This is a genomic window from Hymenobacter puniceus (genome assembly GCF_014333525.1).
Classification (GTDB): Bacteria; Bacteroidota; Bacteroidia; order Cytophagales; family Hymenobacteraceae; genus Hymenobacter.
In genome coordinates this window covers 346,030-403,700 of record NZ_JACSCX010000003.1, presented here as the reverse complement: position 1 = coordinate 403,700, position 57,671 = coordinate 346,030, and the positions used below count along the sequence as shown (strand labels likewise).

Here is a 57,671-nt window from a genome sequence, read left to right as displayed (position 1 = left end):
ATTCCCTGCTGCCCTACCTGCAGCCCGGCGGTGCCAGTCACTTCTTCGCGGCGGTTGCCCAGGGTTCCGCCGGGCTCGGCTACGGCTACCACTCCGGTAGGCACGGCTCCACCCAGCACTTTGTAAATACTGAGGCTGCTCACCGTCGAGAGGTTGCCGCCAGCTCCTGCCACTGTCTGCTGCTCCCTCACTTCTGCTTCCACTACCAGGGCGGCCGAGGCAGCCCGCTGGCTGAGTGGCACCGGCACCAACATACAGGTTTGTTGTTGGGCCTGCGCGCCCAGCATGGGCGCTACCCAACTTATACCAATGGCAATCAGGTAGCTTCTCATCATAGGGCAAGTATGGCAAAAAAGGCAATTGTAGAATGCAGGCAGCGCCCCCAAAAAGCAAATAGGCTTTTCCATAACCATACCCCTTTCGCTATAATTCCGCCACTGGTTTTTCGCAAATTAGTAAACGAAAAGGCGGGTTTGCCGCGTTGTACAGGAAACAATGTATGCGCAGGAATTGGCAGCATAATTGCCTACTTCAGTGTATCACTTAAAGGACTTTTTTATGACCCATCCCCGCTTTTTTCGCCGCCTGCTGGCTGGACTGCTGCTTTCTTTCGGGCTGCAGTCGGGCGGGTTTGCTCAGTCTGCTGCTCCTCAGCGCGACGTACTGCGCGAAATCACCGATGTTGTGGGCCTCAAGCCGCGCTTCGAGCTGCTGGCCACTTCGCAGGTGCAGAATGCAGCCGCTGTGGTGTATAGCGGCAAGCGCTATTTGCTGTATAATCCGCGGTTTGTAACGGCCGTAAACCAGGCCGGCCGCACCGACTGGGCCGGCATCAGCATTCTGGCCCACGAAATGGGCCACCACCTCAACGGCCACACCCTGCGCCCCGGCGGCTCGAACCCCACCGACGAGCTGGAAGCCGACGAGTTTTCGGGGTTTGTGCTGCGCAAGATGGGTGCCAGCTTGGCACAGGCGCAGGCCGGCATGGCGGTGGTATCCGACGAGCAAGCCTCGCCCACGCACCCGGGCCGCAGCACACGCCTGCGCGCCATTAACGAGGGCTGGCAGCGCGCCAGCCAGCAGATTGTGGCCAGCAACCGCAGCACCGCACCTTCCGCTTCGCCGGCCATGGTAATAAACCGGCCAACGCCCGCACCGGTAGCCACGGCAGCCAGCCGTATCAGCCAGCCCAGCAACACGATTGGCAAAATCACGTTCCGGAGCAACCCCAGCGAGCTGTATTACCTTACCAGCCACCTCAACATCGTGCGACTCAACCAGGATGCCCGCACCACACAGGTGGTCGGCCGCCTCACCCGCTCCGATTCGGTGTCGTTTCCTTACGTAATCGTGGATGGGCAGCAGCGCCGCCTATTTGTGAGTGCCGCCGGCGCGGTGTTTGATGCCAACGGCCGTCAGGTAGCCATGCTCTCCGACCCATCATAGGCATCAAACGCAAGCAACTCTCTTCTGGCAACGGCCGGCTCCTGTATGCAGGGGCCGGCCGTTATCTTTGGCACTCCGGTGCCGTTGGCAGCGGTTTCAGCTGTCCTGTTTGTCCTGCTTCCGATGCCTGTTTATCCTTTTCTGCTGGTAGATGCCTTCACCGAAACCGCGCTGGGCGGCAACCCCTGCGCCGTGGTGCTAAACGCCGACGACCTGCTTCCCGAACAGATGCAGCGCCTAGCGCAGGAGTTCAACCAGTCTGAAACCGCCTTTGTGCGCGTTTCGGCTGCTGCTGATTTTGCCGTCCGGTACTTCACACCAGCTGAGGAAATTCCGCTGGCCGGCCATCCTACTATTGCCACGCTCACGGCCCTGCTGCATACAGGCCGCCTACCGCGCCCCGCCCGCTCTACGGCCCTCACCCTGGAGCTTCTGCACGGGCCTATTGCGGTGGCAATTGAGCCGGCCGAGCCTGGCCGCCCGCATGTGGTGCACATGACGCAGCGCCGCCCCGTGTTTGGGCAGGTGCACGATGCGGCCGAGGTGCTGCCCATGTTCGGCCTCACGCCCGCCGATCTGCTGCCCGGGGCCGTGGTGCAAACTGTGAGCACCGGCACGCCGCAGCTGATGGTGCCTTTGCGCGACGCAGCTGCTTTGCGCCGCGCCCACCTGGCCCAGCCCGAGGCGCTGCTGGCCTACCGGCAGGCCACTGGCTTTTTCAGCTCCCACCTGTTTTGCCTGGAGGGCGCCACGCCGGCGGGCCGCACCTTTGCGCGCCACCTCTGCACCCCACCCGACGTGCTCGAGGATCCGGTAACAGGCTCGGCTACCGGTGGCATGGCGGCCTACCTCTGGCACTACGGGCTGATAGACTCGCCGGCGTTTCTGGCCGAGCAAGGCCACTGGCTGGGGCGCCCCGGCACGGTGCAGGTACTGGTGCAGGGCCCGCCGGAGGCTATTGAGGCAGTGCGCATCAGCGGAACGGGTGTGGTTGTGCTGGAAGGCAACCTCACGCTGTAGCAGTGCACCACAGTTCTCGGCGTGGGCGGTGCAACCTCAACGGGTGGTTGGCGGTTATAGCCGGGCGCGGCTGCTAGGGCGCGCTTTTTCATGTTGTGCTGCTTATGCCCGAATTACCCGAGGTAGAAACCTACCGCCGCTTTCTTGACGACCTGGCAGTAACCCAGACCATTGCCGTAGTGGAGGTAAAAGACTCTAAAGTGCTGGCCACTGCGGAAGATACGCTGCGCCGTGCCCTCACAGGCCGCACCATCACGCACACCAGCCGGCTGGGCAAGAATTGCTTTCTGCACCTCGACGATGGCCGGGTACTGGTCCTGCATTTTGGCATGACCGGCGACGTGGGCGCCTACCGCGACGAGCAGGATGCGCCGCGGTTCACCCGCGTGGCCCTGCACCTGACCAGCGGCCTGCGCATTGCCTTCGTTGACCCGCGCAAGTTTGGCCGCATCCGGCTGGCAGAGGGCATAGAGCAGTATCAGAAAGCCAAGAAGCTGGGTCCTGATGCGCTGGATATTACAGCCGCCGAACTGCAGCAGGCTTTGGGCAGCCGCAAGCCCATGATCAAGCCGCTGCTACTAGACCAGCGCATCACGGCTGGCCTCGGAAATTGGATTGTAGACGAAGTATTGTTTCAGGCCTGCATCCATCCGGAGCGCCGGGCCCACACGCTCAGCACTGCCGATTTCGCAGCGTTACATGACGCTATTCAACTGGTACTCACCACGGCTATTCAGCACGAAGCCACCTACCGCTATTTTCCGGCCTCGTTTCTGATTCATGCCCGCGAGTGGGATACCTCAGCTACCCCGGGCACAAATAACCATATTTTCTGCCCGCGTCATCCAAAAACAGAAATAGCAAAAAGCTACGTAGGAGGCCGGGCCACTTACTACTGCCCGCGGTGCCAGCCAGCGCCGCCAGCTTCAGAATAGTGCTATATTTTCGATTTGAAAGGCCTCATGACGTGATTCTGAGGCCTTTTTACTTTTTTGGAGAAAAATTAATCACAATATCAAGATAATCAATTCATTACTGCACTCTTCTGATATAAAGTGGTAAGAATTGACCTTTTCCTATACACACCGAACCAACTTGATAAACAGTTAGTTAGATTTGCACTAACGAAGCCCACCTGGGTGATTCGTTGAGAAGAGAAGTTGGACGCCTAGTGAAGAAGTACCGGCCCCGAGTGGCCATGCCGAAGTAAGACGTGTTGTTGAAGTAACTCAAAAATCACCCAAAACCCATTTCATGAAGAAAGTAACCTTGTTCCTGAGCCTAGCTGCCACCGTTCTAAGCCTGGCTTCCTGCGAGAAAGAATTGGACAATGTAAATACGCCTGACCAGGCCACTACAGCTTCCGCCATCCCCGCTGCTCAATCAGTGGAAGAAAAAACCACCCTGCTTACTACCGGCGACTGGAAACTAACCAGCCGGGTGGCTACCACCGACCAGCTGACCACCAACTTGCTGGTAATGGAGAAAGCCGACAAGCGCGACAACCTCACCCAGTTCCGGGCGGAAGGCAAGCTGTTCCTGGACGAGGGCACACTTAAGCATGATGCCGAGACGGCACAACAGACGGAAGGCGTTTGGGCTTTCGCCGATAATGGCCAGTCGCTGACTATAACACACGCCGGGGTTGCTACCACGTACACTGTTGCCGAACTGACGGAAACGACGCTCCGACTGGTACAGACGGAAACCAGCACTGAGGGCAAGTCCAGCACGCTGACGTCGGTGTACGGTCGCTAGAATTTTCGCGAACCGCACCTTACGCTCCTACCACCGTTCACCAAAAAGCGCCCGACTGATCAGTCGGGCGCTTTTTTGCGGTTTTTCTCGCTAGTAGCTACAAGCCAACTAGTTAGCTGCTGGCTACTTGATTGTTTTCTTTCTCGGCTTTGCGGGTGAGGGTTGTCAGCCAGGACTGCGACAGTTCCGACTCACTTTCGTGCCCGAAACGGCGTGCATCGCCCTGCTCGTCGGTGGGGCCGGGCAGCGTCCGGTTCACCCAGCTCAGCAGGTCGGCCGTAGTGCCGGGAGCCAGGCCGTGAAAGGCCGATAAAAGCTTGGCGGGCAAGCCAATGATGATTTCGGCGTCGCCGCGGCGGCAGGCGTTCCAGATCTGGCGGGCCGCCGAATCGGCCGCGACGGTGAGGGCAGGCAGCGAGTCGGCAATGGTGAACCAGGCGTACTCTTTCTGGTGCTGGCCTTTCACAATGGAATTGCGGGGGCTGCCTGTGCGTAGCAAACCGGGACAAACGGTGGTTACCTGAATACCGTACTGGCGCAGCTCGGCCCGAAAGCCTTCCGACAAGCCCACCAAGGCAAATTTGCTGGCACTGTAGGGCGCCAAGTGCGGCACAGCCACCTTGCCACCTACCGAGGCAATATTCACGATGCGCCCTTCGCCCCGGCGGCGCATATCGGGCAGTACCGCCTGCATAGCATGCAGCGGCGCCCAGAAGTGCGTATCCATCGACTCTTCGTACTCGCGCAGCTCCATGTGGTCGAGTGGGCCGGCCGTGATGATGCCCGCGTTGTTAACCAGCACCTCAATGGGCCCGAGTTGCTGCTGCACCTCGGCCACCAGCGTGCGCACTTCCACGGCATTGGTCAGGTCCCGGACCAGGGCCATGACTTGCGCGCCGTCGGCGGCCAGCTCCTGGCGGGCACGTTCCAGCTCTTCAGCGTCGCGGGCACAGATGGCCACTTTAGCTCCTTCGGCCACAGCCTGCCGAGCCAGAATGAGGCCCAGGCCCCGCGAGCCACCGGTTACAAGCACCACGCGGCCTTGCAGGCTGTAGGAGCCGCGGCGGTTGCTCCAGAGGGTGGCGGCGGCCAGCGCCAGACCAGCGCCAGCGGCGGCCAGCCAGTTGTTTCGGGTAGTTTGCTTCATGATACTAAGGGTTGCTGAGGGATAGGCTTGCCGGTTACATACTACTGCAGGGGGCGAGAAGTTTACCACTTGAGCACCTTTACGGGAAGGGCGGCCACCCTTTGACTGAAAACTGAAAAGCCAGCGTTATAGCCCTGCCTTTTCCGAATTGGCATCATCTTTACATATCAATTGGAACAGCGTCCCGCGTGGCAGCACTTTCCACGGGCGGCCTGCTCCTACTCTCTTTGTCATTCCATGAAAAACTCCCTTTTGGCCACGCTGCTACTGCTAAGCGCGCCCGGCCTGCTACTGGCCCAAACCACTACCAAAGTCAAAACCAAGTCGGAAACGACCGGCGCTGACACTAAAACCAAAACCCGGACGCCTGCTCCCACAACCCGCCCGGCGGCAGGAGCCGCCGCGCTGCCAACGGCCGAGCCCGATGCCGCCAAGGTTGATGCCCGCGCTGCCTCGCTCACGGCTAACATGCAGAAAGCGCTTGGCCTGAATCCGCAGCAGGTGGAGAAAGTGCGCCAGATAAACCTGGTAAGCGTGCGGGGCGTGGAAACGGCGCGGCTCACTTACCGCCAGAACATGCGGAAAATGGCCTCCGTTATCGATGATATTGGGCAGGCGCGGCTGGGCGCTCTGAAAGATGTGCTGACGCCCGCGCAGTTTGACCGATACCAGCGCAAGCGCGAAGAAAAAATGGGCGTACCGAGCGGGCAGGGCGCCCAGGGTAACCCCGCTCCCGGCCTGCCGGGCAATGAGTAATTGCAGGTGTGATGAGGTGATGAAGTAAAAGGGTGTCATTCCAAGCAAAGCGAGGAATCTTGAGTGCTGACGTTGCAATGCTATGCACATGGCACTACGCGAGATTCCGCGCTTTACTAGGAATGACGTTCTGTTTTCCTCGTTCCTGCACTACTTCATCCCCACCCGAAAACCTGCATACTGAGTTTCACGATGAAGACGCCGACCACCGCCAGAAACAGAACGCGGACAAAGCCGGTGCCGTGGCGCAAAGCCAGCTGAGCTCCTAGAGTGGAGCCCACCATATTGCACAGCGCCATCGGGATGGCTACAGCCCACAGAATCTGCTTGGTGTAGGCAAAGTACAGCAGCGCGGCCAGGTTGGTAGCTACGTTCACCATTTTGGCGGAGGCCGAAGACGTCACGAAATCGTAGCCAAAAAGCCCGACAAAAGCGAACAGTAGAAACGAGCCGGTACCGGGCCCGAAGAAGCCGTCGTAGAACCCGATAAGCAGCCCGACCAGCGCGCCGTAGAGCGGCTCGCGCTGCGCCGACAGACGTGGAGCGTGCAAACTCCCGAAATCTTTGCGCCAGAATGTGTAGATGGCTATGGCCACCAGCAGCCCCAGCACCAGCGGTGGCAGCAGCTCCTGCGGCAGCTGGCTCACTACCCGGGCCCCCAGAAACGAAAACACCCCCGCTACTGCTGCCGCCGTGCCCACAGCCCGCCACCGAATAGGAACTTTACCGGCGTAGCTGCGCAACGCTGCTGCCGTGCCCATCAACGACGACACCTTGCCTGTGCCTAAAATAGTGGGCACTGGCGTGCCCTTGAGCAGCAGCAGCATGGCTGGCAGCTGAATCAGGCCGCCGCCGCCCACAATAGAGTCAATAAAACCCGCCAGAAAGGCGAAGAAACACAGCAAACCGAGCGCTACAGGAGTTATCACGCTGCGAAAGTAGTGCGCAACGCTCCCGGTTCAGCACAACCAATGCAATAGGCAGCCGGCAAGGCGTATTTTGCGGCGCACCATCCTTACCGTATTGTTATGCACGGCCCCGACCCTACCACGTTGTACCCGCTGCCACACCACCGCAAGCTGGTGTTTCTTAAAAACCTGATTACCCGCCCCAACATCATCGTCGGCGACTACACCTACTATGATGATTTGGAAGACCCGGCCAATTTCGAGCGCAACGTACTCTACCATTTCGATTTCCTGGGCGACAAGCTGATTATTGGCCGATTTTGCGCCCTGGCCTCCGGAGTTAAGTTCATTATGAATGGGGGCAACCACGAGACGGCGCCGGTTTCCACGTTTCCGTTTGCCATTTTTGGAGGTGGCTGGGAAACGCTGATGGCCAACCAGTCGGTGCAGGAGAAATACCCGTCCAAGGGCGACACGGTGGTGGGGCATGATGTCTGGCTTGGGTTTGAGGCCACCATTATGCCCGGTGTGCACATTGGCAACGGCGCGGTAGTGGCCACCAAAGCTGTAGTAACGCGCGACGTGCCGGCCTACGCCGTAGTGGCCGGCAACCCCGCCCAGGTGGTGCGCTACCGCTTCGACGAGGCCACCATAGCGCGGCTGCAGGCGCTGGCCTGGTGGCACTGGCCCGCCGATAAAATTACGCGCCATCTATCCCTGCTTAATGCTGCCAACCTGGAGGCGCTGGAAGCAGCCGAGTAGCAATGGTAAGCCCCGGGCTATTGTTGCCTGCCGGCAAACTTACCACCCCCTGCCGGTGTTGTAGCAGCTATGAATTCCTTGAACCTGACTTCCTCTGCAACGCAACCTCTCCGCTTGAGCGTGCTCGACCAGTCGCCGGTGCCGCTGGGCCGCACACCGCGCGAGGCGCTGCAGCATACCATCGAGCTGGCCCGCCTCACCGACCGGCTGGGCTTTACCCGCTTCTGGGTGAGCGAGCATCATAACACCAACACACTGGCTGGCTCGGCGCCGGAAGTGCTGCTGGCCCGCCTTGGTGCCGAAACCAGCCAAATCCGGCTGGGCTCAGGCGGCGTGATGCTGCCCCATTACTCGGCTCTGAAAGTGGCCGAGAACTTCCGGCTGCTGGAGGCGCTCTATCCTGGCCGAATAGATTTAGGCATTGGCCGGGCCCCCGGCACCGACCGGATAACGGCGCACGCTCTTAATCCGCACAACCAGTTCCGCGACGAGGATTTTGCCGAGCAGCTTATGGACCTGCGGGCCTACCTGCGCGACGAAACCGTACCTGATACCATTCATGCCCGCGTGAAGGCTGCTCCGTTCGTTGACACGGTGCCGGAGCTGTGGCTGTTGAGCAGCAGCGGCCAGAGCGGGTTGTTTGCGGCACATGTAGGAGCAGCCTTTTCCTTCGCCCACTTCATCAATCCTACTGGCGGGCCGAAGATGGTGCAGATGTACCGGGAGCGGTTTCGCCCGTCGCCGGAGCTGGCCGCACCCCAGGCCAACGTCGCCGTATTCGTCACCTGCGCTGATACAACCAGCCACGCCCAGGCCCTTGCCGATAACCTGGCGCTGCAAATGCTGAAGCTGGAAACCGGCCAGTTTACGCCTATTGAAGCAGTAGAGAAAGTGAACGTGGCGGGTTTGTCGGCCGACCTGCAGGCCCGGCTGGCTTATCACCACCAGCGCATCGTGAGTGGCACGCCCGATAAAGTAAAGGCTGACCTCACGACGTTGGCCGCCAGCTACGGAGTAGAGGAGGTTTCGGCTGTCACCATCACCCACGACTACGACGACCGGCTCCGCTCCTATGAGTTGCTGGCCGATGCATTTGCGCTAACCAAACCAACTCCGATATCGGCAGCTACAGCATTCTGAGCTACCACACAGTATGCAGCCACTGCGAAAGAGCATCAGGACCTATTGGTTTTGATGCTCTTTTTTTTACAAAATTCTGATAGCAAGAGCATTACCGACAAATATATAATTTTTATGAATCCTTATTTTGAATCTATCTAAATAGACTCGTGCTTTGCGTTGTTTTTAATCAATCTAAACAAGCAAAAGCGCTTCGCCTATATGTCCCGACGTTTACTTCTGCTACTGGCTACCGTACCGCTGACTGCCGCCGCCCTGCCCATCTCCGAATCCGGTGCCGCAGCACGGCGGCCGGTTGCGGCCTCGAAAGTTGATGACCCGGCCCGGCGCGGCTGGGTGGCCGGCCGGGTGACGGATGCCAGCGGACAGGGAATAGAAGGCGTGACGGTGGCGCTCAAAGGCACTTCCTTCGGGGCCAGCACTACCGCTGATGGCAAGTTTCGGCTGGCGGCACAGCCTGGCTCCTACCAGCTGGTAGTAAGCAGCATTGGCTATGCGCCACAGGAAGTTACGGTGAGCGTGGTGAGTGGCGAAACTGCTACGGCACCAACTTTCACGCTGGCAGCCAGTACGCAGGCACTATCGGAGGTAACGGTTACGGGAGCCAAATCTATGAACCAGCGCGCCCTGAGTGTGGGCAAGCTGCCCGTAGCAGTCCTCGACCTGCCGCAAAGCGCCGTGACGGTGGAACGTGAGGTGCTGGAGCAGCAGCAGGTGCTACGCCTAAGCGACGCGCTGGCCAACGTAAGCGGCCTGTACGTGACCAGCACTACCGGTGGCACGCAGGAAGAGCTGGGCAGCCGCGGCTTTGCTTATGGCTCGAATAACACGTTCAAGAATGGTATCCGGTTCAACAACAGCGTAATGCCGGAGGCTAGCTCATTGGAGCGTATGGAAGTGCTGAAAGGCAGCGCGGCCATTCTGTATGGCAACGTGGCCGCAGGCGGCATTCTCAACCTCGTCACGAAGAAGCCGCAGTTCGAGCGGGGCGGCTCGGTGGGGTTGCGGGTGGGCAGCTTCGGGTTCTGGAAACCTACTGTAGACGTATATGGCGCCATCGGCAACAGCCAGAAAGCGGCCTTCCGGGTGAATGGCAGCTACGAGCAAGCCAACAGCTTCCGCGACGAGGTGAAATCCGAGCGGGTGTATGTGAATCCCTCACTGCTGTTTGAGCTGAGCCCCAACACCACGCTGGTGCTGGAAGGCGACTTTCTGCGCGACAACCGCACACCCGACTTCGGCATCGGCAGCATCGACTACCAGATTCAGGAGTCGCGCAGCCGCTTCCTAAACGTGCCGGGCGCCCGCAACGCAACGTCGCAGACCAGCGCCACAGCTACGCTTACTACCCGCCTCAACGACGCCTGGCAGCTGCGGAGCGTGGCCGGGTTCCAGCGCTACGACAACGCGCTGCGCACGGCCAGCCGCCCGGTGGCCAGCTTCGCGCCTGCTACCTATGGCAACCTGACGCGCAGCCTGCAGCGCACCGAAACCACCGAAAACTACTTCCTGGCCCAGCTCGACCTGACCGGCAAGTTCCAGACCGGCACCCTGGGGCACACCGTGCTGGTAGGAGCCGATGCCGACCAGTACCTGACCACCACGGTGGCTTTCACCGGCCCGAATTCGCCCTCCAAGCCCGCTACTGAAGTGGTTACGGCCTACGACGCCATCAATATCCTGGACCGCAGCAAGGCCATTGCGCAGCCCACAGAGCGGATTAGCGGGTTTGAGGCGCTGGTGCGCAACAGCTCCACCCAGGGCAACACGCGCCGCGCGGGCTTTTATGCCCAGGATTTACTGAGTGTTTCGGAGAAGGTGAAGGTGCTGGCGGGCCTGCGCTGGAGCTACCAGGAAACGCCCAGCAACATCTACTATTACAACACCGCTGCCAACCGCAAAGCCACCAACGCCAGCGGCCCGCTGGCTGGTCAGGTGGTAAACAACCGCCGCTTCGACAACGCTTTTTCGCCGCGCCTGGGCGTGGTGTATCAGCCACTGAAGATAATGGCGCTGTTTGCGTCCTACTCCAATTCCTTCACGCCGCAGGGCAACACCGTAACCAACAACCAGGGGGCGTCTTTGCCAGCTTCCATCATCGACCAGTACGAGGTGGGCCTCAAAAACGACCTGTTCAAAGGCGCGTTGTCGGCCAACGTAACGGCCTACCAAATCGTGAACAGCAACCAGTCGCAGGTAATCCAGCAGTTCATCAACGGCAACCCCAACAACCTGAACCCGGCCTACAACCCGGCCTTCCCCAACGCCCAGGAGCTGGCGGGCCAGGTAACCAGCAAAGGCGTGGAAGTGGACGTGCAGAGCAAGCCCGTAATGGGCTGGAGCTTTATCACGGGCTACAGCTACAACAACACGGCCTACACCCGCAGCACCCTCTACCAGAACGGCAGCCGCCTGCGCTACAACCCCGCTCACACGGCCAACCTGAGCTTGTTCTACAATTTCGGGAGTCTGGCCTCCGAGCAAAGCCTGCTGCGCGGCCTTACGGCGGGCATCACGGCGTACTATGTCGGCGACAAGCTGGCAGGCCGCAACCCACGCCTGCTCTACGATGCCAGCGGCAACCCGGTCACGGACGTTAACAAGCTGATCAGCATTCCTAACTACACGCAGTTCGATGCCTCGCTGGGCTACACCTACGAGCGGTTCTCGGTGCGCGTAAAAATGGCCAACCTGCTCAACGAGCTGAGCTACAACCTGCACGACGACAACAGCATCAACCCCATTGCGCCGCGCAACTTTGCCGCCACGTTGGGCTACAAGCTCTAGCCTAGCTTCAGGCCCTGAGAAACATAGTGAGAACCATTGCGTGAGGCGTGAGGCCGAAAGCCCGGACGAAACCAGCTGCAACTGGCGTCGGCCCGGGTTTTCCTCTGCCCGGGCGTTATCCCCAGTACATTCTGCCAGACTCGGCCGCCGTTCGGCCACAGCTTTTGCCTTATGAAAACCTTCTTCCGCAACATCCATCTTTACCTCAGTTTGGTGTCGGGCCTGGTCATTGCCGTAGTGTGCTTCACGGGCGGCGTGCTGGTGTTTGAGAAAGAGCTGGAACAAGCCTGGCACCCCGAGCGCTACTTCGTGACGCCCGCTTCCACGCCACGCCTGCCGCTCAGTCAGCTCACGCAAGCGGTGCGCGCCTACAAGCCCGAAGGCAAAATTGCTGGGTTGAAAATCTACGTCGACCCAGCCCGCACTGTGGAAATCAGCCTGGCCGGGGCACCTGGCGGGCCCAGCGGCGAGCGGAAACCCGAGGCTGCCCGCGTAGCGCAAGGCAGCAAGCCAAGTGAAGGCGCCCGTGAAAAAGGCGTTGAGGGCCGTGGCAAAGAAGGCAAGGGTGGCAAGGAAGCCGGCAAAGGTGGCGCCGAAGGCGGCCGGGGCCCGGTGGTATTCGTGAACCCCTACACCGCCGCCGTGACAGGCGAGCTGAACTACCGAGAAACATTTTTCTTTACCATGATGGCCCTGCACCGCGGCATGGTGGGCGGCGCCATCGGCAAGCTGGTGGTGGGCGTCAGCACGGTGCTGTTTCTGGTTATCATTGGAACCGGGCTGGTGCTGTGGTGGCCGGCTTCGCGCAAGGCGGTGCAGCAGCGGCTGCAAGTGAAGTGGAGCGGCGGCTGGAAGCGCCTCAACCACGACCTGCACATTGTACTGGGTTTCTACTCGGCGCTGCTGCTGTTCGTGTTTGCTTTCACAGGGCTGGCGTGGTCGTTTGAGTGGTTCAACAAAGGCATCTACGCCGTTACTAACTCCTCTATGGAGCGCCCCGAGCCGCCCGTATCGGTGGTACCGGCCGGCGCTGCCGCGCTGGTGCCCATAGAACCAACCGTGCCGGTTGCTCCTGAAGCGCAGCCGGCTGCGGTGGCCGCAGCGCCGGGGCTCACGGCCGATGCGGCGCTAACTCAGGCGCAGAAGCTGGCTCCAGCCGCGGTGTACTACTCGCTGCAGCTGCCCAAAGACGCGGCGGGCAGCATCCGGGTGGCCACGCTGCAACCCAATGCCGTGTATGAAAATGCCACCGACGAAGTTTACCTCGACCAGTATTCCGGCAGTGTGCTCAGAAGCCAGACGTACGAGCAGCGCAACCTGGGCCAGCGCGTGCGGGGCTTGTTTAAGCCGGTGCACACGGGCGCCATCTTTGGCTGGCCCTCCAAAATCATCAGCTTCGTAGTATGTCTGCTGGGCGTTACGTTTCCCATTACGGGCACTATCATGTGGCTGAACCGCCTAAGCAAAGCCCGCAGAAAGCAGCGCAAACTCACTCAGGCGGCTTAGGGCCTCAGCTGGCAACTTAACCTCCACCGAATCCATTGCGTATTGCCTGCAAGCGTCAGACTGGTGTAGTCTGACGCTTTTCTTTTGCTCTGCCCATGATTCCGTCTGCTCCTACGCCCGCCCCAGCCTCTGCCGCGCCCGCCGAAAACCGCCTTGTGGCTTTGCTACGCCGCGCCGGCCTGCTCGACTGGTTTCTGCTGGGGCTGATAGCGGCCGTAGCCGTGGCGTACCTTGTGCCTGAGGCTGGAAGCAAAAGCAGTTCTATTCCCTGGAAAGCAATTACCACAGCTGGGGTGACCCTGATTTTCTTTTTCTATGGACTGCGGCTGAGCGCTGAAAAGCTCACGGCCGGTTTGCGCAACTGGCGGCTGCATGTGGTGGTGCAGGGCATTACGTTTCTGGTATTTCCGCTGCTGGCGCTGCTGGCCCGGCCACTATTCGAGGGGCTAAAAGGCGAGCAGCTCTGGCAAAGCATTTTCTTTCTGTGCACCCTGCCCAGCACAGTTTCCACGTCGGTAGTGATGGTGAGCATTGCCCGCGGCAACCTGCCGGCAGCCATCTTCAACGCCAGTATCAGCAGTCTGCTGGGTATAGTACTCACCCCACTCTGGACCAGCCTGTTCCTGAACACCAGCGCCGACGGCGGCCACCTCTGGGTCCTAGCCACCAGCCTGCTCTGGCAGGTAATTTTGCCGGTAGTAGCCGGAGTTCTACTCAACCGCCGCTACGGCGCCTTTGCCGAGCGCCACAAAGGCACCTTGCGCCTCTCCGACCAGGTGGTGATTCTGCTGATTGTGTTTACAGCTTTTTGCGAGTCGTTTGCTGAGGGCATCTTCCGCAGCTACGCTCCTGCCGACGTGGCGCTGCTGGCGCTTGGCATGGTGGGGCTGTATGGTGTCATTTTTGGAGTGGTGTGGGCGCTGAGCCAGTTGCTGGGCTTCTCGCGCGAAGACCAGATTACGGCTCTGTTCTGTGGCTCCAAGAAGTCGTTGGTGCACGGCAGCGTAATGGCTGGTCTGCTGTTTCCGGGCATGGCTGCCACGGGCCTGCTCCTGCTGCCGCTTATGCTCTACCACGCATTGCAAATCATTCTGGCCAGCATGATGGCCCAACGAATGAGCTACCGGCCCGCCGCACCAACAACCACCTAAAGACAGAACCAGCCAGTCCGTATCGTGCCGTGAGAGGCTTCCAGCCTGCTGCAGCCGTAGCACTCACCATATCAAAAATATAACAAATTCAATAATTGCTAGCAAAAAAGACTTATAGCTACTAAAAACTGTATTATCCTACGGTGGCCTTACTACTATATGCTCTTCAGCTCTCATCCTACTTTACTTTACTACAACCCCGGTAGCCCCAATAAATAGCACTCGTTTTCAAGTCATTACGCTACTATCTAGCAACTACAAGCGCATACCACGGCCAGAAAAACCAAGATCCAGGTACCTCAACAGGCTGCTAAGCCTTGGCTTTGGCACACATTTATTGTTAACTGATAATATAGATATTTCGATAAGCCAGCAGTATATTTGATAGCAACCAATCATTCAAAACGCCCTTCTATATGAAAAAAAGCTTGCTGCTTTTTGTCTTATTCCTGGCACTGCCTTTTTTCGCTAAAGCTCAGACTACTACTCAGAAAGTTTACGCTACTATAATCAAGAACCAGCCGGAAGCATTGCAGGCGCTATTGGCTGCCGGAGCTGATGCCAACGCGCCCGTGGAGATGGTGCCAGGTTTTCCAACCACGTTTTTGATTCTGGCGGCCAGCAAAGGCCAGCTGGAACTGGTTAGAATGCTGGTGGCGCATAAAGCCCAGATCGACAAAGCCGACTCTTTTAACTCCACGGCCCTGATGGCGGCGGCAGACCAGGGCAGTGCGGAGGTGGCGGCGTTTCTGCTAGCCAACGGTGCCAACCCCAACGCCAAAGACAACGACGGCAAAGACGTGCTGGCCCACGCCAGGGAAGGTGGTAGCGCCGACGTAATTAAACTGATTCACAAAGCAAAATAGCAGACACCAACTGCCCGTGAGCCTGCCGGCTAGGCAAGTATCTGGCCAGCAGGCTTTACGGGCACTTTTTCTGCCATTACCGGCCACTCACGCGCCCGATACGATAGTCAAGTGCAGGATACAATATTGCCCACAGTAGGCATATGAGAATTCTTTTACTTGAATGAAACTATCCAAGACCAATTTGCATTTGAGCCCGTGAACTTCACTTGGTTGAAATGCTTGATAAACAACTCACTAACGCCGGCTTTTTCGAAATAGCTTCTCCCGAAACGTCGCCGACTGGTGTTACGCTTATCCGGCCCGGCCGGCGCGAGTCGGTGCGGGTGTTTCTGCCCCACAACTCCACCGACGTGGAAGTGTACACGGGCTCCATCCGAAGTGGGCGGCTTGTGTACCAGGGCCCGGCCGAAACGGCTGCCCAGCTCACCCTTCTCACCGACCGAAGCAACTAACTTCTGCAGCCAGTATTAGTTTGCCACCAAAACAGCGGCTCATTTGCCGCTGTTTTGGTGATACATCTGGTAAGTTTAGTGGCCGCTGAGTTGCAGCAGGCGTACCACCAGGCCAGTCCAGCCGGTTTGGTGACTGGCGCCGAGGCCGTGGCCGGCGTCGCCATGGAAGTACTCGTGGAAGAGCAAATTGTCCTGGAAATGCGGGTCAGTTTGCAGTAGCTGATAATTGCCGAAGGCAGGGCGGCGGCCGTTTTCGTCTTTGAGCAGTAGCTTGGTGAGGCGGCCAGCCAGGGCCTCAGCTACCTGCTGCAGGTTGAGCAAGCTACCGGAGCCAGTCGGGTATTCTATTTTGAAATTGTCGCCGTAGTAGAAATAATAGCGCTGCAACGACTCGATGATGAGGTAGTTGATGGGCATCCAGAGGGGGCCGCGCCAGTTGCTGTTGCCCCCAAACATGCTGCTTTCAGCCTCGCCGGGCACGTACTGCACCGTGAAGTCGGTTTCGGGGGTGCTGTAGACGTAGGGGTGTTGCAAGTGATAGCGCGACATGGCCCGGATGCCGTAGTCGGACAGGAACTCGGTTTCGTCGAGCATGCGGGCGAGCAGCTTCTTGAGGCGCGGGCGGCGCAGCAAACCCAGCAAGTGGCGGGCGCCCTTGCCGGGTTCCTGCCAGCGGCTCACCAGCTGCGCCAGGTGGGGCCGGTGCCGAATCAGCCAGGTGGCGCGGGCCGTAAACTCGGGCAGCGCATCCAGAATATCCTGCTCCACCACTTCCACCGCAAACAGCGGAATCAGGCCCACAATGGAGCGCACTTTCAGCTTGGTGCGCACGCCGTCGGGGGTGTGGAGCACGTCGTAGTAGAAGCCGTCTTCTTCGTCCCAGAGGTTGAATTCGCCGTCGCCGCCGCGGGTCATGGCATCGGCAATGTAGAGGAAGTGCTCGAAGAATTTGCCCGCCATTTCCTGGTACACGCGGTTGGATTTGGCCAGCTCCATGGCCATGCGCATCATGTTCAACGCAAACATGGCCATCCAGCTGGTGCCGTCGCTCTGCTCGATGAAGCCGCCGGTGGGCAGCGGCGCACTCCTATCGAACACGCCGATGTTGTCGAGGCCCAGGAAGCCGCCCTCAAAGATGTTTCGCTCGCTCTTGTCTTTGCGGTTCACCCACCACGCAAAGTTCAGGGCCAGCTTATGGAACATGCCCTCCAGAAAAACCGTGTCGCCGAGGCCATGGTGGAGCTTTTTGTCCATCTGGTACACGCGCCAGGTGGCCCAGGCGTGCACGGGCGGGTTCACGTCGGAGAAATTCCACTCGTAGGCCGGCAGCTGGCCGTTGGGGTGCATGTACCGGTCTTTGGTGAACAGGCGCAGCTGCTCTTTCGCAAACTCGGTATCCACCATGGCCAGCGGGATGCAGTGGAAGGCCAAATCCCAGGCCGCATACCACGGATACTCCCACTTATCGGGCATTGAAATGATGTCGGCGTTGTAGAGGTGGTGCCAAGTGCTGTTACGGCCGGCGCGGCGGCTGACGGGCGCCTTGCTTACGGCCGGGTCGCCTTTCAGCCACTGGCTCACATCGTAGTAGTAGAACTGCTTGCTCCAGAGCATGCCCGCAAACGCCTGCCGCTGCACGTTGCGCACGTCGGCATCGGCGGGCAGGCTTTCCTGAATGCAGTTGTAGAAGTCGTCGGCCTCGGTCTGGCGCAAGTAGAACTGGTGGTCGAAATCGGCGAACGGCGCGTCCTGCCAGGGCTGGCTGAGGCGCAGGCGTACGGTGCGGGCCTCACCGGCCGGCACGCTCAGCTGGTAGTGGGCGGCTACCTTGGTGCCTTCCTGCTCCGCGCTGATGGCCTCGGTAGTACCGTATACCACGTAGTCGTTGATGCCGTCTTTGAAGTGGCGGCCCTCGGCGGGCAGGTCGTAGAGGCGGGCGCCGTTGGTGTCGTTTTCGCAGAACAGCAGCTGGGGCGGCTCGGCGCTGCCCTGCGGCTCGCAGTAGAGGTGGTAGTGGCCCAGGTCGGGGTGCTGGGCGTGCACCGCCCCGGGCTGCGACTGGCGCATGATGGGCCGCGTGGCCTTGTGGTCCCAACTCCAGGTGTTGCGAAACCAGAGCTGGGGCAGCAGCTGTACGCTGGCTTTCTTGGGGCCGCGGTTGTGCACCGTCAGCTTGATGAGCACGTCCTCGGGGCCGGCCTTGGCGTACTCCACGTACACGTCGAAGTAGCGGCTCTGGTCGAAGATACCGGTGTCGAGCAGCTCGTATTCGGGCTCCAGGCGGGTGCGGCGGCTGTTTTCGCGCACCAGCTTGCTGTACGGGAACTTGCGCTGCGGATACTTGTAGAGCATCCGCATGTAGGAGTGCGTGGGCGTGCTGTCGAGGTAGTAGTATTGCTCTTTCACGTCCTCGCCGTGGTTGCCCTGGCCGTTGGTAAGGCCGAACAGGCGCTCCTTGAGCATCTCGTCTTTGCCGTTCCAAAGGGCCACCGCAAAGCACAGCAGCTGCCGGTCGTCGCTGATGCCGCCGATGCCTTCTTCTCCCCAGCGGTAGGCCTTGCTGCGGGCCATGTCGTGGGTGATGTAGTCCCAGGCATTGCCCTCGGCCGAGTAATCTTCGCGCACCGTGCCCCACTGGCGCTCAGTAAGGTAGGGGCCGAACTTCTTCCACGGGGCGCGCTGGGCGTTGGCCGCTGCTAAGCGTAATTGTTCCTGCGTCATAAACTTCAAGCTCAGGCCTCACTTAATATACGATTCTTCGCATATACAGTAAAGCCTCCGGTTGGGGTGCGCCGGGTGGCGCCCGCCAAAGGTCGGGCCATTTCCGGTAGGGCGGCCCCGCGCCTCAGCCGGGTGAAGGTCAGACGTACTGGTTTATTGAAGTCAAGGTTACTGTCGGGCTGGAAGTTGCGGGATTTCAGCAAACACCAAAATCGGCTGCTATTCCTGCTGATTTGCGCAGCTGTATTTCCCAACGGGCCCTTCTTGTACTCCTGCAATCGGTTGCATTCGGCCACTTGTAGCTTTCCCCCGAATGGTTGACGGACGGACTTCGGTTGCACATTAGCTGATTGCAGAATACATCCAGATGCCGAAATAGTGTGCAGGCACGAAAAGTCACGCCTGCACACTTTTTTATCTACTTCGCCGCCTCAATTTCCGCTACGGCAGCAGTTACCTGCTGCGCTACCAATGCCGCGTTGGGCCGCCTGGCTTGCTGCACCTCTATCTGCCGGAGTAGGCCAATGAGGCGGGGAGCATCCACGTAGGGCTTAAAGCGCACTGTGAGGTTTTTGATGCGGGTGATGCCTTCAGTGAGGGCCGTGGGGTCGTCGAGGCGGCCCAGGATGTCGAAGATGCCAGACAACATCTCAAACTGGCCGTTTGGCTCTGCGGCGTCATACTTAGCACGAATCTGGGGCCATTCGGCGGCGCTGCCCGCCTTGCCATATACCTCCACCAGTGCCACGGTCAGGGCGCCTTTGTTGTCGGCTTCGAAGGCTTTGGCGCGCGCCAGCGCCTGTGCGGGCTGCAGCGGCAGCAACCCGCGCAGCGCGGCTCCCTGCACCCGATACGAGGGGTTGGCCAGCGCCTGCTCGAACACTTTCGTGTACCGCTTTTCCTGCAGGGTGCCCAGTGCCGTGAGAGCCACCGCGCGCACCTGTCCCACCGTGTCGGTGGCGGCCAGCCGGGCCAGGACAGGCGCGGCCGCCTTGCGCAGGGCGGCGTTTTTCAGATCGAGTGCTTCAATAGCGAAAACCCGCAGAAACGGCGACGTATCGGTGAGGCCAGCCAGCAGGGTTTGCCGGGCCAGCGCCTCGTTGGGCTGGGTTTGGGCGGCGGCCAGGGCTTCGCGCCGGTCCATGTAGTGCGGGGCGTGGCGGTACTGGTAGGCAAATTCCGTGAGCGGCTTGTTGTCGGTTTTCTGCCACAGCAGCACCTTTTCGGCGTCCACGTTTACCAGCTCCGGCTTGCTGGCCGCCGGGAAGCGGAAGGTTTCGGTGGCTTGGCGCAGCATCACTTGGTGGCGCTGGGGCTTGCCGTTCAAGTACACATCCACGGCAATGGGAAGCTGAAACACCTGGCCGGCCTGGGTTTGCTTGATGGTCACGGCTTGCTCCCGGCGGGTGGCATCGTAGGCGTAGTCAATCGTGACGACCGGGTGCCCGGCAGTGTAGTACCACTGGTTGAAAAACCAGTTCAGATCCTGCCCCGAGGCTGCCTCCAGCGCCAGCCGCAGCTGGTGCGGCTCCCCGGTGCCAAAGGCATTCTGGGTCAAGTAAGTTTTCAGGCCGCTGAAGAATACAGCCTCTCCCAAGTAGCTGCGCAGCATGTTCAGGATGCTGCCGCCCTTCTGGTACGTTACGTTGTCGAACAGGTCTTCCTTGTCGGCGTACTGAAAGCGCACCAGCGGCACCGTGTAGTTGGCGGGGTTGCCCAGGTAGGTGCGGCGGCTGCGGTAGGCCTGGGCCGCGCCAGCGTCGGGGCCGTAGGCGTGCTCGGCCCAGAGCACCTCCGAAAAGTTGGCGAAGCTCTCATTTACGGTCAGGTTGCTCCAGCTTTCGGCCGTCACGTAGTCGCCGAACCACTGGTGAAACAGCTCATGCGCAATTTCCCGCTCCACGCCGGCGTACTCCCAGTCGAGCAGCTCGCGGGCCGAGCCCTGGGCCTGGGGCCCAAACAGCGAAGCCGACGTGTTTTCCATGGCCCCGGCCACGTAGTCGCGCACCACCACCTGGGCATACTTGTTCCACGGAAAGTCCACGCCGAGGCGCTCGGAAAAGAACTCTAGCATGCGCGGCGTTTTGCCAAAAATGGTGCGCGCCTGGGCGGTGTATTGCGGCTCCAGGTAGTAGCTCACTTCCTTGCCGCGCCAAGTATCGGTGGTTTTGCGGAAGTCGCCCACTGCCAGCATGAACAAATAAGGTGCGTGGGGCTGGTCCATCTTCCAGGTGTCGGTGCGCAGGCCGGGGCCGGCGGGCGTCTGGCTGACGAGAGAACCATTGCTGAGCGTGACGTACTTGCTGGGCACCGTCAACCTGATTTCCGAGGTGGTTTTCTGGTTGGGCCTATCGATGGTCGGAAACCAGGCTGAGCTGCCTTCCGTCTCGCCCTGGGTCCAGATCTGCACCGGCTTGCCGGCCACGGCACTGTCGGGGTTGATGAAGTATAGGCCCTTAGCGCCGCCAATGGCGGCGCTACCTTTGATGTCCAGCTCGTCGGGCTTGGCCGTGTACTCTACATAGATGGTGTACGCCTCTCCGGCCGGCACCATGCGCCCCAACTGAATCAGCAGTTTGCGCTGGTTGTAGGTGTACTTGAGCGGCTGCGGCACATCGTTCCGCACCAGACTTACGGCCTTAATATCCATACCCTTGGCATCCAGCCGCAGAGAATCGGTGGCGTAGCTGTGGGGTTTCAGCGTCACCCATTCCCTGCCGTAAGCATAGCGCTTGGCGTAGTCGAAACGTAAGTCCAGCCGGGTATGCACCAGGTCGTTGACTTTACGCTCGGTGGCACGGTAGGTAGTGGCGGGAGTCTGGGCGGCGGCGGCGGCCGCAGTCAGGCTGATAGTCAGTAGAAGGATATGGCGCATAGAGGGCACAAGGTAGAGGCTTGCGCTCCGATAGATGCCAGCCGAAGGGCGGAAGTTGCCTGATGCCCTAAGGAACCCCAACTACCGCTTGTCACGCTGAGCTTGCCAAAGCATTTCTACCACTTCGTTGCAGCCGTAATTCAACGAAACAGTAGCGATGCTTCGACTTCGCCTCTGGCTTCGCTCAGCATGACGGATAGTAGAATGATATGAGCTGAATAAAGCCAACCTGGCCTACTACCCTACCACAAACGTGCGCATGCTCAGGCCACCGTATTCTACGGCTTCGTAGGCGTGGCGAATATCGTCGTCGGGTTCGGCCAATGCCAAGCTGTAGAGCAGCGGGATGTAGTGGTCGGGGGTGGGCACGGCCAGGGGGCCGCTAGCGCCGGCCTGCTGGAAATGGGCCAGCGCGTGCAGGTCGCGCTGGTTGATTTTGGCTTTCGCCCACTCGTCGAACTCCGCGGCCCAGGCGTAGGGCGTGGGGTCGCCCTGCATAAGCTTGGGCATGCTCTGGCGCAGGTTGTGCACGATGTTGCCGCTGCCCACAATCAGCACGCCCCGGCGGCGCAGAAACTGCAGCTGTCGGGCCAGCCCGGCGTGGTAGTTCAGGGGCTGGTGGTAGTCAATGCTGAGCTGGAACACCGGAATGTCGGCCTCAGGGAAGATGTGGTGCAGCACCGTCCAGGTGCCGTGGTCGAGGCCCCACTCGTCGGTGGGGTGGGCGTCGGGCAGGGCCTGCAGCACCTCTTGGGCCACATCGGGCGCGCCGGGCGCGGGGTACTGCATGGCAAATAGCTCTTCAGGGAAGCCACCAAAGTCGTGGATGGTTTCAGGCCGCTCGTTTATGGCTACGAAGGTGCCGCGCGTGAGCCAGTGCGCCGACACCACCAGCACGGCCCGCGGCGGCTGCCGGTTGCGAATATCTAGTCCCAGCCGATGTAGTGTTTGGGTGAACGGGTTGTCGGCCAGCGCGTTCATCGGAGAGCCGTGCCCCACGAACAGCACGGGCATTTTGGCGGTGGTCTGGAAGCTGCTGGCGGTTTTGTGGAGGTCTTGCAGGGAGTTCATGGAAGCTAAATGAGGACGTTATCGGAAGGTGGAGACGCGACCCTTCGCGTCGCGTCGTTGAACGGTCGGCACTGCATCAGGTACACCCCGTTTGGTAAACAACGTCAGCAATGCCGAGACGCGAAGGGTTGCGCCCCGGCATTGCTGACGTTGGGTCAGTTCGTTCGAACGTCATGCTGAGCCTGTCGAAGCATCTCTACTGCTTCGTTGGATTACCCTTGCAACGAAGCGGTAGAGATGCTTCGACAGGCTCAGCATGACACTCTATCAACATAATATTCTCTCAGCATGACGCTCTATCAACATAACATTCTATCAGCAGGATGCGCTAGACTGCTTCCATAACTCAAAGGTACCCAGCCCAACACTTCGGGGCCATGATGTTAGGTAAGAAACGCGGCGGTGAAGCCAGTCGGCTGATTTGGGTACTTTCGCGTCTCTCTCGCCTGCCTCTCTCCCACCCGATTCGCATGTCCCGTATTCTTCCCACCATTGTGGGGGCGCAGTTTTGCTGCACCTCGCTGTGGTTTGCCGGCAATGCCGTAGCGCCCGAGCTGGCGGCGCGGTTTCAGCTGCCGGCCGGCTTTGTGGCCTCGCTCACCAGCGCCGTGCAGCTGGGCTTTATCAGCGGCACCCTGCTCTTTGCGTTGCTCGCTCTGGCCGACCGTTTTTCTCCTTCGCGGGTGTTTTTTGTGAGTGCGCTGGCCGCGGCCACGGCCAACCTGGGCGTGCACCTGAACGGCCTCGGGGCCGAAGGGCTGCTGGCCTGCCGCTTCCTGACGGGCTTTTTCCTGGCCGGCATCTACCCGGTGGGCATGAAAATAGCGGCCGACTACTACCAGGAAGGGCTGGGTCGCTCGTTGGGGTGGCTGGTGGGGGCGCTGGTGCTGGGCACGGCGTTTCCGCACCTGCTGCGCAGCCTCACGGGCCAGCTGCCGTGGTACTATGTCACAGGGGCTACCTCCACGCTGACGGTGCTGGGCGGGGTGACTATGCTCCTACTCGTACCCAATGGGCCCTACCGTCGGCCTGGGCAGCGGCCCCGCTTTACGGCGTTTCTGGCGGGGTTCCGGCAGCCGGAGTTTCGGGCGGCGGCATTTGGCTACTTTGGGCACATGTGGGAGCTGTACGCATTTTGGGCGTTTGTACCGGTGGTGCTGGCTGGCTTTCAGGCGCGGCACCCGACGTCGGCGCTGCCGGTGCCGCTGCTTTCGTTCGGCATCATTGGCGGGGGCAGCCTGGCCTGCGTGGGCGCAGGGCTGCTGGCCCGCCGACTGGGTCCTACGCAGGTAGCCACCACGGCGCTGGCGCTGTCGGGGGCGTGTTGCCTGGCTTCGGGGCTGGTGCTGGGCGGGGGCTCGGTGGTGGGGCTGGTGGCGTTTCTGGCGTTCTGGGGGCTGGTAGTGGTGGCTGATTCGCCCATGTTCTCCACCCTGGTGGCCCGGCACGCTCCCGCCGAATCACGCGGCGCGGCCCTGACCATCGTCAACTGCCTGGGGTTTGCCCTCACCATCGGCAGCGTGCAGCTCACCGGCTGGCTGGCCCCGCGCCTGCCGCCTCCGCTGCTGCTGCTGCCCCTGGCCATCGGCCCGGCGCTGGGGCTGTGGGCGCTGTGGCGCGGGCGGCGGACGAAAGAGGTATAATAGCCGCTACTAGCTTGGTGTGGGTACAGGATTAGCACTCCGCAAATCGGTTGCTTATTTCGCCCTCCAAACCAAGCCCAACTGCAGCAATGCCTTCGGGAGCCTGGGACATTGAAAGAGGCTCCTTGACGACGATTCTTGCCAAGTATTCTGGTTGTGTTTCGAAGCTGCTGTCGCTGGTGGGCACTACTATTTTGGCTGGCGGCGGATTGCCGGGTATGTTGCTTGCAACCGGACGCCGCCAGATGCTATCCATAGACTTGCTATTAACTCCATTTCACTTCTCACATTTACCTCATGAAGCTATTACGCATCATCTTGTTTATCAGCGCTATTTTATCATTTACCCAAGGTGCTTACGCGCAAACCCTTGATACCTTAGTGGATGTCGGCGGCTACCGGCTGCATTTCATTATCACCAAGGGCCAGGGCGTGCCGATTGTGTTTGAGGCGGGCGGCGGCGACGATGCCCGGGTGTGGCAGGAGCTGCTGCAACCGCTAGCCACCATCACCGGGGCCCCGCTCATCACCTACGACCGGGCCGGGTTTGGCAAAAGTGAAACCAACACCCGCGAGCTAAACGATGCCAAACACGGGGTGCTGGAAGGCGTAATGGCCCTGGAAACCGGCCTCAAAAAGCTGGGCTACGGTAAGCAGCTGATGCTGGTGGCTCACTCCTACGGCGGCTTTTACAGCACGCTCTACGCCGCCCGAAACCCCGCCGCCGTGAAATCGGTGGTGTTGCTGGATGCCATGACGGCCTGCTACACCACCGATGAGTTTCTGGCTGGTATGATGCGCGATATGCAGGCCGATATTGCCAAAAACAAAACCGAGCACCGGGGCCGCTACTACCAAACCAGCAACTACCCTGCTACTGTGGCGTTGCTCCGCAAAACGCCGTTTCCCGCCACCATTCCTGTTATCGACCTGGTAGCTGAGCAGCCTTTTTCGCCGATAGCGGCCGATGCGGCGCGCTGGAAAGCGTGCCATCAGCAGTTTGTGGCGGCGCAGCCCAACCGCGAAGGCATTACAGCTTACGGCAGCGGCCACTACATTTTTGCCGATAACCCGGCGCTGGTAGTCAGTGCCATTGCGCAAGGCTACACCCGTATTCCCGGCCAAGAGAAAAACCTGGGGTTGCTGCAGCGCAGCCAGCGGTACGCCGTAGCTGCTACCAACGACCTCAAAAAGCGCGAAATCACCTACCGCCACTCGGAAAGCGACCTGAACAGCTGGGGCTACACCCTGCTGCGCCAAGGCAACCAGCAGCAGGCGCTGGAAGTGTTCAAGCTCAACACCACCCTGCACCCCGAAAGCGGCAACGCCTTCGACAGCTTGGCCGAAGCCTATCTGGTTTCGGGTAACAAGCAGCTAGCCGCCACCAACTACAAAAAATCATTGGAGTTGAACCCGCAGAATACCAACGCCGCCGAGATGCTTAAGAAGCTCTAGCCATAGTTACTACCTCAGAACGAACAGCGGCGCGGCCCTGACCATCGTCAACTGCCTGGGGTTTGCCCTCACCATCGGCAGCGTGCAGCTCACCGGCTGGCTGGCCCCGCGCCTGCCGCCTCAGCTGCTGTTGCTGCCCCTGGCCCTCGGCCCGGCGCTGGGGCTGTGGGCGTTGTGGCGGGGAAGGCGGGTGGTGCAGTAGGGAGTTTAGCTTATATTGCCTGCGGTAGAATTATAACCGCAACTTGGACGTGTTATCCACTTTCGGCAACAGGAATGTTACCATCAATTCAAAAAATATGAATGCATATATATATGTATTAGCAAACAACCGAAAAAAAGAGAATGTGTTAAAAGCACTTGATAAGTACCTACTGAACAGGAGCTATCAGCTGGGTAAGCAAGATGGGCAATTTGAATTTTGGAATGACTCAAACCAGGCAGAGAATCAACCATCAATATTTTTTAAATCAGAATCCGATTTATTTAATTTTTTGGATAGTCAAAATAAAATTCTCTTTCGACCAAGTTTTCGTTCGACAACTGAATCTGAATTTAGAGCATTAACTCTTTACTACTTTGAAGACAATAGTTTGGTTTTCGGATTAAATATGTACCAAGACTCAATCAAGGAGGAACTGGTTCTAAGTGAATTAAAAGAATTATTGGAAAGTGAATATGGATATATTGCTTACCATGTTCCACCTGCTTATGGGAAAGAAGCTTTTATAAAACAATGCAAGAATTTGAAATAGATTAAAAAGAAAAAACTGGCAACAATAAATACACGTAATGCGGGGCAAATCTGTAAATTTTAACTTAGTGCAATTAATAAACAAAGTGGCGGTTTGATAGTAAAGCACCTTAAAATCCCGCACTACGCATATTCGAGCAGTTAAATAGTCCCACACAAAAAAACCGCCCCGCAACCTCACGGTTACGGGGCGGTTTGCGTTACAGCAAGCGGCGGCGGTTACAGCAGCTTGTCAATCATTACGGGTAAGTCGCGGACGCGCTTGCCGGTGGCGTGGTACACGGCGTTGGCCACGGCGGCGGCCACGCCCAGCATGCCCACTTCCCCGATGCCCTTCACGCCCAGCGGGTTCACGATGTCGTCTTCCTCCTCCACAAACAGCACGTCGATGTCGTGGATGTCGGCGTTGACGGGCACGTGGTACTCGGCGAAGTTGTGGTTCATGTAGCGGCCGAACTTGTGGTCCATCACCGTTTCCTCCATCAGGGCCATGCTGATGCCCCACACCACCGAGCCCAATACCTGGGAGCGGGCAGTTTTGAGGTTGAGGATGCGGCCGGCGGCCACGGCATTCACCACCCGTGTTACGTGCACGGTGCCCAACTCCTCGTCTACCTTCACCTCCGCAAACACGATGTTATGGGAGTGCAGGGAATAGCCGTTCTGCTTGACCATGTTGGGCATGGCCGAGCTGTCGGCTTCCACCTTGGTTTCGCCGCTGGCCTGCAGCACGTCGCGTAGCACCACCGACTGGCTGGCGTCGGTGCGCAGCCGGATTTGGCCGCTCACAAACTCCACGTCTTCCAGCTTGGCGCCTTTCAGGGGCGAGTCGTCCATTTTCTGAGCCAGCTTAAGCAGCTTTTCGCCTAGGGCTTCGCAGGTGTTCTTCACAGCGGTACCCACCGAGGCGGCCGTCCAGGACCCACCTTGCAGCGGGGCTTCGGGCAGGTCGGTGTCGCCGAGCTTGAAGGTCACGGCCTCAATGGGCAAGCCCAGTGTTTCGGCCGCAATCTGCGTCATGATGGTGTAGGTGCCGGTGCCGTTTTCTCCCGAGGCGCTGGATACCGTCAGGTGCCCGTCGGCGGTGATGCTGGCTTTGGCCGCCGACTTCTGCTGGGTAGCATCCCAGACGCCGCCACCAACACCCCAGCCCACCAGCTTGCCGTCTTTGTCGCGCATGGAGCGCGGGGCCTGGGTACGCTTCTCCCAGCCGAACTTGGCGGCGCCCTGGTGGTAACAGTCGCGCAGCTTTTTGCTGCTAAAGGGCTTATCCAGGTTCTGGTCCCGCTCGGCGTAGTTGCGCAAACGGAATTCCAGCGGGTCGAGGCCGGCCTCGTAGGCCATTTCGTCCATGGCAATTTCCAGCCCGATAGAGCCGGTAGCGGCGCCAGGCGCGCGCATGTCCAGGGGCGTGTAGGTGTCGAGCTTGGCAATCTGGTAGCCCAGCTTCACGTTCTCGCACTGGTAGAGCATGCCACTCCAGTTCACCACGTTTTCGGTGTAATCCTCGAACTGCGAGGTTTCGTGGAGGGCGTGGTGCTGTAGGGCAGCCAGGGTGCCATCAGAGTTGGTGGCCAGCTTAAGGTACTGTAGCGTGTGGGGTCGGTGGCCGAAGCTGAACATCTGCTGGCGCGTGAGCGTCACGCGCACCGAGCGTTTCAGCTCCAGCGCCGCTAGTACGGCCAGAAATACCGAGTACTGCGGCCGCAAGCCGGCGCCGAAGCCACCACCCAGAAACTCGTTTACCACGCGGCAGTCGTCCTTCTTCAACCCGAAGATTTTGGTGAGGTAGTCCTGCACATTGAAAACGCCCTGGGTTTTGTCGTAGGCCGTGATTTTGTTGTCGCCGCGCCACTCCACGGTGGTCGAAAACAGCTCCATGGGGTTGTGGTGCTGGGCGCCGTGCACATACTCGGCCTCCATGCGGTGCGGGGCTTCTTCCCAAGCTTTGTCGGGGTTGCCACGGGGCGGTGGCGGCGGCATGTAGCCGGTTTTGCCACGGCCAGGCTCAAAGCCTTCGTCGCGCTTGGTTTCGAGGTTGGTATCGTGTTTTTCTTCCTGATACTCGATGCGCAGCAAAGAAGCGGCATAACGGGCCACCTCGAAGTTTTCGGCTACAATCAGCGCTACCGGCTGTTGACTGAACTTGATTTCGGCGTCGTGCAGCGGCCGGAAGGGCGAGCCGCCGGGCGCCACTTGGTCTTTGTAGCTCCTGTCGAACCAGGCCAACGACGGCACGTTTTCGTGAGAGAAAATCTGGAGCACGCCGGGCAGCGCCAGCACCTCATCGGCGTGGATTTTAGTGATTTTGCCTTTGGCAATCGGGCTGCTCACCACCCAGCCATACGTCAGGTTGGGCAAGTTGAACTCGGCCGCGTACTTAGCCGCGCCGGTTACTTTCGCCGGACCATCAACGCGGCTGGTGGGCTTGCCAATATGGTTGGTCGTGCTCATGGATTCGAGTTTAGAAAGACGTCGGATGCGGTTTGCGAGCCTTCGGCGGCTTGCTTGAGGGCGCGCACAATGGCGCGGCGGGCCAGCTCCACCTTGAAGTCGTTGGAGCCGTGGCCTTTCGCGTTTTCCAGCACTTTCGCGGCTACGCGGGCAAAGGTTTCTGCTGTAGCAGGCTGGCCTTTCAGCAGCTTTTCGGCTTCCTGGTCGCGCCAGGGCTTGTGGGCCACGCCGCCCAGCGCCAGGCGGGCGTCCGTGATGGTGTTGCCATCCAGCTCCAGCGCCGCCGCCACCGATATTAGGGCAAAGGCGTAGCTGCTTCGGTCGCGCAGCTTGAGGTAGCTGAAGTTCTTCTCAAAGCCCTTGGCCGGCAAATCCAGGCTGACAATCAACTCGCCAGGCTCCAGGGTGTTGTCCTTTTCGGGCTGGTTGCCGGGCAGGCGGTGGAAGTCGTCGAAGGCAATGCTCCGCTCGCCGTTAGGCCCGCTCACGCGCACCGTAGGGGCCAGGGCTGCCAGGGCCACGCACATATCACTTGGGTGCGTGGCAATGCAGGCTTCGCTGGTGCCCAGGATGCCGCACACGCGGTTGTAGCCGCCAATGGCCGAGCAGCCCGAGCCGGGTTCCCGCTTGTTGCAGGGCGTGGCCAGATCATAGAAGTAGTAGCAGCGGGTGCGCTGCATCAGGTTGCCACCGTTGGTGGCGGCATTGCGTAGCTGCGGCGAGGCCCCGGCCAGAATGGCCTGGTTGAGCAGCGGATAGCGTTTTTTCACGTCCTCGTTCCAGGCCGTGTCGGCGTTGGTGGCAGTAGCGCCCAAACGCAGTCCACCGTCGGGCAGAGTGTTAATATCGGCCAGAGGCAGCTTGCCAACGCTGACCAGGTGCGTGGGGCGTTCCACGTTTTCCTTCATCAAATCGATGAGGTTGGTGCCGCCCCCCAGATAAGCAGACTGGCTATGCCCGGCTTTGTCGCGCACGGCGTCCTCGACGGCCGTTGCGCGGTGGTAGGTGAAACTGTTCATTATTGCTTCGCAGATTGAGTGTCTACCACTTCCTTCACGGCATTCAGAATGCCCACGTAAGCCCCACACCGGCAGACGTTGCCACTCATGTGCTCCCGAATTTCAGCTTCCGTGTGGGCGCGGCCTTCGTTGATGAGGCCCTGGGCCGAGCAGATCTGGCCGGGCGTGCAGTAGCCGCACTGGAAAGCATCGTGGTCGACAAAAGCCTGCTGCAGCGGGTGCAGGTTTTCCTGAGTGCCCAGGCCTTCGATGGTGGTGATTTCCTCGCCTTCGTGCATCACGGCCAGCGAAAGGCAGCTATTGATGCGTTTGCCATCTACCAGCACGGTGCAGGCACCGCACTGGCCATGGTCGCAGCCTTTTTTGGTGCCGGTGAGGTGCAGATACTCGCGCAGGGCGTCGAGCAGAGTGGTCCAGGGAGCAATCTGAAGGGTATGCTGCTGGCCATTGATGGAAAGATGAACCGAGCTAGTGGGCGGCGGCGCGGCCACCTCGCCAGCGGTGGCTGCTGAGTTGGTAGGTTGCTGAGTCATAAGGGAAAATATAGGTGATGAAGCGGCTGCCGGAGCTACAGAAGCACACTGTTGGGCTTACGCGCTTCCGATGATTTGCGTTATACTTTCATCCCTATTTAGCCCTTTCATAATCCTATATTCAGCAAGCACCCGCGCTGAACAGCCGGATTACGACTGGTTTATCAACTATGCAGATTCATTCTAAATTTCAGCAATAGTCTACCTGACTCTTTGGATTGCCCTGCTTCTGGCTTTCGTAATATTCCCCAAAACATAACCTGTAGCCAATGCCGGCTATTTCAGCGTCTGGCTGCACCACAACTTACTTCGCTCCCCACACATGCAACTCAGCAGTGCAGGGCTGATACTTTAACAAGTGTGTGGCGCAGTCCACTCTGCACACTCAGGCTCCCTAAACATAAGCTTATCCTAAAAGCCGCTGCCAAGGCATCAGGCCTAAAAAACCGGATGCTGGCCTGCCAAGCTCATGAACGATGACAGACGATGCTGGGAGTATGCCTGGGATGGCAGGCAGATGTCGGCTTTGCCACGCACAAGCCGGGAAACTTTCAACCCCGCCTTTACAACCCGTACGTGAGCTGCAGGTAGTACAGTCCACCAATGCCGGGGCCCCCGAGGTAGCTGGTGTAGTAGTGGTTGAGCAGATTACTGGCCCCCAGTTTAAACCGCAGATTGGGTTCAGGCACACTGTAGCTGAGTTGGGCGTCGAGGGTACTGTAGGCGGGCACGTAGCCGGTTACCAGAAAGGTTTGGGAATAGTAGCGGGCCTGCCAGCGGTAGTTCAGCCCAAAGCCGAAGTTTTGGTAGACCTTCTCATTGCCTAAACTTAGATTGCAGGTCCAGCGCGGCGTATTGAACCCGTCCTCCAGTCCGTCGCCCGACTCGGTGCGGTCGAGGCGGGTGTAGGTGGCGCTGGCGCCGGCCAGGTAGCCGCCGGCCACGTCGTAGCGCAGCCCGAGGGAGCCGCCGTAGTTGTAGACCTGGCTTTGGGAGTTAGTCCAGAGGCGGTAGCGGGCTTGGCCGGCGCGGGTGTTGAGGGCCGTAGCAATGGTGTTGAGGTCCGTACTGGGGCTGAGTGCCTGGCCGTTGGAACTGAGGGGCACGTAGGCTTCCACCTGCGCAATAAAGTCGCGGTAGGTGTTGTAGTAGAAGTCCACATCGGCCAGCAACCGGCCGCCGGGCAGTAATGCCGCTTTGTAGCCCGCTTCCAACGACCGGATGTGCTCGGGCTGAAGGTAGGTGTAGGGATTTTTAATTAGACGGTACTGGTTGCCCGCAATAGCCTGGGCTTGCGTCTGGCCGTTGGTGTTCCGGTCGCGCGTCACGGCCGTATTGAAGGCGTCGATAGAGCTGCGCAGGTAGCTGTTCTCAAACACCCCATCCGACATTACGCGCAGTCCTCCAATCCGCTTCACCTGCCCGCTGTTCACGTTGGAAAACCCCTCAAACAAGCTTGGAAACCGGTAACCACTCTGGTAGCTCAGCCGGAAGTTGTGCTGGCGTGTGGGCGAGTACACGGCTGTAAAGCGCGGATTGAAGCGGGTGCGAAAGTAGTCGTTCTTGTCGGCCCGGAGCGTAGCGGTGAGGCGAATCTTCTGCTGCAGCAGCCGCGCTCCGGCCTGCGCAAAGCCGCCGGTTTTACCGTAGGTCAGGTTGTCGCGCAGGGGGTCTTTGCCGCTTTCGGGGGTGATGAAGTAGTTGCCGTCGGGCTGGATGATGTAGGTGCGGTGGTCGGCTCCCACCAGCACGTCGAAGGCGGCGGGCAGCGGAGTACCACCCCGGCGCAGGGCTTCGGCTACGTTCACCTGGCCCTCGGCGTGCACCAGATCAGCCTGCACCCGCAGGGCCGCGCCGGCATCCCAGTTGTTGATGTCGGCCAGCTCGGTCAGGCGCTGCCTGAATTCGGGGGTTCCGGGCTGTAAGCGGCCGGCATCTGCGGCGGCGCGGGCGGCCACGTGGGCCTGCGCTACGGTCTGGCCGGCCTGGGTGGCGGCGTTCCAGGCGGCGGTATACTGCTGGTTCCAAAGGGCATCGGGCTTGTAGCTGCGGTCCAGGTTTTCGGCCATAGAGCGGAGGTTGTAGCTTTTGCCGGTGTTTTCGCGGGTGAGGTAGGCGCGGGCCTGCACCACCGGGCCACTGAGCTGCACGGCGTGCTGCTGCAAGCGGTAATCTTCCAGCCGGAACCGGTTGCTGCGCTGGTACACATTATCGAGCACGGAGCCACGGTAGGTGTACGCCAGCTCGGCGGCGCTGCCAAGCTTGTAGTGTAGCGCCGCGTCGTACTTGATGGTTTGCAGCCGGTAGTTTACCACGTCCTGCTCGTCGTAGCCGGTGCGCGCCACCGAGTAGGCTTTGCCGCCCAGCGTAAGGTTGCTGCGGTTTGATGACTCGTTGCCGTAGCGGTTCACGGGGTCCTGGGCGGGGTTTTCAGGGCCGAACAGGCCAGTGGAAGCGTTGCCGTTGGGGTTCAGCTCGGTCTGGTCGTTGGCAATCCAGTCGTAGCCGCGCAGGTAGGTGCCGTTTACTTTGAACGCCAGCCTGGGCCTTAGCACCTTGGCATAGCGCACACTGGTTTCCGAAAACAGTTTTGCGCTGCTGTTGGGGTCGTTCAGGTGGTTGATGCCGGTTTTCTGCTGCACGCTCAGCCCTTCGCTCTGAAATGGGTTGCGGGTGCTGAAGTTGGCCAGCCCATTGATGGCGTTCAGCCCGTACAGCGCGGCAGCCGTACCCGGCACTATTTCCACCGAGCTGATATCCAGGTCACTTGGCCCCAGCACGTTGCCAATCGGCGCGCCAATATGGGGCGCCTGGTTGTCGATGCCGTCCACGAGCTGCGCAAACCGCACGTTGGTGGTGTTGGTGAAGCCCCGGGCATTTATCACCTTGAAGCTTAGACTGGGCGTAATCACCTGCACGCCTTTCAGGTGCTCAATAGCATCAAAATACGATGGTGCGGGCGTAAGCTGCAGCGCCCGGGCATTCAGCTTCTCCACCGTCACCGGCGACTGTAGAAAACTTTCTTCCACTCTCGATGCCGCCACTACCACCTCACCCAGCCGCGTGGTATCGGGTGCCTGGGCATGGGCTACTATCGGAAGCAAAAGCAGCACAGGCGTAACGTGTTTCATTCGTTATATTTTTCCAAATATAACGAATATGACGCGTTTGGGTTTTCCCTCAGAGGATGCAGAGGTCAGTTACTGCATCCTCTGCGCAACCTCCTGCATCTGCTGCGGAAACATACATCAGAACAGCCGCTCAGACTCCGCCGCCAGAAACGCCTGAAACCGCGCCTGCAATCCCTCAAACTCCGCAATCAGGGTCTCACCCTCGGGCGTTACCACGGTGCCGCCGCCGCGCCTGCCGCCGGTTTGGGTGAGCACCAGCGGCCGGGTGGCCTGTGCATTCAAGGACGACACCAAATCCCAGGCCCGCTTGTACGACATGCCCATTTCCTGCGCCGCCTTCGAAATGGAGCCGTGCTGCTTGATCTGGTGCAGCAGCTCCAGCCGCCCGATGCCCATAAACCGGTCATCGGCGGATTCCACCCAGAGGCGGCCGGTAAGACGGAAGGCAAGGTCAGGGCGCAGCAGGTCTTTCATGCGGGTAATTTCTTAAAAACCTGTAATAACTGCCTTATTGACCATGTATTAACTCTAAAACACGGCTGTTCCTAACGTCTACAACCGCTATAAAAACGCCACCAACGTGACCATAAGGGAGAGTCCCACTTATCACCCAATAATCCTCTATCCGATAGATTTCATATGGCTTTTGCTGCTCGATTACCTTTTTTCTATACACTCTGAATAAAAGCGGCTCAATGGCGCCTAGCGCTGCAGTTGTATCCGGGAGTGATGCCATAGGCAACCGCCAGCGCTTGGCAATTGCCTTCTGTTGGGCAGAATCAGCTAATGCTGCCTGCAGACACTTCCCCGCAAATTCTCGCCCCAACATCAACCTACTATTGATATACTCTTGGGCGGCACTGAGATTTACGGAACTCAGCCAAAATAGCAGCGACAACCATTTTTTCATATGTAAAACGAGACGCTTGATGGGTTTGGAGTTGCACCGTATGCGTCAAAAAAAAAGCGTCAGCCGTTGCCGACTGACGCTTTTGGAGCGAAGTTTTAGAACGGCGGCGGTCCGTCGTCGAAGTTGCTGCGGGGGAAGGGCTGCGCGGGCGGCGGGCTGTCGTTGTTGAGGCGCGAGCCCAGCCGGATGGTGTTGGGCGTGAAGCCGGTTTGCTCGTCGAAGCTGCTGGGCGGGAAGGCGCTGGGGTTGAAGCCCCCGGCGTCGCCGAAGCCGCCCGCCCCGTCGAGGTCGGCGAACTTGGTGAACTTGCCGATGAACTTGAGCTGCACGGTTTCCAAAGAGCCATTCCGGTGCTTAGCAATGATAACCTCGCCGGTACCCTGCGTGGGGTTACCCATTTCGTCCTCGGTGATTTTGTAGTACTCGGGGCGGTACAGGAAGATAACCATATCGGCATCCTGCTCAATAGAGCCGGATTCACGAAGGTCACTGAGCTGCGGCTTCTTGTCGCCGCCGCGGGTTTCCACGGAGCGCGACAGCTGCGACAGCGCCAGCACCGGCACGTTCAGCTCTTTGGCAATGCCTTTGAGCGCCCGCGAAATCGAGGCAATTTCCTGTTCACGGTTGCCGCCGCCTTTGCCGTCGGTGTTGCCGGTCATCAGCTGCAGATAGTCGATGATGATCATCGAAATATCGTGGTGAGCCTTGAGGCGACGGCACTTGGTGCGCAACTCGCGAATACTGAGGCCGGGCGTGTCGTCGATGTAAATCGGGGCCGACGAGAGGCTGGAAATCTTATGGTTGAGCTGGGCCCACTCGTGGTCGGCCAAGTTTCCCTTCTTAATCTTCTCGGAGTCCAGCTCGGCCTCGGCCGAAATCAGACGATTCACGAGCTGCAGCGACGACATTTCCAGCGAGAAAATGGCCACCGGCTTCTTGAACTCCACCGCCGCATTGCGCATCGCCGACACTACGAAAGCAGTTTTGCCCATGCCTGGACGAGCCGCAATAATCACTAAGTCAGATGGTTGCCAGCCTGACGTTACGCGGTCCAGAGCCGAGAAGCCGGAGGGGACGCCGGTGAGGCCATCCTTCTGGTCTTTCTTTTCTTCCAGTTCCTTGATGGCCTTGCCCATCAGGCTGCGCATGTCGTCGAAGTTTTTGCGGATGTTGGATTCCGAGACTTCAAACAGGGCCTGCTCGGTGCTGTCGAGCAAGTTGAATACGTCGGTGGTGTCCTCGAAAGCGTCGCGCTGAATGGTGCTGGCAATGTTAATCAGCTCCCGCTTGATGGCGTTTTCGGTGATAATGCGCGAGTGATACTCGATGTTGGCCGCCGAATTGACCTTGAACGTGAGGTTGGCTACGTAGTGCGCGCCGCCGGCGGGCTCCAGCTCGCCCATCTCGCGCAGCTCGTGCGTAACCGTCAGAATATCAATTGGCTCCGACTTATCAAACAGATTCAGGATGGCCTTGAAGATGCGCTGGTGGCCGTCTTTGTAGAAGCTTTGGGGCTTCAGGATGTCGATAACCGTGGTGAGGGCATCTTTCTCCAGCATGAGGGCGCCCAGCACGGCCGCTTCCAGCTCCAGCGCCTGAGGCGGCAGCTTGCCCGCGGGCCCACCCATGGGCAGCTGCGCGGGGCGGCTGCTCCAGGCGGCTTTGGCGCGCGAGGCCGAAAGTTTCAGGCGGTCATCCATCCGGTCGTTCATCAATTGGGGTGCACTACAAGGTAAGCAGGTTGGGCCGGTCTGACCAGAATTTCTTCGGCCGCAGCCCAGTTTTCTGGAAAGGGGTACAAAGCTAACGGCTGGGCTTTACAATCCGGGAAGGCTGGAAAAGGTTTCTTTGCCGTCAGCAGGGCACGTGGCCGGCCAAGCCCGTGAGGCAGTGCTCAGGTGCCCGAACCGAACACACCGGCTTACCTGCAATAAACTATTAGTCAAGCCATTGATTTGTTCCTATCAGCTACACCCGCCAAAGCTTCTACTACATGCCTACCTTTGGCGCCTGCTATTCTTTTCCGCTGAATGACTGCTACTCCTTCTTCGCTCCAACGCCTGCACCTGATTGCCATCGGGGGCAGCATCATGCACAACCTGGCGCTGGCCCTGCACCAAAGCGGCGCCCACATCACGGGCTCCGACGACGAAATATTTGAGCCCGCCAAGGGCCGCCTAGCCAAAGCGGGCCTGCTGCCCGCCGCTGAAGGCTGGTTTCCGGAGAAAGTAACCGCCGACCTTGATGCTGTGATTGTGGGCATGCACGCCCGCGCCGACAACCCCGAGCTGCTGCGCGCCCAGGAATTAGGCCTGCGGGTGTATTCATTCCCAGAGTTCATCTACGAAGCGTCGAAGGACAAGCAGCGGGTGGTGATTGGCGGCTCGCACGGCAAAACCAGCATCACGTCATTGATTCTGCACGTGCTGCGCTACCACGGCCGCAAGTTCGACTACGCCGTGGGGGCCCAGCTCGAAGGCTTCGACCTGATGGTGCAGCTCACCGAGGACGCGCCGATTATCATCATTGAGGGCGACGAATACCTCTCGTCGCCGATTGACCGGCGGCCGAAATTCCATTTGTACCAGCACCATGTCGGCGTGATTTCCGGCATCAGCTGGGACCATATCAACGTGTTTCCGACCGAGGAAATCTACCGCGAGCAGTTCAAGATCTTTGCCGACATGACGCCCAAGGCCGGTACGCTTATCTACGACCGGGACGACGAGCAGGTGCAGCTTGTGACGGTGCCCAGCAGCCCCGACGTGACGTATGTGGGCTACGGTCCGCACGAAAATGTAATTCGCGACGGCAAAACCTACCTGCTCAATAAGAAGGACGAGGAAGTGCCGGTGCAGGTGTTCGGGGAGCACAACCTGCGCAATATTTCGGCAGCCAAGGAAGTGTGCAAGTGCCTGGGCATTAAGGGCAAGGACTTCTACGAGGCGCTGGGCTCCTTTAAGGGCGCGGCGCGGCGGCTGGAGCTGGTGCGGGAAGGCGCCGGCTCGGTGGTGTACAAGGATTTCGCCCACGCTCCCAGCAAGCTCAAAGCCACGGCCACTTCCTTTAAAAAGCAGTTTCCCAAGCGCAAGCTGGTAGCCTGCCTGGAGCTGCACACGTTCAGCTCGCTCAACCCCGCATTCCTGCCGCAGTACGCCCACACCTTCGACGCGCCCGACGTAGCCGTGGTGTATTTCAACCCGCACGTGCTGGAGCACAAGCGCCTGCCGGCCCTGCCGCCAGAGGCGGTACAGCAGGCCTTCCAGCGCCCCGACCTGCGCGTGTTCACCGACAGCCGCGAGCTGGCCGCTTTCCTGCACGCCCAGAACTGGCACGAGGCCAACCTGCTCATGATGTCGTCGGGCACGTTCGACGGGCTGGATTTGGTTGAGCTGTCTGATAAAGTGGTCCGCTAGGTATGCAGGCCGTTACCAAACACCCGGTTCTGCTGCTGCACGGCGCTTTGGCCTGCGAAAAACAGCTGCGGCCCCTGGCCCGGGAGCTGGCCGCGCACTACACGGTGCGTACTTTCAGCTTTGGGGGCCACGGCGGCCAGCCGCTGGAAGAAGCCGCCTTTACCATGCGCCACTTTGCAGCGCAGGTCACACAGTTTCTGGACTCGCTGGGCTGGGAATCGGCGCACGTGTTTGGCTATAGCATGGGCGGCTACGCGGCACTGGCGGCGGCCGTGGCGGCGCCGGCCCGGTTTCGCAGCATCACCACGCTGGGCACCAAGCTCGATTGGTCGCCGGCTACGGCGGCGCTGGAAACCCGGTTTCTGGATGCGGAGAAGATGCGGGCGAAGATTCCGCAGTTTGCCGCGCAGCTGGAGTTACAGCACGCCCCCACTCCCCTGCCGGCGCTGCTGGCAGCCACCGCCAGCCTTATGCGCGGCCTCGGCGACGTACCGTTGCTGACGGCCCAAAATCTGTCGGGGCTGGAAGTGCCGGTGCAGGTGCTGGTAGGCGAGCTAGACAAAACGGCCGGCGTGGACGCCTCCCGCCACTTCGCGGACTTTATGCCCCGCGCCACTTTCGAAATCCTCTTCAACACGCCGCACCCACTGGACAAAGTGAATCCGGACCTACTGCTCAACCGCATTGTCCGCTTCGTCGAGCAGATGGAAGACCAACGCCACTGATTCCGCTGCTTTCCGGCTACAGAAAAGGCCCGCCTTTTGGGGCGGGCCTTTGCAATTTATTCCGGTTTCGTATCGGGCTCCGGCGGCGCGGGTGGCGTAGGGGCCGGGCGGCGGCGCCGGTCGGTGGTAACCAGCAGGGCCAGTCCGGTGAGCGTCAGGCGCAATATCCACTTGCGGCTCAGCATGGCTAGCGGTTTACAAGTAGTGTGTTAGAGCTTTCCACACGTAGGTCGCAGCTGCTACCGCCGGTGTTTTCCTCGCAGGTGGTGCCCACAATGTCGTTGTTTTCGAAATTGAAAAAGCAGAACGTGCAGCCCACCCCGCTGATAATGTAGCGCGAAGCACTGGTGCTCAGGTACAGGTCGTTGTCGGTGGTCAGGTTCAGAGGCACAGCCATGCCGCGGAACATACCGTTGCGTAGCCCCAGCCCTACTAGGTAGTACATAGCCGGGTCTTTGGGCTTGCCCTGCACCTTGCGCACCATCGTCTTATCGATGCTGGTACCGTCGCCGAACTGCCGGATAAACGCCAAAGAAAGCTGCTCGCGGGGCACCTCATACTTGATCAGGCCCCGGTCGCCGATGGAGGCCACCAGTTTGCTGGTTGGCTCGCGGCGGCGGCGGCTGGCTTCACTGGTTTCACCATCAGGGGAGCTCATTTCCGGAAAACCGCGCTTGGTGGTTTCACAGGCAGGCAATGCGGCCATAAGCAGGCCTGTGGCCAGCAGCAGGCGCCAGAATGGCCGGAAGGGTTTTATCATATAGCGAAACTAACTAGCGAAAAGATTAACGGGCAGTATAGTACTTACGGGCTTCGGGCAGGTCGCGCTGGATATCGGCGATACGCGTACCGTTGGAGGGGTGCGTAGACAGAAATTCGGGCGGCGACGCCTGGCCCTCGCGGGCGTCCATACGCTGCCAGAACTGTACGGCCCCGTCGGGGTTGTAGCCAGCCATGGCCATAAAGATAAGGCCCAGGCGGTCAGCTTCCGATTCCTGGCTGCGGCCATATTTCAGCAGCCCAAGCTGCGAGCCGGCACCAACTACCTGCAGAAACACGTTTTGTGTGGCCGTGGGATTCTGGCCCGCCGAGGCCGAGAGCACGCCGCCCAAGCCCTGCGCCGCCATCTGCTGGCTCATCCGCTCTGAGCTATGCTTGGCCACGGCGTGCGCAATTTCATGGCCCATTACTACGGCAAGGCCGTTTTCGTCTTGGGTGATGGGCAGAATGCCGGTGTACACGGCCACTTTACCGCCGGGCATGCACCAGGCGTTTTCCTGCTTGTCGTTGATCAGGTTGAACTCCCAGGCATAGCCCTCCAATTGGGTTTGCGCGTTTTGCTGGCGGAAGTATGTTTCCACAGCCTGCTGAATGCGCTGGCCCACGCGCTTCACCATTGCGGCCTGCTCACCACTGCTTACCACCTGGCTGGATGCCAGCACTTTCTGATATTCGGTGGCGGCCATTTGGTTCATTTCGGTGTCGGAAACTAGGCTGAGCTGGCGGCGGCCCGTGATAGGCACAGTGGAGCAGGCGGCGGCAACAAACAGGCAGCTGGCGAGGGCAAGTTTTCTGAGCATGGGTGAAAGGAGGAATAGCGGAGAATAGAAGTGAATGGGCCAAAATTCAGCCAAGACTGGTCGGCGGATTCTATACGTGGCCTGGGGCAGAAAATGTTTATTTAACCCCACACCAGCTACCACCGTACCCGTTTTTTGCTGTTTCTTCGTTTAGCCCCTATTATTTAGGAGTAGTTTTGACGTTCAGGTAGCTGCTTACGTTGGTTGCTTCTGTTCGCACATCCAATTTTTCTGCGGGCAAACCACTGCGGCCTGCTTTTTCCTTCCTCTGCTTTCACGCTATGAAAATCCTCTGCATCGGCCGTAATTACGCCGACCATATTGCCGAACTTCAGAACGACACTCCCGACGCGCCCGTCATTTTCGCCAAGCCCGACACAGCGCTGCTGCAGCGCAACCAGCCGTTCTTCGTGCCCGACTTCTCCCAGGATATTCACCACGAAATAGAGCTGGTGCTGCGTATCTGCAAAAACGGCAAGAACATCGAGGAGAAGTTTGCGCCCACCTACTTCGACGCCATCGGGCTGGGCATCGACTTCACGGCCCGCGACCTACAAAGCAAGCTCAAGTCCAAGGGGCTGCCCTGGGAACTGGCCAAAGGCTTCGATGGCTCGGCCCCGATTTCGCAGGAGTTCAAGCCGGTGGCAGATTTTCCGGATCTGAAAAACATCAACTTCCGGCTGGAAGTAAATGGCGAAGTGCGCCAGCAGGGCAACTCCAGCCTGATGCTGCACGATTTCAATAAGATCATCAGTTATATCTCCCAGTTCATCACCCTGAAAATGGGCGACCTGATTTTCACAGGCACGCCCAGCGGCGTAGGCCCCGTGCGGCCCGGCGACCAGCTCACCGGCTACCTCGAAGATCAGCAGCTGCTGAACCTGGCCGTGAAGTAGCGGAGCGGTGAGGCGGCAGAATAGCGGTAACCGTCATCTGAGCTTGCCGAAGCATCTCTACCGCTTTTGTCTGAATGGCATTACAAAGAAGCGGCAGAGATGCTTCGGCAAGCTCAGCATGACGTTCCGCTATTCACCATCACCTCGGCGCTCTTATTCTCCTGTTGACTTTCCTTTTTTGAATGCCCAATTCGTTGTTTACCAGCTCTTCGCGCCGGCTGCTGAGTTTGGCGGCGCTGCCGCTGCTGCTCACCTGGGCGCCCATGTCCTGCGAGGGGCAGGCGCCCGATTCGTCGGCGCCGAAACCGGTGGCGGCTGCCACTGCTAGCGGCCGACGGCCGGCGGTGGCGGATGGCTACTTCCTGTTTCCCATCAAGCCGGGCGTGCAGAACTACCTGGCCGGCAGCATGGGCGAGCTGCGCCCCAATCACTTTCACGGCGGCCTCGACATCAAGACCGACGGCCGCGTGGATCTGCCCGTGTACGCCGCTGCCGACGGCTACATCTCGCGCATGAAGCAAAGCAGCTACGGCTACGGCAACGTGCTCTACATCACGCACCCCAACGGCTTGGTTACCGTCTATGGCCACCTCAACCATTTCAAAGGGCCGGTAGCGGCCGAGCTGCTGCGCCGCCAGTATGAAAAGCAGACCTACGAACTAGAGCTGTTTTTCGACAAGACGCAGTTTCCGGTGAAGCGCGGCGAGGTGGTAGCACTGTCGGGCAACACGGGTGGTTCGGCGGGGCCGCACCTGCACTGGGAAGTACGCACCGCCAACGACCACCAGCTGAACCCCTTGCAGTTTGGTGGCTTCCCGGAAATCCAGGACCACGTGGCGCCGCAGCTGCAGGCGTTTGCCGTGGAGGCGCTGGGTATTGAGGCCCGCGTGCAGGGGCGCTTCGGCAAAAGCGTATTCGTGCCGAAGGCGCCGATGCTGCCCAACGGCGGCGGCTATGTGTGGACCGATACCATTCCGGCTTTCGGGCAGGTGGGGCTGCTGGTGCAGGGCTTCGATAGGTTCGACGGCGTATGGAACAAGAACGGCCTGCAGCGTGTGGATGTGCGCGTGAATGGCCAGCCGCTCTACTCGCACGTGGTAGACGACATTCCGTTTCCGGAAGGCTCGCGCCAGATCAACCGGCACGTGGACTATGAGTGGCGCGCCACCCAGGGCCGGCAGATGGAGCGCCTGTTCGTGGACGACGGCAACGACCTGAGCATGTACACCACCGGCGCCGCCAAAGGCAAGCTGCGCGTGGAAGCCGGCAAGCTCTACGCGGTGGAAATCATGCTGGCCGACTCCTACGGCAACCGCACGCCGCTGCGCTTTGTGCTGCGCGGCGAGCAGCCGGCGTACTACAAAACCCGCTCGGCGCAAGTGAAAAAGCCCGCACTCCGTTTCGACATCAGCCGCAACCTGCTGGTGGCCACCGCCGCCGACCCCGACACGGCCGCCGTGGGCGGGCCGCTGACGCTGTACAAAGGCAACCGCCGCCTCACGCTGCGGCCCAGCTACACGGTGCAAAGCGAAAACACCTACCTCTACGATTTGCGCGCCGGCCTGCCGGACTCATTGAGCTTCCAGGGTGTCACGCGGCGCTTTGATAGGCAGGCCAGCATTCCGTCGGGCCAGGATTTCGCCTTCTCTACCAGCGCCCTGCAGCTGGGTTTCATGCCCAAAACGCTGTTTGACACGCTGTACGTGCAAACCAGCTACGCCGCCGGCCTCTGGACGGTGCACCTGCCCCGCACGCCACTCTACGAAACCCTGCGCCTCACCCTCAAGCCCACTACGCCGGCCACCGACCTGCGCCGCACCGCCATCTACAGCGTGGCCCCGAACGGCGGCAAAGGCTACGTAGGCGGCAAATGGAATACGGACGGCACGGCCGTTTCGGTGCCCATCAAAACCTTCGGCCGCTTCCGAATTCTTACCGATACGATTCCGCCTTCGGGACGCCTGCTCAGCAAAGGCGCCGGCGGCGTGGTGTTCAAGGTCGGCGACGACCTGTCGGGATTGGCCAGCTACCGCCTGGAAGTGAACGGGCAGTTTCATCTGCTGCGCTTCGAGCACAAAAACGCCACGCTTTTCTCGGAACGCTCTGACACGCTGGGCCCACCGCTACGTGGCCCCGCCACGCTCCGCCTCACCGACCAGGCCGGCAACGAGAAGGTGCTGAACGTGGTGCTGTAGAGCAGGGATGTCATTGCGAGCAGCGCGACACAATCCTTCCTCTCGTGGCAGACACTTCCCTAACAGCAAAGCCCTCCGGCAGTAGGTTACTTACCTAGTGCCGGAGGGCTTTTTGCTTACTTCAGGTTCATATCTTTTAGAGAAAGGATTGCGTCGTCGTGCCTCCTCGCAATGACTATAAACCGTCCCACTTCCGCTCCAGCACTTCGTCAATCAGGCCGTATTCCTTGGCCTCGTCGGCGCGCAGCCAATAGTCCCGGTCGGAGTCGTCGTGGATCTGCTGGTAGGTTTTGCCTGTGCGCTCGGCGTAGATGTCGTACAGCTCGCGGCGAAGCTTCAGGATTTCGCGGGCCGATATTTCAATGTCGGCGGAGGGCCCCTGGGCGCCACCGCTGGGCTGATGAATCATGATGCGTGCGTGCGGCAGAGCCGAACGTTTGCCGATTGCGCCGCCGGCCAGCAGAAACGCGCCCATGGAAGCCGCCAGACCTGTGCAGATGGTAGCCACATCCGGGCCCACGTATTGCATCGTGTCGTACAGCCCAAAACCGGCATACACGGAGCCTCCCGGCGAGTTGATATAGAGCAGAATATCCTTTTTGGCATCAGCCGACTCCAGAAACAGCAGTTGAGCGTTGATGATGTTGGCAATCTGGTCGTCGACTGCTGTGCCGAGGAAGATTATCCGGTCCATAATCAAACGTGAAAACACATCAATTTCCGCAAAGCGCGTGGGGCGCTCCTCTATTACTGAGCGGGTCATGTTGGTGACAAAAGGACGGGCCACACCTTCAAGGTGGTGCAGATACTGGTCGAGGTGCAGGCTGTTGAGGCCCTGGCCACGCACGGCGAAACGTCTGAATTGCTGAGTATTGAGCATGATATTGGGGTAAAAGTACGCAAGCGTGTACCGCCCGCCCCAGCATGGGGCGGCAGTAGTTCACAAGCAAATGCAAGGACCGTCAGTTGCGACGGCCAAGTTGGCGGCGCAGCTGCTGCAGGGCTGCTGTGGCATGCTGCAGCCAACGCCGGGGCGGCCGGACACCGCCATAAAGGGCTGCATGAATGCTACTTAACTCCTTTAGCAGCTGCTTTCTTCCGGCTATCTGTAGCCCCCGGTACACCAGTTGCTGCGTATCCATATCCAGACGCAACGCGGGGTCCAGGAGCTGCCGCGCAGCCCACAGCGTTGCATCGGGCGCGGAGCCAGGCGCCAGTAGGTAGGATTCGATGTGCTGCAGACGTTCAAGTTCGGGCCGCATGGGTGTGGGCTATGAGTTGATGGAGGCGTGGGAGGAGTAGGTTGGCTAGCGCAACGCTTGGCGCGCAACATTGCGCAGGCGCTCCAGGCATTTGAACTTCTGCACTGTAGCCGAGCGCACGGAGCGGTAAGTGTGAGTGGCCGCAATCTGCTCCAGCGGCTGCCGGAAGTAGTAGAAGGAGAGCAGAATGTTGCGGCACTTGTCGCTCAGGCGCTCCAGGTAGTCCAGCACCGGCACGACGGCGGGCAGTATTTCGGGCTCGTCGGCGGGCAGCTCCAGATGGTTGGCATTGAGGCGGGTGTGCGGGCGGCGCTGCCGGCGCGCCAGTTCCTGCCGCCACTGGTTGCGGGCCACAGCCTGCAGATACGTGGCAGGTGCCGCCGTCAGGTGCAGTGTGCCGGCCACGGCTTTTTCGTAGAGAATCACCACCGCATCCTGGAATACATCTTTGGCCTCGGCAGCAGTACCGTTGTGCCGCAGCACAAAGGCTTGCACTGCCGGAAAAGCGTACCGGTAAAGCTGCGTAAGCGAGTTTGCCCGGTCGGCGAGCAAGGCTTCGCGCAGGTCGGCGCCGGTGGCGGTTGGCTGGGTGGTAGCAGGTTGCATGAGGAGCATATAAGCAGGTTTCACTTAGTAATCCTGTTACCGGGCAAGTATCACCTGGGCAAAGCCAATTATTTTTTCGAGCCCGTGCGGCCGCAACCGTACGAAGGCGCTGATACAGGCCTTTGTATCCGCGAGCATACTTCAGCCACTGGTTTTCAGTACAGACGCCTCTTCCGCCGCTACGTTGCCACTCAGTTCCTGTACCCGCACTTTGGCGCGTATATTTGGCTTACACTTTACGCTTGTTTCAAAATGGCAAATATTCTGAAGCGCCGCAAGCCGGTGCTGGTGGCCTCCGTGGCCGCGGCCGTAGCTACCGGTGTGGCCGCCTACGCCTTCGCCCGCCGCAAGCTGCACCCCAATCTGCCTACCGTGCCCCACGTCAACCTGCATCAGTACATGGGGCTGTGGTACGAGGTGGCCCGGCTGCCGACGCGCTTCGAGAAAGGCTGCCAGCACGTAACGGCCGAGTACTCGCTGCGGCCCGACGGCAAGGTGAACGTGCGCAACACCTGTCATAAAGAAGGTATCAACGGTCCGGTGGAAACCGTAACGGGCACGGCCCGCGTGGTAGATACCACCACCAACGCCAAGCTGAAAGTGAGCTTTTTCTGGCCGTTTGAAGGCGACTACTGGATTATCGCCCTCGACCACTCCGACTACCGCCACGCCCTGGTGGCGGGCGGCCCCGACCGCCAGAACCTGTGGCTGCTGAGCCGCACCCCGCACATGGAGCGTACCCTGCGCGACCAGTATCTGGCCAAAGCCCGGGAGCTGGGCTTCGATACCGACAAGATGCTGTTTACGCCCCAGCCCATTGCCGGCAAGCCCTGATTACGGATTTCACGGCGCAGTACTTCGCGCTATCTTTGCCGCAAACCCCCATTCTATGCCTATTCCCCAGACCGGCGAGTCCGCCCCGGCGTTTGAAGCGCCCGACCAACACGGCACCCTGCACCGCCTCCAGGACTATGCGGGCCGCAAAGTGGCCCTCTACTTCTATCCCAAAGACGACACCAGCGGCTGCACCGCCCAGGCCTGCGACCTGCGCGACAACTACCAGAGCCTGCAGGCAGCCGGCATTCAGGTGCTGGGCGTGAGCATCGACAGCGAGAAGTCACACAAGAAGTTCGCCGACAAGTTCGACCTGCCGTTTCCGCTGCTCGTGGACGAAGACAAAAAGATGGTGGAAGCCTACGGCGTATGGCAGGAGAAGTCGATGTACGGCCGCAAGTACATGGGCACCATGCGCTACACCTTCCTGATTGACGCCGACGGCCGTATCGAGAAGGTCATCACCAAAGTCGATACCAAAAACCACGCAGCCCAGCTGCTGTAGGCTTTCGTCGCCCCGCCAGTTTGGCGGGGCTTTTTTTCGCGCGCCTCGCCCAAGTTCCTACCTTTGCTTTCCCTCAACTTCATAGAATTCATGTCGCACGACGCTTCTTCCTTCGCCGCTTCTTCCGAAACCCACGCCCCCGAAGCCACCAAGTCGGTAGCCGAGCTGCAGCAAATTGCCGCGCAGGTGCGCCGCGACATTGTGCGCATGGTGCACGCCGTGAACTCCGGCCACCCCGGCGGCTCGCTGGGCTGCACTGACCTGCTGGTGGCCCTGTACTTCAAGGTGATGAAGCACACGCCCCAGCCCTTCGACATGAACGGCACCGGCCAGGACCTGTTTTTCCTGTCCAACGGCCACATCTCGCCGGTATTCTACTCGGTGCTGGCCCGCTCAGGCTACTTCCCGGTGAGCGAGCTGGCTACGTTCCGCAAGCTCAACTCGCGGCTGCAGGGCCACCCCGCCACCCACGAGCACCTGCCCGGTGTCCGCATTGCGTCGGGCTCCTTGGGCCAGGGCCTGAGCGTGGCGACGGGCGCGGCCCAGGCCAAAAAGCTCAACGGCGACGACCACACGGTGTTCGTGCTCATGGGCGACGGCGAGCTGCAGGAAGGCCAGATCTGGGAAGCGGCCCTCTACGCGCCACACCACAAAGTCGATAACCTAATTGCCTTCGTGGACCGCAACGGCCAGCAGATCGACGGCCCTACCGACAAAATCGGCGGCCTCGGCGACTTGCGCGCCAAGTTCGAGAGCTTCAACTGGCAAGTATTAGAAACCAACGGCAACGACCTGACCACGCTGCTGGCCAGCATCGAGGAGGCCCAGGGCCTGCTCGGCCAGGGCCGCCCCGTTATGGTACTCATGGATACCCAGATGGGTTTCGGCGTGGACTTCATGATGGGCTCGCACAAGTGGCACGGCGTGGCGCCGAACGATGAGCAGCTGGAAAAGGCACTGCAGCAACTGCTGGTAGAAGAAGCCGGCGACTACTAAACCGCAGATGTTGCTGATAAAAAGGTGATGTCGCTGATCAAACCGCAAGTTTGATTTGTGGCTTGACTCCGTCAGCGGAAGCCTTTTATACAGGCAGCCTTCTGTTGAGCGTTGATGATATAGGCTTCGTGGCAGCTTGCTGCTGTCGTTGCCGTGCCCGTAACACTTGGCTTCCCCGCGTTTCGTGGGGGGCTGCTGTTTCCCCCCTTATGCGCCGCCTGGCCGTTTTTGTATGCGTGCTTGTGAGCTTGGCCACTTGGCCGGGGACGGAGCTACGTGCCCAGAACGCGCCGCCGGCCAAGCCCCGCGTCACACGCATTCTGTTTCTGCTGGATGCCTCGGGCTCGATGCTGGCGCCGTGGGAAGGGCGGGCGCGCATGGACGTGGCCAAGGGCCTGCTGGCCCGCATGGTCGATTCGCTGAATGCCTATCCTAACCTAGAACTGGGCTTGCGCGCCTACGGCCACCTGCACGACAAGTCGGAAAACAACTGCGAGGATTCCAAGCTGGAGGTGGCCTTCGCGCCCAAAAACGCGGGGGCCATCAAGGCCAAGCTCAAGACCATTGAGCCGCGCGGCAACACGCCCATCACCTTCTCGCTGCTGCAGTCGGCCGGTGACTTCCCGACCGACAAAACGGCCCGCAACGTGCTGATTCTGATTACCGACGGGCTAGAGTCGTGCAAGGGCGACCCGTGCGCTACCTCGCTGGCGCTGCAGCGGAAGCGGGTGTTTCTCAAGCCCTTCGTGATTGGCATCGGGGCCGAGCGGGAGTTTGGCAAGCAGCTGGAATGCTTGGGGCAGTACTACAATGCCGCCGACGTGAAGACGTTCCGGACCATCCTCAACGATGTAGTAGCGCAGACGCTAGCCAAAACCACCGTGGCCATCAACCTCACCGACGAAGCCGGCCGGGGCGTGGAGTCCAACGTGAATCTGACGTTTCTCAACAACGTCACGGGCCTGCCGGAATACAACTACGTGCACTACCGCGACGCCAAAGGCCAGCCCGACGCCCTCGACATCGACGCGCTGCAGAGCTACGACCTAGTAATAAACACGGTGCCGCCGGTGCGACAGGAAAACCTGCAGATCCGGCCCGGCCGGGCCAATGTGCTGACCTACAAAACCCCGCAGGGCACGCTCTGGCTGCAGAACCCGAGCGTCACGCCCAACCCCTATGGAACAGTACAGGCCGTCATCCGGGCGGCCGGAAACGACAACACGCTGCTGGCACTGCCCTTTGGGGCGCGGCAGAAGCTGCTGGCCGGCAACTACGAAGTGGAGCTGCTGACGCTACCCCGGCAGGTGCGCCGCATCAGCATCAAGCAAGGCCAGGAAACCGTTATTACGTACCCGGCGCCGGGCATCCTCAACATTGTGTCGGATTTGAAAGGCTACGGCAGCCTCTACCGCCTCAACGACGACGAAACTCAAACCTGGCTCTACAACCTGCCCGACGGTGGCAGCAGCAAAGTGAACGTGCCGATGCAGCCGGGCGCCTACCGCCTGATATTCCGCACGAAAACCGCTACCGGCAGCCAGTTCACCGACGTGCGCAACTTCACCATCCGCTCGGGCCAGACCAGCTCGGTTAGCATCTTTGGCCGGTGAGGAACGATAACCATCACAACATCATGCTGAGTGAAGGCGCAACCGAAACCGAAGCATCTCTACCGCGGGCCAACCACTTTGCATCCAGCACAGAAACGAAGCGTTATCAACAGGTTGGTGATGAATGTACAGCCGCCGCGCAGCTCCGCGCCGACGGCTACGCCATCCTGCCCAACGTTTTCACTCCACTCCAAACGGCGGCTTTGCTGTGCACCATAGCCACGGCCGATACCACCTCGCCCCGCTTCCGGCGCAGCCAGGACGTGTTTGCCATCCGGAATTTGCTGCAGGAGTTGCCGCAGTTGCGGGAGCAGCTCCTGACGCCCCGGTTTCGGGAAGTGCTGGCGGCGCTGTTTCCCGCTCAAACGCCGCACCTAGTAAAGGCCATCTACTTCGATAAGCCGGCCGGCTCCAACTGGCTGGTAGCCTGGCACCAGGATGTAATGGTGGCCGTAACTGACCGGGTAGAACTATCCGGCTACGGACCCTGGAGCGGCAAAACCGGCGAAACCACCGTATTGTCGCCCCGCGAAATCCTGGAGAGCATCGTGACGGTGCGCCTGCACCTGGATGATTGCGACGCCAGCAACGGCGCGCTGCGGGTGGTGCCCGGCTCGCACCGCCACGGCGTCATCCCCAACGACCAGCACCCTACTTTCACACCGCAGGCCCTAACGTGCGCCGTGCCGGCCGGCGGCCTGATGCTGATGAAGCCGCTCACACTGCACGCCTCCAACCGCAGCACCAGCAACCATCCGCGCCGCGTGATTCACCTGGAATTCAGCGCCGCGGAGCTGCCCGACGGGTTGCAGTGGCGCGAGCGGCTGGCCTTTCCTCTCACATAAAACCCAAGACCCTTAGTCCCCAATATCCAACCCATGAAAGATTTCCCCTACACCGAATCGAAAGATACCCGCAGCGGCTTTGGGGCCGGCCTGCACGAGTTGGGCAAAACCAACCCCAACGTGGTAGCGCTGTGCGCTGACCTGATTGGCTCGCTCAAGATGGACGCCTTCGTGAAGGATTTCCCTGAGCGGTTTTTCCAGGTGGGCATTGCCGAAGCCAACATGATGGGGCTGGCCGCCGGCCTTACCATTGGCGGTAAAATCCCGTTCACGGGCACCTTCGCCAACTTCAGCACTGGCCGCGTCTACGACCAGATCCGGCAGAGCATTGCCTACTCGGGCAAGAATGTGAAGATCTGCGCTTCGCACGCTGGCCTCACGCTGGGCGAAGACGGTGCCACGCACCAGATTCTGGAAGACATCGGGCTGATGAAAATGCTGCCCCACATGACCGTCATCAACCCCTGTGACTACAACCAGACCAAAGCCGCCACGCTGGCCATTGCCGAGCACGAAGGCCCGGTGTATCTGCGTTTCGGCCGCCCCGTGGTGCCCAACTTCACGCCGGCCGACCAGGAGTTTGAAATTGGCAAAGGCATCGTACTGAATGAAGGCGCCGACGTAAGCATCTTCGCCACCGGCCACTTGGTGTGGAAGGCCATTTTGGCGGGCAAGCTGCTGGCCGAAAAAGGCATCAACGCTGAAATCATCAACATCCACACCATCAAGCCACTGGATGCGCAGCTGATTCTGGAGTCGGCGCGCAAGACGCGCTGCGTGGTGACGGCTGAGGAACACCAGATGAACGGCGGCCTCGGCGACTCCGTTGCCCAGTTGCTGGCCCGCGAGGAGCCGCTGCCGCTGGAAATGGTAGCCGTGAACGACTCGTTCGGGGAATCGGGCACGCCCGACCAGCTAATGGAGAAGTACGAGCTCAACGAAGCCGCCATTGTGCGTGCTGTGGAGAAGGTAATGGCGCGTCGGAAGTAAATCAGGCGCGCTTTTCCAACGCAAAAGCCCCCGCAGCCTAGTTGCTGCGGGGGCTTTTGCGTTGCTGCGTGTTGCTGCCCGGCGCGTGGCAGGTACCAGATAGTGCTTACTTTTTGCGGGTGTAGGGAATTGTTCGGCCATCAGACACCACGTTGAAACCCGTCGGGGCACCCTGGGAATCGAGGGTGAACTGCACGAGTACATCAGTGAATTCCTTGATGCGGAAGCTGTTGTTTTTATAGGCCACCAGATGTTGTACCGGTGCTGTGCCCAGCGTCAGCTCCTTGTTGGCAAACACCACGTTCATGGTAGAGCCGTTCAACTCGTAGGCGCCGGCCAGGGTCTGCAGAAAAGCCGCATCCAGCAGCCGGGCATCACCTTTCTTGACAAATACCACTTCCTTTTCGTCCATGCTGATGCGCGCCTCCCGGATGTCGCCCTGCGCATCGGCGCCGAAGGTGAACGACGAGGTACCGAGTATTTCGTCGTCGGCCGACATGAACCGGTCGTAATGGTAGTGCGTGAGTGGTAAGCTCATGTTGTTGTAGGAGAAGCGTAGTTGGTCAGCGCCTTCCTGGCTGATTTGCAGCACGCCATAGGCGGGGTCTTCGTGCGGCCCACGTAGTCGGCGAGCGGGTGCGAGGGCTTGGTGCCGGCCACCCGGTCGGTGGCGGGTTTGCGGCGGGCGGCGCGGGCCGTGGCCTTATTGAGGCGGTAATTTTTCAGGCTACGCTCGTTCCAAGCCGTGGCGGGTAGGTCCAGCATCCGGTCGTAGATGCTATTTACCAATACTTCCAGCATGGGGCGGGCGTGGGCGCCGTTCATAAACACAATCACGCCCACGCTGTCGGCCGGGAAAAAGGCCACCTGCGAGTACACCCCGCCGATGGAGCCCCCGTGGTAGGTGAGGTAGTGACCTTTGTAGCTGGAGGTGTAGCGCCCCATGCCGTACATGGCATTTACGTTCTCAAAATACTTGTCGGAAACGCCGGCTGACAGCGCGGCTGGCTGCATGGTGGCCCGGATAACTGCTTTCGGTATCACCACCTTGCCTTCAAATTTGCCGCCGTTCATCTGCGCAATCAGCCACTTCGACATGTCGTTGAGGTCGGACACGATAGCGCCGGCCGGGCCTACTCCCTGCTGACGGGTATAGAACGGAAACGGTGCCAGCGTGGTGGTGTCACGCTTTTCATAGTAAACGGTGAGAAAATCCGGCTGCTGCTGCATGGTTTCCGTGGAGAAACCAGTCCGGGTCATGCCCAGTGGCTGAAGGAACTTCGCTTGGATGTAGTTTCCCCAGGTTTGGCCAGAAAGCTGCTCCACAATGTGCCCGGCGGCGGCGTACATGAGGTTGTTGTAGAGGTAGCCCTGGCGCAGCGGCTGGCTGGGCTCCAGAAACCTGATGCGGTCAAACAGTTCCTGGCGGCTGAAATCAGAGTTGTACCAGCTGTTGTCGTGGCGGGAGAGGCCGGTGCGGTGCGAGAGCATGTCGCGGATGGTCACGCTGAAAGTCAACTCGTTGTTGTAGAATTGAATCTGGGGCACATACTTCTTGATTGGCTGGTCCCAATCCAGCTTGCCTTCTTCTACCAGCAAGCCCACGGCGCTGGCCGTGAAGAGTTTGGTATTCGAGGCAATCGGGAACAGGGTGCTGGCCGTCACGGGCTGCTTTTTCTCCAGATTACGGTATCCGTAGCCCTGGGCAAACACCAGCTTGTTTTTCACGACTACGGCCACGCCGCAACCAGGCACATTCCAGTCTTTCAAGAGCTGGTTCACGGTTTTGTCGAAGCCGGCGAGCCTCTTTTTAGCATCAAGCTTCTGGGCTTGTGCCTGAACGCCAACCAGAAAGGCCAATCCCAGTAGATAAACGTGTATGCGTACTTTCATAAAAAACGGTAGACAGGTGACACTCAACTTATGTCAAGCCACTAATGTATTTAAATATTTAAATTATTTGTTGGCATAGACATATTATATCACTCCTTAGTCTCCCTATTCAGGGCTTGCTTATGGACCGCGCCATCTTTAGCGGATCCACAACCACCGCCGAGTACCGAACTTAAGCTGAACGTATACTTACTGCAGCCACACTCAGTGCAACGTGCAGGCGCTTTGCCTGAACTATGGTTGTTTCTCGCCGCATACTACCAGCGCCCCATAGTCCAGAGCCGCTTGCTTGCCGGGATATTTCTGATCGACCAGCGCAAAAACATCGGCTTTAATCCGCTGGCAGGTGTCAGCGTCGGCTTTGCTCATAGCCCCCACTACCGGAGCGGCTACGTCGTTCATGAAATTCCAATAGTTGTCGTTGGAGCCGCAATTCAGCTGGCCGGTGATTGTCTTTTCCGTGACGTTGCGCAGGCCGGCTTGCCGGAACAAGTCGGCCATGGTGCCGGTGGCGGCGCAGCGGAACATGCCTGGGGCACCCGGGGCGGGTGGGGCCAGCTGCATGTGCTGGCTGATGGTGCCCATAATGGTCGTAATCCAGGCATTTTTATCGGGCGTGCCCCACACTGCGGTGGCTATTCGCCCGCCCGGCTTCAGCACCCGCACCATCTCCTGCGCGGCCAAGGCCATGTCAGGGAAAAACATAAAGCCAAACCGACAGCTCACGGCATCGAACGTTTCATCGTCGAAAGGCAGCTCGCACACGTCGCAGGCAACAGTTTCGTAGTTGCGGATGCCTTTGCGAGCAGCGTTGTCGCGGGCCACGGCCAGCATCTGCTCGGCCAGATCGGTGATAACCACTTTGCCATGCGGAACCAGCGGTGCCATCGTCAGGCCAGGCTCGCCAGTGCCGGCGGCCACGTCCAGCACCACATCCGTATCGTGCAGGCGCAGGCAGGTGACTATCTCCTCACCCATGGGCCGCAGCCAGTCCATGGTGAAGTTGTCCCACTTTCGCCAACCTGCCGAAAACCGATTCCAGGTGTCTTTCTGCTGTTCCCGAATCTGCTCTAGGTGTGCTTCCATGCGCGTGCAGGGTTAAGTGAAACCAATCCTATTGCGTCTCTTCAAGCTAGGAAATAGAAGGATGCGGCGGTATCACATAAGCATGTACCCAGGCAAGGCACCTGGGCCGGCAGCTAGCGGCGGTGAGGAGTGGCCCGGGATGCCGGCTTGCGCACGGCCGGCTGGGTAGCCGTCTTTTTAGCGGCGGGTTTGGCAGGTGCTTTCGGAGTAACGCTGGGCACAGCATCCGGCAGCCAGGTAGCCCAGAAGCCATAATCGGGCGCGAAAGGCGGCTGGCCCAGGGGGCGCAGAGGCGGTACCGTGAACGTGAGCTGGCCGCTGGCATCGGTGCGGACCTCGGTGGTAAACTGCGCAATGCGCCCACCCTGCGCCGTTTTACCACCACTGCTAAGGGCGTAGAACGGATAGGTGCTGAAAAACTCCAGGCGGTAACGACCGGGGCGCGCCATGCCCGGCAAGCGCACGGTCTGGCCTACCAGAGCCGGCACGCTGGCGCGGGTGCTGGGCTGGTTGTCGTTGTAGCGCAGGCAGCTGGTATCCGTGAACGAGCCGGCCTGGTGGGGCAGCTGATACCAGTAGCTGGCGCGGTTATGCACCCAGCCCAGCACCCGCGCCGAACTGCGCAACGCAAATACTTCCAGACGAGTGTCCGAAGTGAAGGCCCCGCCGGGCTCCAGCGAAACGGTGTCCTTGTCGGGGTTGCCGGCGGCCCACACCGGCACGCAGTTACCGGGCGTGGTAGGCGTGTGCGGCGTGTCTTTGGGGCCGGCCGTGCCGGGGCAGGCGCTGGCCAGCACCTCGTAGTCTTCGCTGAAGATAGGACTACCGGCCAGAAACAGCTGCAACGGCTTGAAATAGTAGTACTGCCCACCATAGCAGAGCCCGAACACCTGGTTGGCCCACCAGTACAGCGCCGCGCCGCCCGAGCCGTTGAACGCCGACGACCAGAGCGTGTTGTGCATCTCAATCAGGTCGTGGTAGCGGATGCCGGGCGGGTAGCGCGCCGCTGTGAAGTTGGAACTGCCGTACCAGCACTGCTTTTCGATGCCCAGTCCAAACTCGGCCAACTGGTAGGGCTTGCCGGGGAAATGCACCGCTGCCCGCCGGGCCAGGTAGGCGCGCTGGTGCTCCACATTCAGGTCGGAGCTGTAGTAGTGGTCCTGCACGAAATCCAGCTCCGGGGCCTGGTAGAGCGGCCGGCCATCAGGGCCCAGATAGTCGGCGCTGAAGGCGTAGCCCAGGGAGCTGGTGTAGAGGTACTGCGGGGCCAGGGCGCGGGCGTAGGCTATCATCTCGCGCACCCAGCTACCCACACGGGCCGAGTTGCCGGGGTTCCAGAAGTTGTCGGCGCTGCCCCCGAACAGGTCGGCTTCGTTCATCATTTCCAGCCCGAATATGGCTGGCGAATAGCCCCAGCGGGCCACCACGTAGCGAATTCGCTGCCGGAACAGCTGCCGGCTCACGGAGTCGGTGAAAAAGCGGATGGGCGGTGCGTCCGGCCCCAGCAACTGCCGGTACGGGTGCCGCTGCCAGGCTTGGCCGACCTCCCCGTTGTCGGCAATATCCGTGACCGAGGACAGCGCAATCTGCAGGTATACGCGGCGGCGGGCGGCCTGCTCCACCAGCACGTCGAGGTCGTAGGCGCGGTTTTGGCGGGTGTCGTAGCGGCCGGCGGGGCCATCGGAGCCTTCGGGGCTGAACTGGCCGGGCATCAGCATCAGCCGGGCGAAGTTGCCGCCGTTGTCAGCTATTTTGCTGATTCCGTCGCGCACATCCTGGTACGACAGGCGGGTGTAGCGCTCCTCCACCCCGTTATTGACCACGTTCATGCCCAGCGGAAAAAACACGCGGCCATCGGCAAAAGCAAAGTTGCGGCCGTTGGGGTGCACCCGCACAAAGCCGGGGTTTTCGGCGGCGGCCACCGTGAAATAGGTGGGCGCACTCACGGTGCTGGAATCGTGGTGGCGCACCAACAGGCGGTAGCTCCAGCGGCCGGCCTCAGGCGGCGCAAACCGGATGCGCCAGGGCAGGCGCGTGGCGATGGGCACCAGGTAGCGTGGATCTTCGGGGCAGGTGGTGCAGTAGGTGCAGGTGTCGGTGGCGCTCTGGCGCGGAAACGGGGCGCAGGTGGTGCAGCGCCGGAAGTCCTGGTACCAGAAGCCTACCGCCCGGTGCACCACCCCGCTGGGGCTGGTAAACTCCGCGCCCACCGTTATTTCGGCGGGGTCGTAGGGGTTTCGCACCGGAGCCGTGGCCAGCGCCAAGCCCAGCTCCAGCTTCTGCAGCCGCGCCGGCGGCGCCGTGCCCACGCGGCGATGCTCGGTGATACGTAGGGCCAGAGCGGGCTCGATTATCAGGCTACTTAATAATACAACCAGGATAAAATGCAGGAGTAGCTTCATAGACACGGACGGCGGCTGTATGTTTGGAGCCGCAAGCAAAACGGGAAGAAACGGGTTTTTCCGCGGTTTTGTGGTTTGCTGGCTGTGTTATTTCCCTTGCTTATGCGCCTATCTTTCCTCTTGCTCCTGCTTGTTACCCTGCTGCCAACCCACCGGACCCAGGCCCAAAACCAGCAGCAGCCCGACACCACGCTCATCGTTTACAACACTCAGCTAACAGGCGCCTACAGCCGGGGTGGCGTAAACCGCACGCTGCTGTCCACCATCCAGAACCTCACGTTCACACGCGGCCAGCATTTCGGCCTGCCCCTGACGGGCAGCTTCATCTTTGGCCGGCAAGACAAACGTCTGAAAGAACGGGAGTTGCTGCTCAACGCCACACCTTATTACTACAAAGGCCGGTTCCGGGCCTACGCCCTCGGCGGGTTCGAGCAAAGCAACCTGCGCGGCATTACCAGCCGGACGCAGCTGGGCGCCGGCCCGGGCTGGGCCTTCTACTCCGACACGCTAGGCCGCGAAGTGTCGGTGAGCAACCTCGTTATCCGGGAGCAAACCAACTTTCTGGATGGCCGCCGCCAGGTAACAGCCCGCAACTCGGCCCGCCTGAAAGTGGCCTGGTCGGTGCGGATCCTCACGCTGAACTCCACCACGTTCTACCAGCCTTCCCTGGATAATTTCAACGACTACCGCTTCAGCAACCTCACCACCGCCGCCCTCAAGCTCACGCGCCAGCTGGCGGTCAGCTTCTCCTACAATTACTCGTTTGAGAGTGAGTTCAGCGAGGGCAAAGTCCCGGAAAACACCAATGTCACGGTCGGCCTGTCGTATACCACGCGGCGGTAGCCAAGGAAGCCGGCCGGTTTCTTTTCTTTCGATGATTAAACCCAAGCCGACGCCACTACTCTAACCGGCCAACTCCTCGCTCTCCGCCGCGCCTAACCCCTTCTTCTGTTTGGAAGACCAGGACATCCTCCGCAAGTTCGCAGATCCGGCTTCCCGCAACGTGGCCTTCAACCAGCTGGTGCGCAAGTACCAGACCAAGGTGTACTGGCACGTGCGCAAGATGGTTATCGACCACGACGATGCCGACGACCTCACGCAGGACGTGTTTGTGAAGGTGTGGAAGCACTTGGAGAATTTCCGGCAGGACGCCTCGCTCTACACCTGGCTCTACCGGATTGCCACCAACGAGTGCCTCAATTTCCTGCAAAGCAAGCGCCGCAAGTTCTTTTTGCCCATCCACGACGTAGCCGCTGAACTCACGGCCAAGGTGGAAGCCGACCCCGGCCTGGCCGGCGACGAAATCGAGCTGCGCCTGCAGAAAGCCATCCTCACGCTCCCCGACAAGCAACGCCTCGTGTTCAATCTGCGCTACTACGACGAAATGCCCTACGAGCAGATGGCCGAAGTGACGGGCACCAGCGTAGGCGCCCTGAAGGCCTCCTACCACCACGCCGCCAAGAAAATCGAAGCCTACATCACGAATGCTGAATGAGTTGATTGATGTTTGTTGATTGGTATTTGCTGATTGTTATTGGATGTTGATAGTTGGTTGTTGA

The 57,671-nt window shown here is 60.0% G+C and carries 50 protein-coding genes (1 of these 50 running past the window's edge); 27 read left to right on the top strand and 23 right to left on the bottom strand.

Annotated features, from left to right (window positions below):
• Positions 1-335, bottom strand: the start of a protein-coding gene (locus H8B14_RS10420; protein ID WP_187315576.1) for a matrixin family metalloprotease. It extends 1,729 nt beyond the left edge of the window; the window shows 335 of its 2,064 coding nt (coding positions 1-335); its start codon is at positions 333-335; its stop codon lies beyond the left edge, outside the window.
• Between the two features lie 223 nt (positions 336-558).
• Between H8B14_RS10420 and H8B14_RS10415 the strand changes: the two genes are divergently transcribed.
• The 4 genes from H8B14_RS10415 (at position 559) to H8B14_RS10400 (ending at position 4,224) form a co-directional block, all read left to right on the top strand.
• Positions 559-1,446: a M48 family metalloprotease gene (locus H8B14_RS10415; protein ID WP_187315575.1), complete on the top strand. Its 888-nt coding sequence runs from the start codon at positions 559-561 to the stop codon at positions 1,444-1,446.
• Positions 1,447-1,569: 123 nt separating this feature from the next.
• Complete coding sequence (locus H8B14_RS10410) at positions 1,570-2,466, top strand: PhzF family phenazine biosynthesis protein (protein ID WP_187315574.1); 897 nt, start codon at positions 1,570-1,572, stop codon at positions 2,464-2,466.
• A 104-nt stretch (positions 2,467-2,570) separates the two neighbouring features.
• Complete coding sequence (mutM, locus tag H8B14_RS10405; RefSeq protein ID WP_187315573.1) at positions 2,571-3,401, top strand: DNA-formamidopyrimidine glycosylase; 831 nt, start codon at positions 2,571-2,573, stop codon at positions 3,399-3,401.
• 319 nt (positions 3,402-3,720) lie between these two features.
• The gene (locus tag H8B14_RS10400) at positions 3,721-4,224 is read left to right on the top strand and encodes a lipocalin family protein (protein WP_187315572.1); all 504 of its coding nucleotides are present in this window, start codon (positions 3,721-3,723) and stop codon (positions 4,222-4,224) included.
• Positions 4,225-4,336: 112 nt separating this feature from the next.
• On the opposite strand, the gene H8B14_RS10395 is transcribed toward H8B14_RS10400, so the two are convergent.
• Positions 4,337-5,371 (bottom strand): SDR family NAD(P)-dependent oxidoreductase, encoded by a 1,035-nt coding sequence (locus H8B14_RS10395; protein WP_187315571.1) that lies wholly within the window; start codon positions 5,369-5,371, stop codon positions 4,337-4,339.
• Positions 5,372-5,608: 237 nt separating this feature from the next.
• Here H8B14_RS10395 and H8B14_RS10390 point away from each other — a divergent pair, with 237 nt between their 5' ends.
• Positions 5,609-6,127: a hypothetical protein gene (locus H8B14_RS10390; protein ID WP_187315570.1), complete on the top strand. Its 519-nt coding sequence runs from the start codon at positions 5,609-5,611 to the stop codon at positions 6,125-6,127.
• A gap of 155 nt (positions 6,128-6,282) precedes the next feature.
• On the opposite strand, the gene H8B14_RS10385 is transcribed toward H8B14_RS10390, so the two are convergent.
• The gene (locus H8B14_RS10385; RefSeq protein ID WP_187315569.1) at positions 6,283-7,056 is read right to left on the bottom strand and encodes a sulfite exporter TauE/SafE family protein; all 774 of its coding nucleotides are present in this window, start codon (positions 7,054-7,056) and stop codon (positions 6,283-6,285) included.
• Positions 7,057-7,155: 99 nt separating this feature from the next.
• On the opposite strand from H8B14_RS10385, the gene H8B14_RS10380 reads away from it, so the two are divergent.
• From H8B14_RS10380 to H8B14_RS10350, 7 genes are all read left to right on the top strand, one after another.
• Positions 7,156-7,797, top strand: a complete 642-nt coding sequence (locus H8B14_RS10380) for a CatB-related O-acetyltransferase (protein ID WP_187315568.1) — start codon at positions 7,156-7,158, stop codon at positions 7,795-7,797.
• Positions 7,798-7,866: 69 nt separating this feature from the next.
• Positions 7,867-8,937, top strand: coding sequence for an LLM class flavin-dependent oxidoreductase (locus H8B14_RS10375; RefSeq protein WP_187315567.1), 1,071 nt, complete (start codon positions 7,867-7,869; stop codon positions 8,935-8,937).
• Between the two features lie 201 nt (positions 8,938-9,138).
• Positions 9,139-11,724, top strand: a complete 2,586-nt coding sequence (locus H8B14_RS10370; protein WP_187315566.1) for a TonB-dependent receptor — start codon at positions 9,139-9,141, stop codon at positions 11,722-11,724.
• Between the two features lie 171 nt (positions 11,725-11,895).
• Entirely contained in the window at positions 11,896-13,230 is a 1,335-nt protein-coding gene (locus tag H8B14_RS10365) for a PepSY-associated TM helix domain-containing protein (RefSeq protein WP_187315565.1), read from the top strand.
• Positions 13,231-13,325: 95 nt separating this feature from the next.
• Positions 13,326-14,381 carry a bile acid:sodium symporter family protein gene (locus tag H8B14_RS10360; RefSeq protein WP_187315564.1) on the top strand — a complete coding sequence of 352 codons (1,056 nt, stop codon included), beginning with the start codon at positions 13,326-13,328 and terminating at the stop codon, positions 14,379-14,381.
• A 416-nt stretch (positions 14,382-14,797) separates the two neighbouring features.
• Positions 14,798-15,247: an ankyrin repeat domain-containing protein gene (locus tag H8B14_RS10355; RefSeq protein WP_187315563.1), complete on the top strand. Its 450-nt coding sequence runs from the start codon at positions 14,798-14,800 to the stop codon at positions 15,245-15,247.
• A 218-nt stretch (positions 15,248-15,465) separates the two neighbouring features.
• Positions 15,466-15,702 carry a hypothetical protein gene (locus H8B14_RS10350; RefSeq protein WP_187315562.1) on the top strand — a complete coding sequence of 79 codons (237 nt, stop codon included), beginning with the start codon at positions 15,466-15,468 and terminating at the stop codon, positions 15,700-15,702.
• Between the two features lie 75 nt (positions 15,703-15,777).
• On the opposite strand, the gene H8B14_RS10345 is transcribed toward H8B14_RS10350, so the two are convergent.
• The 3 genes from H8B14_RS10345 to ygiD all read right to left on the bottom strand — a co-directional run bounded on the left by H8B14_RS10345 (position 15,778) and on the right by ygiD (position 22,369).
• Entirely contained in the window at positions 15,778-18,423 is a 2,646-nt protein-coding gene (locus tag H8B14_RS10345; RefSeq protein WP_187315561.1) for an MGH1-like glycoside hydrolase domain-containing protein, read from the bottom strand.
• Between the two features lie 418 nt (positions 18,424-18,841).
• A complete protein-coding gene (locus tag H8B14_RS10340; protein WP_187315560.1) occupies positions 18,842-21,298 on the bottom strand; it encodes a M1 family aminopeptidase in 2,457 nt (818 codons plus the stop codon).
• A 237-nt stretch (positions 21,299-21,535) separates the two neighbouring features.
• On the bottom strand, positions 21,536-22,369 hold the full coding sequence (gene ygiD, locus H8B14_RS10335; protein WP_187315559.1) for a 4,5-DOPA-extradiol-dioxygenase: 834 nt from the start codon (positions 22,367-22,369) through the stop codon (positions 21,536-21,538).
• A 470-nt stretch (positions 22,370-22,839) separates the two neighbouring features.
• Between ygiD and H8B14_RS10330 the strand changes: the two genes are divergently transcribed.
• The 3 genes from H8B14_RS10330 (at position 22,840) to H8B14_RS10320 (ending at position 26,222) form a co-directional block, all read left to right on the top strand.
• A complete protein-coding gene (locus tag H8B14_RS10330; RefSeq protein WP_187315558.1) occupies positions 22,840-24,012 on the top strand; it encodes an MFS transporter in 1,173 nt (390 codons plus the stop codon).
• Positions 24,013-24,309: 297 nt separating this feature from the next.
• Complete coding sequence (locus H8B14_RS10325) at positions 24,310-25,467, top strand: alpha/beta fold hydrolase (RefSeq protein ID WP_187315557.1); 1,158 nt, start codon at positions 24,310-24,312, stop codon at positions 25,465-25,467.
• Positions 25,468-25,718: 251 nt separating this feature from the next.
• The gene (locus H8B14_RS10320) at positions 25,719-26,222 is read left to right on the top strand and encodes a hypothetical protein (RefSeq protein WP_187315556.1); all 504 of its coding nucleotides are present in this window, start codon (positions 25,719-25,721) and stop codon (positions 26,220-26,222) included.
• Positions 26,223-26,440: 218 nt separating this feature from the next.
• On the opposite strand, the gene H8B14_RS10315 is transcribed toward H8B14_RS10320, so the two are convergent.
• The 7 genes from H8B14_RS10315 to dnaB form a co-directional block, all read right to left on the bottom strand.
• On the bottom strand, positions 26,441-28,675 hold the full coding sequence (locus tag H8B14_RS10315; protein WP_187315555.1) for a xanthine dehydrogenase family protein molybdopterin-binding subunit: 2,235 nt from the start codon (positions 28,673-28,675) through the stop codon (positions 26,441-26,443).
• Positions 28,672-29,694 (bottom strand): FAD binding domain-containing protein, encoded by a 1,023-nt coding sequence (locus H8B14_RS10310; RefSeq protein WP_187315554.1) that lies wholly within the window; start codon positions 29,692-29,694, stop codon positions 28,672-28,674. The genes H8B14_RS10315 and H8B14_RS10310 overlap by 4 nt, the downstream gene beginning before the upstream one ends.
• Positions 29,694-30,227 (bottom strand): (2Fe-2S)-binding protein, encoded by a 534-nt coding sequence (locus H8B14_RS10305; RefSeq protein ID WP_187315553.1) that lies wholly within the window; start codon positions 30,225-30,227, stop codon positions 29,694-29,696. The genes H8B14_RS10310 and H8B14_RS10305 overlap by 1 nt, the downstream gene beginning before the upstream one ends.
• A gap of 563 nt (positions 30,228-30,790) precedes the next feature.
• The gene (locus tag H8B14_RS10300; protein WP_187315552.1) at positions 30,791-33,358 is read right to left on the bottom strand and encodes a TonB-dependent receptor; all 2,568 of its coding nucleotides are present in this window, start codon (positions 33,356-33,358) and stop codon (positions 30,791-30,793) included.
• A 117-nt stretch (positions 33,359-33,475) separates the two neighbouring features.
• Complete coding sequence (locus tag H8B14_RS10295; protein WP_187315551.1) at positions 33,476-33,832, bottom strand: winged helix-turn-helix domain-containing protein; 357 nt, start codon at positions 33,830-33,832, stop codon at positions 33,476-33,478.
• A 34-nt stretch (positions 33,833-33,866) separates the two neighbouring features.
• Positions 33,867-34,268, bottom strand: coding sequence for an NTF2 fold immunity protein (locus tag H8B14_RS10290; protein ID WP_187315550.1), 402 nt, complete (start codon positions 34,266-34,268; stop codon positions 33,867-33,869).
• Between the two features lie 95 nt (positions 34,269-34,363).
• Positions 34,364-35,896: a replicative DNA helicase gene (gene dnaB, locus H8B14_RS10285; protein WP_261989990.1), complete on the bottom strand. Its 1,533-nt coding sequence runs from the start codon at positions 35,894-35,896 to the stop codon at positions 34,364-34,366.
• 402 nt (positions 35,897-36,298) lie between these two features.
• Between dnaB and H8B14_RS10280 the strand changes: the two genes are divergently transcribed.
• Both H8B14_RS10280 and H8B14_RS10275 read left to right on the top strand, forming a co-directional pair.
• A complete protein-coding gene (locus H8B14_RS10280; protein WP_187315548.1) occupies positions 36,299-37,684 on the top strand; it encodes a UDP-N-acetylmuramate--L-alanine ligase in 1,386 nt (461 codons plus the stop codon).
• Positions 37,685-37,686: 2 nt separating this feature from the next.
• The gene (locus tag H8B14_RS10275) at positions 37,687-38,409 is read left to right on the top strand and encodes an alpha/beta fold hydrolase (RefSeq protein WP_187315547.1); all 723 of its coding nucleotides are present in this window, start codon (positions 37,687-37,689) and stop codon (positions 38,407-38,409) included.
• A 56-nt stretch (positions 38,410-38,465) separates the two neighbouring features.
• Here H8B14_RS10275 and H8B14_RS21110 read toward each other — a convergent pair whose 3' ends face one another.
• From H8B14_RS21110 to H8B14_RS10265, 3 genes are read right to left on the bottom strand one after another with little or no spacing between them, the layout of a single operon-like run.
• On the bottom strand, positions 38,466-38,594 hold the full coding sequence (locus H8B14_RS21110; RefSeq protein ID WP_261989962.1) for a hypothetical protein: 129 nt from the start codon (positions 38,592-38,594) through the stop codon (positions 38,466-38,468).
• A gap of 2 nt (positions 38,595-38,596) precedes the next feature.
• Positions 38,597-39,169, bottom strand: a complete 573-nt coding sequence (locus H8B14_RS10270; protein WP_187315546.1) for a hypothetical protein — start codon at positions 39,167-39,169, stop codon at positions 38,597-38,599.
• 25 nt (positions 39,170-39,194) lie between these two features.
• Complete coding sequence (locus tag H8B14_RS10265) at positions 39,195-39,989, bottom strand: M48 family metallopeptidase (protein ID WP_187315545.1); 795 nt, start codon at positions 39,987-39,989, stop codon at positions 39,195-39,197.
• Positions 39,990-40,270: 281 nt separating this feature from the next.
• Between H8B14_RS10265 and H8B14_RS10260 the strand changes: the two genes are divergently transcribed.
• Positions 40,271-40,885: a fumarylacetoacetate hydrolase family protein gene (locus H8B14_RS10260; RefSeq protein WP_187315544.1), complete on the top strand. Its 615-nt coding sequence runs from the start codon at positions 40,271-40,273 to the stop codon at positions 40,883-40,885.
• A gap of 182 nt (positions 40,886-41,067) precedes the next feature.
• Complete coding sequence (locus tag H8B14_RS10255; RefSeq protein ID WP_187315543.1) at positions 41,068-43,080, top strand: M23 family metallopeptidase; 2,013 nt, start codon at positions 41,068-41,070, stop codon at positions 43,078-43,080.
• Positions 43,081-43,255: 175 nt separating this feature from the next.
• Here the strand turns inward: H8B14_RS10255 and H8B14_RS10250 are convergent, their stop codons facing one another.
• From H8B14_RS10250 to H8B14_RS10240, 3 genes are all read right to left on the bottom strand, one after another.
• Entirely contained in the window at positions 43,256-43,960 is a 705-nt protein-coding gene (locus H8B14_RS10250; protein WP_187315542.1) for an ATP-dependent Clp protease proteolytic subunit, read from the bottom strand.
• Positions 43,961-44,042: 82 nt separating this feature from the next.
• Positions 44,043-44,342: a hypothetical protein gene (locus tag H8B14_RS10245; protein ID WP_187315541.1), complete on the bottom strand. Its 300-nt coding sequence runs from the start codon at positions 44,340-44,342 to the stop codon at positions 44,043-44,045.
• Between the two features lie 45 nt (positions 44,343-44,387).
• Positions 44,388-44,957, bottom strand: a complete 570-nt coding sequence (locus H8B14_RS10240) for an RNA polymerase sigma factor (RefSeq protein ID WP_261989961.1) — start codon at positions 44,955-44,957, stop codon at positions 44,388-44,390.
• Positions 44,958-45,200: 243 nt separating this feature from the next.
• Here H8B14_RS10240 and H8B14_RS10235 point away from each other — a divergent pair, with 243 nt between their 5' ends.
• From H8B14_RS10235 to H8B14_RS10210, 6 genes are all read left to right on the top strand, one after another.
• Positions 45,201-45,782: a lipocalin family protein gene (locus tag H8B14_RS10235; protein ID WP_187315540.1), complete on the top strand. Its 582-nt coding sequence runs from the start codon at positions 45,201-45,203 to the stop codon at positions 45,780-45,782.
• Positions 45,783-45,837: 55 nt separating this feature from the next.
• On the top strand, positions 45,838-46,287 hold the full coding sequence (gene bcp, locus H8B14_RS10230; protein ID WP_187315539.1) for a thioredoxin-dependent thiol peroxidase: 450 nt from the start codon (positions 45,838-45,840) through the stop codon (positions 46,285-46,287).
• Positions 46,288-46,377: 90 nt separating this feature from the next.
• Positions 46,378-47,283: a transketolase gene (locus H8B14_RS10225; RefSeq protein WP_187315538.1), complete on the top strand. Its 906-nt coding sequence runs from the start codon at positions 46,378-46,380 to the stop codon at positions 47,281-47,283.
• A 209-nt stretch (positions 47,284-47,492) separates the two neighbouring features.
• Positions 47,493-48,896 carry a vWA domain-containing protein gene (locus H8B14_RS10220; protein ID WP_187315537.1) on the top strand — a complete coding sequence of 468 codons (1,404 nt, stop codon included), beginning with the start codon at positions 47,493-47,495 and terminating at the stop codon, positions 48,894-48,896.
• Positions 48,893-49,741, top strand: a complete 849-nt coding sequence (locus tag H8B14_RS10215; protein WP_187315536.1) for a phytanoyl-CoA dioxygenase family protein — start codon at positions 48,893-48,895, stop codon at positions 49,739-49,741. The genes H8B14_RS10220 and H8B14_RS10215 overlap by 4 nt, the downstream gene beginning before the upstream one ends.
• A gap of 33 nt (positions 49,742-49,774) precedes the next feature.
• A complete protein-coding gene (locus H8B14_RS10210) occupies positions 49,775-50,731 on the top strand; it encodes a transketolase family protein (RefSeq protein ID WP_187315535.1) in 957 nt (318 codons plus the stop codon).
• 106 nt (positions 50,732-50,837) lie between these two features.
• Here the strand turns inward: H8B14_RS10210 and H8B14_RS10205 are convergent, their stop codons facing one another.
• From H8B14_RS10205 to H8B14_RS10190, 4 genes are all read right to left on the bottom strand, one after another.
• Positions 50,838-51,269 (bottom strand): hypothetical protein, encoded by a 432-nt coding sequence (locus H8B14_RS10205; protein ID WP_187315534.1) that lies wholly within the window; start codon positions 51,267-51,269, stop codon positions 50,838-50,840.
• Positions 51,266-52,624, bottom strand: coding sequence for a serine hydrolase domain-containing protein (locus H8B14_RS10200; RefSeq protein ID WP_187315533.1), 1,359 nt, complete (start codon positions 52,622-52,624; stop codon positions 51,266-51,268). Before H8B14_RS10200 ends, H8B14_RS10205 begins: the two co-directional genes overlap by 4 nt.
• 234 nt (positions 52,625-52,858) lie before the next feature.
• Positions 52,859-53,710: a class I SAM-dependent methyltransferase gene (locus tag H8B14_RS10195; RefSeq protein ID WP_187315532.1), complete on the bottom strand. Its 852-nt coding sequence runs from the start codon at positions 53,708-53,710 to the stop codon at positions 52,859-52,861.
• 113 nt (positions 53,711-53,823) lie between these two features.
• Complete coding sequence (locus tag H8B14_RS10190) at positions 53,824-56,112, bottom strand: DUF5060 domain-containing protein (RefSeq protein ID WP_187315531.1); 2,289 nt, start codon at positions 56,110-56,112, stop codon at positions 53,824-53,826.
• A gap of 120 nt (positions 56,113-56,232) precedes the next feature.
• Here H8B14_RS10190 and H8B14_RS10185 point away from each other — a divergent pair, with 120 nt between their 5' ends.
• Entirely contained in the window at positions 56,233-56,955 is a 723-nt protein-coding gene (locus tag H8B14_RS10185) for a DUF481 domain-containing protein (protein ID WP_187315530.1), read from the top strand.
• Between the two features lie 109 nt (positions 56,956-57,064).
• On the top strand, positions 57,065-57,607 hold the full coding sequence (locus H8B14_RS10180) for an RNA polymerase sigma factor (protein ID WP_187315529.1): 543 nt from the start codon (positions 57,065-57,067) through the stop codon (positions 57,605-57,607).
• Positions 57,608-57,671: the final 64 nt, after the last annotated feature.

Coding starts and splice junctions, on each gene's coding strand:
- H8B14_RS10315 (WP_187315555.1), bottom strand. CDS start 28,675: ATGAGCACGACCAACCATATTGGCAAGCCCACCAGCCGCGTTGATGGT.
- H8B14_RS10265 (WP_187315545.1), bottom strand. CDS start 39,989: ATGCTCAGAAAACTTGCCCTCGCCAGCTGCCTGTTTGTTGCCGCCGCC.
- H8B14_RS10325 (WP_187315557.1), top strand. CDS start 24,310: ATGAAGCTATTACGCATCATCTTGTTTATCAGCGCTATTTTATCATTT.
- H8B14_RS10220 (WP_187315537.1), top strand. CDS start 47,493: ATGCGCCGCCTGGCCGTTTTTGTATGCGTGCTTGTGAGCTTGGCCACT.
- H8B14_RS10360 (WP_187315564.1), top strand. CDS start 13,326: ATGATTCCGTCTGCTCCTACGCCCGCCCCAGCCTCTGCCGCGCCCGCC.
- H8B14_RS10355 (WP_187315563.1), top strand. CDS start 14,798: ATGAAAAAAAGCTTGCTGCTTTTTGTCTTATTCCTGGCACTGCCTTTT.
- H8B14_RS10270 (WP_187315546.1), bottom strand. CDS start 39,169: ATGATAAAACCCTTCCGGCCATTCTGGCGCCTGCTGCTGGCCACAGGC.
- H8B14_RS10255 (WP_187315543.1), top strand. CDS start 41,068: ATGCCCAATTCGTTGTTTACCAGCTCTTCGCGCCGGCTGCTGAGTTTG.
- H8B14_RS10300 (WP_187315552.1), bottom strand. CDS start 33,358: ATGAAACACGTTACGCCTGTGCTGCTTTTGCTTCCGATAGTAGCCCAT.
- H8B14_RS10330 (WP_187315558.1), top strand. CDS start 22,840: ATGTCCCGTATTCTTCCCACCATTGTGGGGGCGCAGTTTTGCTGCACC.
- mutM (WP_187315573.1), top strand. CDS start 2,571: ATGCCCGAATTACCCGAGGTAGAAACCTACCGCCGCTTTCTTGACGAC.
- H8B14_RS10400 (WP_187315572.1), top strand. CDS start 3,721: ATGAAGAAAGTAACCTTGTTCCTGAGCCTAGCTGCCACCGTTCTAAGC.
- H8B14_RS10310 (WP_187315554.1), bottom strand. CDS start 29,694: ATGAACAGTTTCACCTACCACCGCGCAACGGCCGTCGAGGACGCCGTG.
- H8B14_RS10260 (WP_187315544.1), top strand. CDS start 40,271: ATGAAAATCCTCTGCATCGGCCGTAATTACGCCGACCATATTGCCGAA.
- H8B14_RS10395 (WP_187315571.1), bottom strand. CDS start 5,371: ATGAAGCAAACTACCCGAAACAACTGGCTGGCCGCCGCTGGCGCTGGT.
- H8B14_RS10390 (WP_187315570.1), top strand. CDS start 5,609: ATGAAAAACTCCCTTTTGGCCACGCTGCTACTGCTAAGCGCGCCCGGC.
- H8B14_RS10280 (WP_187315548.1), top strand. CDS start 36,299: ATGACTGCTACTCCTTCTTCGCTCCAACGCCTGCACCTGATTGCCATC.
- H8B14_RS10290 (WP_187315550.1), bottom strand. CDS start 34,268: ATGAAAAAATGGTTGTCGCTGCTATTTTGGCTGAGTTCCGTAAATCTC.
- H8B14_RS10195 (WP_187315532.1), bottom strand. CDS start 53,710: ATGGAAGCACACCTAGAGCAGATTCGGGAACAGCAGAAAGACACCTGG.
- H8B14_RS10225 (WP_187315538.1), top strand. CDS start 46,378: ATGTCGCACGACGCTTCTTCCTTCGCCGCTTCTTCCGAAACCCACGCC.
- H8B14_RS10415 (WP_187315575.1), top strand. CDS start 559: ATGACCCATCCCCGCTTTTTTCGCCGCCTGCTGGCTGGACTGCTGCTT.
- H8B14_RS21110 (WP_261989962.1), bottom strand. CDS start 38,594: ATGCTGAGCCGCAAGTGGATATTGCGCCTGACGCTCACCGGACTGGCC.
- H8B14_RS10205 (WP_187315534.1), bottom strand. CDS start 51,269: ATGAGCTTACCACTCACGCACTACCATTACGACCGGTTCATGTCGGCC.
- H8B14_RS10295 (WP_187315551.1), bottom strand. CDS start 33,832: ATGAAAGACCTGCTGCGCCCTGACCTTGCCTTCCGTCTTACCGGCCGC.
- dnaB (WP_261989990.1), bottom strand. CDS start 35,896: ATGGGTGGGCCCGCGGGCAAGCTGCCGCCTCAGGCGCTGGAGCTGGAA.
- H8B14_RS10305 (WP_187315553.1), bottom strand. CDS start 30,227: ATGACTCAGCAACCTACCAACTCAGCAGCCACCGCTGGCGAGGTGGCC.
- H8B14_RS10210 (WP_187315535.1), top strand. CDS start 49,775: ATGAAAGATTTCCCCTACACCGAATCGAAAGATACCCGCAGCGGCTTT.
- H8B14_RS10245 (WP_187315541.1), bottom strand. CDS start 44,342: ATGCGGCCCGAACTTGAACGTCTGCAGCACATCGAATCCTACCTACTG.
- H8B14_RS10375 (WP_187315567.1), top strand. CDS start 7,867: ATGAATTCCTTGAACCTGACTTCCTCTGCAACGCAACCTCTCCGCTTG.
- H8B14_RS10345 (WP_187315561.1), bottom strand. CDS start 18,423: ATGACGCAGGAACAATTACGCTTAGCAGCGGCCAACGCCCAGCGCGCC.
- H8B14_RS10370 (WP_187315566.1), top strand. CDS start 9,139: ATGTCCCGACGTTTACTTCTGCTACTGGCTACCGTACCGCTGACTGCC.
- H8B14_RS10410 (WP_187315574.1), top strand. CDS start 1,570: ATGCCTGTTTATCCTTTTCTGCTGGTAGATGCCTTCACCGAAACCGCG.
- H8B14_RS10380 (WP_187315568.1), top strand. CDS start 7,156: ATGCACGGCCCCGACCCTACCACGTTGTACCCGCTGCCACACCACCGC.
- H8B14_RS10365 (WP_187315565.1), top strand. CDS start 11,896: ATGAAAACCTTCTTCCGCAACATCCATCTTTACCTCAGTTTGGTGTCG.
- H8B14_RS10350 (WP_187315562.1), top strand. CDS start 15,466: ATGCTTGATAAACAACTCACTAACGCCGGCTTTTTCGAAATAGCTTCT.
- H8B14_RS10190 (WP_187315531.1), bottom strand. CDS start 56,112: ATGAAGCTACTCCTGCATTTTATCCTGGTTGTATTATTAAGTAGCCTG.
- ygiD (WP_187315559.1), bottom strand. CDS start 22,369: ATGAACTCCCTGCAAGACCTCCACAAAACCGCCAGCAGCTTCCAGACC.
- H8B14_RS10275 (WP_187315547.1), top strand. CDS start 37,687: ATGCAGGCCGTTACCAAACACCCGGTTCTGCTGCTGCACGGCGCTTTG.
- H8B14_RS10235 (WP_187315540.1), top strand. CDS start 45,201: ATGGCAAATATTCTGAAGCGCCGCAAGCCGGTGCTGGTGGCCTCCGTG.
- H8B14_RS10240 (WP_261989961.1), bottom strand. CDS start 44,957: ATGCTCCTCATGCAACCTGCTACCACCCAGCCAACCGCCACCGGCGCC.
- H8B14_RS10340 (WP_187315560.1), bottom strand. CDS start 21,298: ATGCGCCATATCCTTCTACTGACTATCAGCCTGACTGCGGCCGCCGCC.
- H8B14_RS10250 (WP_187315542.1), bottom strand. CDS start 43,960: ATGCTCAATACTCAGCAATTCAGACGTTTCGCCGTGCGTGGCCAGGGC.
- bcp (WP_187315539.1), top strand. CDS start 45,838: ATGCCTATTCCCCAGACCGGCGAGTCCGCCCCGGCGTTTGAAGCGCCC.
- H8B14_RS10200 (WP_187315533.1), bottom strand. CDS start 52,624: ATGAAAGTACGCATACACGTTTATCTACTGGGATTGGCCTTTCTGGTT.